Raw genomic sequence first — 57,671 nt, 5'->3', positions numbered from 1 at the left:
TAGTACTCGGGGTAGGCGGGTTCCACGGCGGCGGCGAAGGCGGCGCGGTCCACTTCGGTGACTTGCATGCCTTCCTTCTTCAGCTGCTCGACGCCCGTCTTCTCGATGTTGTCGACGTAGGCGCGCATGGCCTGGGCCGATTCCTTGCCGGCCTTGTCGAAGTTGGCCTTGTCGGCGGCCGACAGGCCTTCATAGACGTTGGCCGACATCAGCACCAGGGCCGGGCCGTACACGTGGCCGGTCAGCGACAGGTACTTCTGCATCTGCGACAGCTTGGCCGACGTGATCACGGACAGCGGGTTTTCCTGGCCGTCGATGGTGCCCTGCTGAAGGGCGGTGGCCACTTCGGGCCAGGCCATCGGCGTGGGCAGGATGCCGATCTGGCGGAAGGCGGTGATGTGGATGGGGTTTTCCGTGGTGCGGATCTTCAGGCCCTTGGCATCGGCCGGGGTCTTGACCGGGCGGACGTTGTTGGTCAGGTGGCGAAAGCCCTGTTCGCCCCAGGCCAGCGCCACGATGCCGCGGCTGGGGAACTTGGCCAGCATGTCCTGGCCGATCTTGCTGTCGAGCACGGCACGGGCGTGCGGCAGGTCGCGCAAGAGGAAAGGAATATCGAAAACGCCGGTTTCGGGAACAAAATTGAGGGTTGCACCGGTCGAAACGATCGCGAGATCGATGGTGCCGATCTGCAGGCCCTCGATGACCTCGCGTTCACCGCCCAGGGCGCTGTTGGCGAATTGCTGGACCTTGAACTTGCCGTTGGAAGAGGCCTCGATGGACTTGGCCATCGCGTCGGCGCCGGCGCCGTAGTGCGACGAGGTCGACAGGGCGTAGGCCATCTTCAGGGTGGTCTGTGCCGCCGAGGGCAGGGATGTGGCGGCCGCGCAGGCGGCCAGAATCGTGGCCGCAAGCCAGGATTTACGCATTGTCTTCTCCGGAATTGGTTATCTTTAAGGGCGGCTTTGCCTCCCGCCCCGGGATGATATCGGGAATCAGATCGCTTTCTTACCGTTGGCTAACATAGTTGAATGATGGATTTCCCTGATATGTCACAGGCCAAGCGCCCCGGTTTCTGGTCCACCCTGCGCCTGGGCGCCCGGATGATGATGCGCGATGCGCGTGCCGGCGAACTGCGCTTGCTGGTGCTGGCCCTGGTCGTGGCGGTGGCGGCCGTCACCAGCGTGGGCTTTCTGGCGGACCGCGTCGGACGCGCGCTGGAACGCGATGCCGGCCAGATGCTGGGCGCCGATCTGGTGCTGGACGCCGACGAGCCCGTGCCGGCCGCCTTCAAGGATCAGGCGCGCGAGCGCGGCCTCACCGTGTCCAGCACGTGGCAGTTTCCGTCCATGGTCGGTGCCGGCGACGGCGCACAGTTGGCCGCCCTGAAGGCCGTGGAACCCGGCTACCCGCTTCGCGGGGCGCTGCGGGTGGCGGATGCGCCGTTTGCGCCCGACGCACCCACGCGCGACGTGCCGCCCGAAGGCGCGGTGTGGGTCGACGCCCAGCTGCTGGCACTGCTGAACCTGAAGGTGGGCGACACGCTCAATGTGGGCGACGCCCACCTGCGCATTGACCGCGTCATCACCTATGAGCCGGACAAGGGCATGCAGTTCGTCAACGTCGCGCCGCGCGTGCTGCTGCGCGCCAGCGACCTGCCGGCCACCGGACTGATCGCGCCGGGCAGCCGCATCGGCTATGCCATGCTGATCGCCGGCCAGCCCGACGCCGTGGCCGGGTACTCCGCCTGGCTGAACCAGAACCTCAAGCGCGGCCAGAAGATCGCCACGCTGGAGTCGGGCCGCCCCGAAGTGCGCCGCACGCTGGACCGCGCGCAGCGTTTCCTGTCGCTGGTTGCGCTGCTGGCGGTGCTGATCTCGGCCGTGGCCGTGGCGCTGGCGGCGGGGCGTTACATGACGCGGCACCGCGACGGCATCGCGGTCATGCGCTGCCTGGGCGCCGTGCAGTCGCAGGTCGCGCGGATGCTGACGCTGGAATTCACGCTGGTTGGCCTGTTTTCGTCCGCGGCCGGCTGCCTGCTGGGCTTTGGCGTGCACCAGGTGCTGGTGATGCTGCTGGGGTCGCTGATCGACACCACGCTGCCGGCGCCGTCGGCCATTCCGGCGCTTCAGGGCCTGTTGACCGGGCTGCTGCTGCTCTTGGGCTTTGCGCTGCCCGCGCTGGCGCAGCTTCGGCACGTGCCGCCCGCCCGCGTCCTGCGGCGCGACGCGGATACGATCAGCGCCCGCAGCGCCTTCGGTTACGTGCTGGGCGCGGTGGGGTTCGCGCTCCTGATCTGGTGGTTCGCGGGCGACGCGAAGCTGGGCGGTGTGGTGGCCGGCGGCTTTCTGGGCGCCTTCGGCGTGTTTGCCCTGGTGGCCTGGCTGTGCATCCTGGGGCTGGCGCGGGTGCGCCGCCTGGCGGCCGGGTTTCCCGCGCTGCGCTTTGCCCTGGCGGGCGTGGTGCGCCGCCGGGCGGCCACGATCACGCAGGTCTGCGCGCTGGCTGTCGGGTTGATGGCGCTGCTGCTGCTGACCATGACCCGCACCGATCTGATCCAGGGGTGGCAGCGCACCATGCCGCCGGACGCGCCCAACCGGTTCCTGATCAACGTGCAGCCAGACCAGCGCCAGGCCGTGACCGATGCGCTGACGCGCGAAGGGCTGGGCCGCATCACGTTGTCGCCGATGGTGCGTGGCCGGCTGATCGCGGTCAACGGCAAGCCGGTGGGACCGGACGACTACGAAGAACCGCGCGCCAAGCGCCTGGTGGACCGCGAATTCAACCTGTCCTATAGCGACGAGATGCCGTCTTCCAACCGCATCGAGCAGGGCCGCTGGCTGGCGCCGGGCTCGGCCGAGGTCTCGCTGGAAGCGGGACTGGCGCAGTCCCTGCGCATCGGCCTGGGCGACAAGATGACGTTCGACGTGGCCGGCCAGCAGGTGGAAGTGGCCGTGTCGAGCATCCGCCGGGTGGATTGGGATACGATGCGCGTCAATTTTTTCGCCATCCTGACCCCCGCCGCACTGGCCGACATGCCTCAGAGCTGGATCACGTCCTTTTACCTGCCGCCTGACAAGGCGGCGGTGCTGCCCGCGCTGGTGCGGGAGTTTCCGAACCTGACGGTGTTCGACGTGGGCGCCATCCTGCAGCAGTTGCAATCCGTGCTGAATGAAGTGGGCCGCGCGGTGCAGCTCCTGTTCCTGTTCACCCTGGCCGCCGGCGTGCTGGTGCTGTCCGCGGCGCTGACCGCGACGCGCGACGAGCGGATGCGCGAGGCGGCGGTGCTGCGCGCGCTCGGCGCCACGCGCCGTCAGCTTGCCCGTTCCCAGCGCATCGAGCTGTGGGCGGTGGGCGGGCTGGCCGGTCTTTTGGCGGCGGCTGGCGCCACGGCGATCGCTTGGGTTTTGTCAACGCAGGTGTTCGACTTCACCATTACCCTCAGCCTCTGGCCGTGGCTGGCCGGCATCGGCGCCGGCATGCTGGGAGCCTGGGCGGGCGGCGCGCTTGCCCTGCGCGGCGTGCGCAGCACGCCGCCGCTCGTCACCCTTCGAGAAACCTGATGACGTCCCGCGTCCTCACCATTACAGAACCCGTGGAAAATTCCCGCACCATGTTTGACCTTCTTGGCGGCGAAGCCGGCGTGCGCGCCCTCGTCGACCGTTTCTATGACCTGATGGACATGGAGCCCGACCTCAAGGAACTGCGCGCCGCCCACGGCCCCAGCCTGGACGAGGCGCGCGACAAGCTCTTCTGGTTCCTGTGCGGATACTTCGGCGGGCCGGACCACTACATCGAGCGCTTCGGCCATCCCCGCCTGCGGGCGCGCCACCTGCCGTTTTCCATCGGCGAAGTCGAGCGCGACCAGTGGGTGGCCTGCATCGGACGTGCGATGGAAGACGAGGGCATCGAGCCCGCCTTGATCGAGCGGCTGCTCGAATCGTTCTACGGCGTTGCCGACTGGATGCGCAATCGTGCAGGGTGACGATCGATCCGGCGCGCGGCGCACCGCCTGGGAGGGTCCGCTGGCCGGCGCCATGCTCAGCGACGCGCGGCGCCTTGCCGACGCGGGGCCGGAAGTCTTCAACCCTGCGCACTACGGCGACCGGGCGCGGCCCGTAGACGCCGGCGGACGCCAGGCGGCGTGGTTCGTCGAGGGGCAGGGCTGGCAGGGCGTGCTGCGGCGCTACCGCCGCGGCGGCATGATCGCCCGCATCAGCCGCGATGCCTATCTGTGGAACGGCGAGTCGCGCACCCGAAGCTTTCGCGAATACCGGCTGCTGGCCGCGCTGCGCGCGCAAGGGCTGCCGGTGCCCGCCCCGTTGGCGGCGGCGTACTGGCGCCAGGGCCCGATCTACCGCGCGGCCATCGTGGTCGAGCGCATCCCAGGCGTGCGGCCCTTGGCGCAGGCGCTGACCGAACCGTTATGGCAGCCGGTGGCCGACGCCATCGTCCGCATGCACCGGGCGGGCGTCTGGCACGCCGACCTGAACGCCTTCAACATCCTCATCGGCAACGACGGCCGGGTCTGGCTCATCGACTTCGACCGCGGCACGCAAGGCGCGCTGTCCGAGCGTCAGCGCCAGGCCAATCTGGACCGGCTGCGCCGGTCGCTGCGCAAGGTGGCCGGCGAGGCCGGCGACCGTTTCTGGATGCGCCTGCGCGACAGTTACTGGACGGCCTGGGGCATCGGCATCCAGCCCTGACCGCCGGCCCGCCGGCGCGCGGCCGCCACGGGGGCAATTGCGCCAATTACCCCCCAAAGTTGGGCAGGTCAGCGCTAAAAGGCTTTATCATTTCGCCTTTTGGTACTCCTGTCATAAACGGCATAGAGCAAGGGGGCTGGACATAATGGAACTGAAGGCGGGAATGCGCTGGGCGCTCGGCGCGGTGCTGGCTGCGGCAGCTACATCGGCGGCGGTTGCGCAGAACAAGGTCGTCAACGTCTACAACTGGGCCGAATACACGGCCCCGGACACGATCCCGGGTTTCGAGAAGGAAACCGGCATCAAGGTCCGCTATGACGTCTATGACAGCAACGACGCCTTGCAGGCCAAGCTGCTGGCCGGCAAGTCGGGTTACGACGTCGTTGTCCCGTCCACCCATTACGCCTCGCGCCAGATCGAAGCCGGCCTGTTCCAGAAGCTGGACAAGTCCAAGATCCCCAACTGGAAGTACCTGGATCCGGAAATCATGGCGCTGGTCGCCACGGTCGATCCCGGCAACGAACACGCCATTCCGTGGGGCTACGGCACCAACGGCCTGGGCTACAACGTCACCAAGGTCAAGCAGATCATGGGCGACGACGTGGACCTGGCCAGCTGGGACATGATCTTCAAGCCCGAGAACGCCGCCAAGCTCAAGGAGTGCGGCATCTCGATGCTGGACGAAGCCGCGCAGGTCTTCCCGGCCGTGCTCAAGTACCTTGGCAAGGACCCCAACAGCACCAACGCCGCCGACTACCAGGCCGCGATGGAAGTGCTGAAGAAGATCCGCCCGTACATCCGCCAGTTCAGTTCGTCGGGCTACATCGACGAGCTGGCCGTGGGCGACCTGTGCATGGTCTACGGCTTTTCCGGCGACGTCATGATCGCCCGCAAGCGCGCGCAGGACGCCAAGAAGCCCTATGAAGTGAACTACTTCATTCCCAAGGGTGGCGCGCCGGCGTGGTTCGACCTGATGGTCATCCCCAAGGATGCGCCGCATCCCGAAGAGGCGCTGGCCTTCATCAACTACATCGAAACGCCGAAGGTCCATGCGGCCATCACCAACACCATGTTCTATCCCAACGCCAACAAAGAGGCGCGGCAGTACGTGAACAAGGATGTGGCTGACAACCCCATGATCTACCCGCCCGCCGAGGTATCCAAGACCCTGTACGTGATCAAGGCGCTGCCCTTGAACATTGCACGTCTGCAGAACAAGTTGTGGTCCGAGCTGAAGTTGGGAAATTAGTCATCATGAACGATAGCCGTTACTCGGCGCAGCACGCGGCGGACCCGGACGAGTTCGTCCGGGTCTCCGACGTGGTAAAGATCTTTGGCGACGTGGTGGCCGTGCGCTCGGTCAACCTGTCCGTCAAACGCAATGAAATCTTCGCGCTGCTGGGCAGCTCGGGCAGCGGCAAGTCCACCTTGCTGCGCATGCTGGCGGGCTTCGAGGAAGCCACCTCGGGCCAGATCCTGCTGGACGGCGAGGACATCACCAGCGTGCCGCCGTACCGCCGGCCCGTGAACATGATGTTCCAGTCTTACGCGCTGTTCCCGCACATGACGGTCGAGGCCAACGTGGCCTTTGGCCTGAAGCAGGAAGGCGTGGACCGCGCGGAAATCCATGACCGCGTGTTCGAGGCCCTGGACCTGGTGCAGATGGCGGGTTATTCGCGCCGCAAGCCCAACCAGCTCTCGGGCGGGCAGCAGCAGCGCGTGGCGCTGGCGCGCAGCCTGGTCAAGCGTCCCAAGCTGCTGCTGCTGGACGAGCCCATGTCGGCGCTGGACAAGCAGATCCGCCAGAAGACGCAGATCGAACTCGTGAAGATCCTGGAGCAGGTCGGCGTGACCTGCATCATGGTCACCCACGACCAGGAAGAAGCCATGACCATGGCGCACCGCCTGGCCGTCATGACCGAAGGCCAGATCGTCCAGTGCGGCACGCCCCAGGACGTCTACGCGTTCCCGAACTCGCGCTTTGTGGCCAGCTTCATCGGGTCGACCAACATGTTCACCGGCACCATCGTGGTCGACGAGCCCGACCACGTGGCCATCGAATGCGCCGAGCTGACCCGTCCGCTTTACGTGAACCACGGTGTGAGCGAGCCGCTGGGCATGGAAGTGCACGTGTCCATCCGCCCCGAGCGCCTGCTGGTGTCGCGCGAGCAGCCCGATGGCGACTACAACTGGGCGCACGGCATGGTCAGCCACATGGCCTGGATGGGCAGCTACGCCCTCTATCAGATCCGCCTGGATTCCGGCAAGACGGTCGAGGCCAGCGTGCCCAGCCGGCTCCTTGCCCAGATGGATGCGCCGGGCATCGACGAAGAAATCTTCGTCAGCTGGGACGCCGACAGCGCGACGGTGCTTGCGTCATGATCCGTTTTTCGCCCCGCGACTGGCTCCCGTCGGGCCGGGCACTGGCGGTGGTGCCGCCGTTCGCCTGGCTGGTGCTGTTCCTGCTGGTGCCGTTCCTGCTGGTGCTGAAGATCAGCTTTGCCGAAATGAAGTTCGGCATTCCGCCGTACACGTCGCTGGCGCAGTTCCAGGACGAGGCGATCCAGTTCAGCCTGCACCTGCGCGGCTACATCCTGCTGTTCACGGAAAACCAGTACTTCCTCACGTACCTCAGCTCGGTCAAGATCGCCGGCATCACCACGCTGGTCTGTGTGCTGATCGGCTATCCCATCGCGTACTACATCGCCCGTTCGTCGGCGCGCGTGCGCAACCTGCTGCTGCTGGCGGTGATCCTGCCGTTCTGGACCTCGCTGCTGCTGCGCGTGTATGCCTGGGTGGGCATCCTGCGCAACGACGGGCTGCTCAACAACCTGCTGCAGAGCCTGGGCCTGATCTCCAGCCCGCTCGAGATCTACCGCACCGACCTGGCCGTGTACATCGGCATGGTCTACGCCTACCTGCCGTTCTTCATCCTGCCGTTGTACGCCACGCTGGTGAAGATGGACCTGCGCCTCCTGGAGGCCGCCTATGACCTGGGCGCGAAACCCTGGCAGGCGTTCTGGCAGATCACGGTCCCGATGTCGCGCCAGGGCGTGATCGCGGGCGCCATGCTCGTTTTCATCCCGGCCGTCGGCGAATACGTGATCCCGGAAATGCTGGGCGGGGCCAACACGCTGATGATCGGCCGCGTGATGTGGAATGAATTCTTCAACAACGCCGACTGGCCGATGGCGTCGGCCGTGACGTGCGTGATGGTGTTGCTGCTGCTCGTGCCGCTGGTGTACTTCCAGTACAGCCAGGTCAAGCAGCAGGGGGGAGGCCGCAAATGAACGGTCCGAACAAGACGCTGCGCGCCGTGGTGCTGGGGCTGGGCTACTTCTTTCTGTACGTGCCCATCATCAGCCTGATGGTGTTTTCGTTCAACGAGTCGCCGTCCGTCACGTCGTGGACGGGGTTCTCGCTGCGCTGGTATCACTCGCTGGCCAACGACGACGCGCTGTTGCGCGCCGCCTGGCTGTCGTTCCGCATTGCCGTGCTGACGGCCACCGCGGCGGTCGTCATCGGCACCTGGGCTGGCTACGTGCTGGGCCGCATGGGGCGCTTTCGCGGCTTTGCGCTCTACGTCGGCATGCTGAGCGCGCCGCTGGTGATCCCCGAGGTCGTGCTGGGCATCTCGCTGCTCCTGATGTTCGTCGAAGTGCGCGGCGCGCTGGGCTGGCCCGAGCAGAACGGCATGTTCACGATCTGGGTGGGGCATGTGACGCTGTGCATGGCGTTCGTGGCCGTCGTCATCCAGACCCGCATCCGCGACCTGGACCGCTCGCTGGAAGAAGCCGCGCTGGATCTGGGCGCCACCCCGATCACGGTGTTCTTCAAGATCACGCTGCCGCTCATCGCGCCCGCGCTGGCGTCGGCCTGGCTGCTCGCCTTCACGCTGTCGCTGGACGACGTTGTCATCGCGTCGTTCCTGTCCGGCCCCGGTTCCAGCACGCTGCCCATGGAGGTCTTCTCCCGGGTGCGGCTGGGTCTGAAGCCCGAGATCAACGCGCTGGCCACCCTGTTCATCCTGGCGGTGGGCACGTGCGTGATCCTCGCCAACCGCATGCAATGGCGTAAGGAGTCCGAATCCAAATGACGCAAACCACCCTGTATGGCCTGACCAAGTGCAGCACGTGCGTGAAGGCGCGCGACTGGCTCACCGAGCACGGTGTCGACCACGCCTTCGTGGACTATCGCGACAATCCGGTGGCGGCCGCGACGCTCAAATCCTGGGCCGAGCAGGTCGGCGGCTGGGAAAAGCTGGTCAACCGCGCCTCGATGACGTGGCGCAATTTGCCCGAAGACCGCAAGACCGCGCACACCGACGCCCAGTGGACCAAGCTGATCGCCGAATACCCGGCGCTGGTGCGCCGTCCGGTGACGGTCACGCCGGATGGCGAGGTGAGTGTTGGCTTCAGTGAAAAGCGCTACGGCGAACGTTTCGCCTGAGGCCAGGGGCGGGGCCGGCCTGGCCCTGCCGGACGCCTTCTTCGACCGCGACGCGGCTCAGTTGGCGCGCGAGTTGCCCGGCAAGGTGATCCGCCACCGGGTCGGCGGCCTGTGGCTGTCGGCCCGCATCATTGAAACCGAGGCCTACTATCTGGAAGAGCGTGGCAGCCATGCCTCGCTGGGTTACACGCACAAGCGCCGCGCCCTGTTCATGGACGGCGGCACCATATATATGTATTACGCCCGCGGGGGCGATTCGCTGAACTTCAGCGCGGGCGGCCCCGGCAACGCGGTGCTGATCAAGTCTGCCTATCCGTGGACCGATGCGCTGTCCGGCCCCGAAGCCCTGGACCGGATGCGCGAGCTCAATCCCGATGCGCAAGGACGGCCCCGGGCGCTGGGCGCGCTCTGCGCGGGGCAGACCCTGCTGTGCCGGTCGCTGGGCCTGAAAGTGCCCGAGTGGGATGCGCGCCGCTTCGATCCCGAGGCCCTGTACGTCGAAGATGTGGGCGAGTCCCCGCCATATCTGATCTGCACCACGCGCCTGGGCATCCCCACGGGGCGCGACGAGCACCTGAGCTACCGGTTCGTGGATCCGGCCTACGCGGCCTTCTGCACGCGCAATCCGCTGCGGCGCGGCCAGCGCGCGGGACAGGACTATGTGTGGGTGGACCGGCAGGGCATCGTGCTGCCCGAGGCGCCGGCCGGCGGTTAGACGCCGGCTTCGCGGACGCGCCGGGCAAGCGATTCGCGCAGTTCGGCGTACTTGCGCTGCAGGCGCCGGCGGTTCAGGCTTTTGCTCCACGCATACAGCGGAATCAGCGGCAGCACGCCGAAGCCGTCGATCAGGTACAGCCCCTTCTTGCCGTCGGCGTTCAGGCCCACTGCGATGTTGCTGCTGGACATGTCATGCACCACCACGTGCGCGTCGGCCAGGTCGTCGAAGAATTCGTCCAGCTGCGCCCGCAGGGCCTCGTCAAGCTGACCCTTCATGGCAAGTTCGGTCAACGTGGGCGCCATGTTGCCCGCCTCGTCCGTGATCTTTTCGACAACCAGGCCCAGCCCAAGCGAGGTCTGCGCCACACCGAAAATGCGCGCCATGGGCACCTGCCACACGCCGGAGGGGCGGGTCGTGGTGGTGACGTATTCCGAGATCTCGTTCAGGTAGACGCGGTAGGCGCTTTCGCGCTGATATTGCTTGTACCAGCGTTTGAATGGCCGGGCTTCCAGGTAGATCGCCCGCGCGCGCATGTCCATGACCTTGACGAGCAAGGACGGGGAATGCGGGTGCTGGAAAATGTGCCGGTCCCCGCCGGTCGCGAGCGGCGTGGCCGAATCCAGGTTCAGCGGTCCGAACACGGATTGGTATGACACGGGAGGCGTGCTGGCGGAGCGGTCGGCAGAGTTCAAAGAAGCGGCGCGATTCATTCGGATGGCCGCCAGTTTAATCCTGTTGCTCCCGCCGCGTCTTCGCGCCCGCCGCGCCCGCTGGAAACGGGGGCAGAATGCGACCTACAATTCGCGCTTTGGAGAGCCCTTTCTTGAACGACATTCTGCTTTGGGTCGCCGCGGGTGGCGCGGTGCTTGCCTTCGTGGCCGCGGTGCTGGCCTGGCTGCGTCCGTCCGCTTCGGACGCCCGCCTTGAGGCCTTGCTGGAAGGCCTGGAAAGAACCGAGCGCGCGCTGCGCGCCGACATCGCCGAAGGCCAGCGCGGCCTGCGCAGCGAGTTTTCAGAATCCACGCGCGGGCTGCGACAGGAGCTGTCGCAGTCGCATGGCGACCTGCGCGCGGGGCTGTCGCGCGATGCGCAGGCCGCCCGCGCCGAGTCCGCCGAATCGCTGGCGCGCTTTGCCGCGGGGTTCTCGGAGCAACTGCAGGGCCTCATCCAGATCAACGAGCGGCGCCTGATGGAAGTGCGCGCCACGGTCGATCAGCGGCTGCAATCGCTGCAATCGGACAACAGCGCCAAGCTCGATGAAATGCGCCGCACTGTCGACGAAAAGCTGCACGCCACCCTGGAGCAGCGCCTGGGCGAGTCCTTCAAGCTGGTGTCGGACCGCCTTGAAGCCGTGCACAAGGGGTTGGGCGAAATGCAGGCGCTGGCGGCCGGGGTCGGCGACCTCAAGCGAGTACTGACCAATGTGAAGTCGCGCGGCACGTGGGGCGAAGTGCAACTGGCTCGGCTGATCGAAGACAACATGACGCCGGATCAGTACGCCAGCAACGTCAAGCCCGTGCCTGGCAGCGATGCCGCCGTCGAATTCGCCATCCGGCTGCCGGGGCGCGGCGATGGCGGTGATCCCGTCTGGCTGCCGATCGACGCCAAGTTTCCCAAGGAAGAGTACGAGCGCCTGATGGATGCGCAGGAAGCGGCCGACGCCGAAGGCGTGAAGGCGGCCGGGGCCGCGCTGGGCCGCGCGGTCGAAGTGCAGGCGCGGCTGATTGCCGGCAAGTACATCGCGCCGCCGCACACGACCGATTTCGCCATCATGTTTCTGCCCACGGAAAGCCTGTATGCCGAGGTGCTGCGCCGCCCCGGCCTCCTGGACAAGCTGCACGACCTGCGGGTCAACGTGGCGGGGCCAAGCAATCTGGCCGCGCTGCTGAACAGCCTGCAGATGGGATTCCGCACGCTGGCGATCGAACAGCGCTCCTCCGAGGTCTGGCAGGTGCTGCGGGCCGTCAAGACAGAGTTCGGCAAGTTCGGCGAATCGCTGGCCAGCGTCAAGAAGACCCTGGACACCGCCAGCAACAAGATCGGCCAGACCGAAGTCCGCACGCGCGCCATGCTGCGCAACCTGAAGGGCGTGGAGGCCCTGCCCGAAGCCGATGCCCTGCGTCTGCTGGGCGCCAGCGCGGCCGATGCCGCCGATCCCGACGACGACGCCGACGACACCCGCGCGCCGTCCGCCAGCGGCGTCTGAGGCGGGAACACCGAAGTCCGGGGCCCAGTCCGCCCCGGCGCGCGCTTGTTGCCCGCCCGCGCAGCCGATATCCTCATGCATGCGGCACTTCGCCGTCGATACCTGGAGCATCGTCAGCATGAGCATCGCCGAACGCCAAGATTCCTCTTCTCTCGACGCGACGGCGCTGGGCGCCGATATCGCCCTGGGCGCCACCACGGCGCTGGCTGCCATGCAGCAGGCGGTGGACAGCGTCGCGGCCCGCAATCCTTCCATCAACGCCGCCTGCGGCGTGCAGGCCGAGGCCGGCTTGCGGCTGGCAGAGGCGATGGACGCCGAGCTTGCGTCGCTGACGTCCGAACAACGCCAGGCGCTGCTGCGCGACCGGCCATTTCTGGGCGTGCCCACCCTGCTCAAGGATCTGGCCACGGCCGCCATCGGCCTGCCCAGCGCGATGGGTTCCGTGCTGTACGGCAAGGTCCAATGGAACCTCGACGCCGACATCGTCAAGCGCTATCGCCGCGCCGGGCTGATTCCGTTTGGCCGCACGACCAGCGCCGAACTTGGCCTGAGTCCCACGACGGAATCGCCGGTGTATGGCCCGGCCACGCAGAACCCTTGGAAAAAGGGTCATAGCGCGGGCGGCTCCAGCGGCGGCGCCGGGGCGGCGCTGGCCAGCGGGATGGTGCGCATCGCTCATGGCAGCGATGGCGGTGGGTCGATCCGTATTCCCGCCTCGTGCTGCGGCGTGCTGGGGCTGAAGCCCTCGCGCGGCCTTATGCCGCTGGGTCCGCTGAAAGGAGAAGGGTGGGGCGGCCTGGCCACCGAACACATGATGACGCTGTCGGTGCGCGACTGCGCGGCGGCGCTGGACATCAGCGCGGGCGCGGACGTGGGTGCGCCTTATGCGGCACCCGTCCAGCCGGCGCAATCTTATCGTGGCGTGGTGGCCCGCGTTGCCGCCGATCCGCGCGCGGCGCCCCGCCGGCGCATCGCGTTCATCAACACCACCTACGAAGGCGGCGCGATCCATCCCGATGTTGCCGCCACGCTGGACGAGGCCGCCGCGTTCTTCGCTTCGCTCGGGCATGAACTGGTGCCCGCCGCGCCGCCCGTCGGCTCCGAGGAAGTCCTGTCGCCGATGCTGCCCCTGATCGCCAGCGCGGCCGCCAACGCCATCGACAGTTTTGTGGCCGCGCGCGGCCGCCGCCTGGCCGCCGATGAGCTGCAGCCCACCACGCTGGGCGCGCGCGAGTACGCCCGCGCGATCTCGGGTGCGCAGTACGTGGCGTGCGTCGACACCTGCCACGAAATCACCCGCCGCATCGGGCGCTTCCTGCATCGCGACGGCGCTCAGGGCTACGACCTGTTCCTCAGTCCGGTCCTGGCGCTGCCGCCCGCGCCCATCGGGCGCTACGCCATGGACAACGCCGACTATCTGGCCTACCGTCTGGGCAAGAAGGGCGTCATCGGCTATTCGCCATTCGCCCCGTTGGCCAACCTGACCGGCATGCCCGCCATTTCGATCCCCTTCGGCTTGTCCGCGGACGGGCTGCCCATTGGTATCCAGGTGATGGGTCCGCTCGGCGCCGAGGCGCAATTGCTGGAGCTGGCCGCTCAGGTCGAAACGCTGCGGCCCTGGCCCTTGACGGCGCCCATGGCCCGATAGCCGCCACCGGGCGCCGCCGCCCCGCGCCGGCCGGCCAAACCAGGGAGATCGCATGTCATCGTTCGCGACGCATACCGTGTTCAACCAGGTGCCGCCCCTGGAAGACTATTCCCTGTACGACACCGATCCGGCGCTGCGCGAGGCCGTGCGGCGCGAGGGCGCCGAGGCCTGGGCGGGCGATCTTGCCGCGCACGGCGCCTGGTTGGGCCGGGCGCAGACGCTGGCCGCCGGCGCCGAGGCCAACCGCTGTCCGCCCCGCCTGGTCAGCTACGACCGGGCCGGCCATCGCGTGGATCGCGTCGAATTCCACCCCGCCTGGAACGTGCTGATGAGCGGCATCATGGCGCGTGGCCTGCATAGCCGCGCGTGGATGCAGCCCGCGCCGGGCGCGCAGGTGGCGCGCGCGGCTGCCTATCTGATGCAGGGGCAGGTCGAGGCCGGCACGCTATGTCCCACCACCATGACCTTTGCCGCCGTTCCGCTGCTGCAACGCGAGCCCGCCGGCGTGGTGGACTTTGCCGGCCAGTGGCTGCCGGCCCTGTACGCGCGGGAGTTCGATGGCGGCGACGCGCCGCTTGCCGCCAAGCGCAGCGCGCTGATCGGCATGGGCATGACCGAAAAACAGGGCGGTTCGGACCTGCGCGCGGTCACCACGCGCGCCACGCCGCTGGGCGCGCCCGGCCGCGGATGCGCGTATCAGCTCGTGGGGCACAAATGGTTCTTTTCGGTGCCGCAGGCCGACGCCCACCTGGTGCTGGCGCAGACCGACGAGGGGCTGAGCTGCTTTTTCGTTCCGCGCTGGATACCGGATGGCCCGCGCAACGCGGTGCGCGTGCGGCGGTTGAAGGACAAGCTGGGCAACTGGAGCAACGCCAGTTCGGAAGTCGAATTCGAGGATGCCTGGGGCGTGATGGTCGGCGAGCCCGGCCGCGGCCTGTCGGTGCTGCTGGAGATGGCGGGCACCACGCGGCTGGACTGCGTGCTGGGCAGCGCGGCGCTGCTGCGCCAGGCGCTGGCGCAGTCGGCGCATCACGCGCTGCACCGCCAGGCCTTCGGCAAGCCGCTGGTCGAACAGCCGCTGATGCGCAATGTGCTGACCGACCTGGCGCTGGAAAGCGAAGCGGCCATGGTCCTGGCGCTGCGTCTGGCGCGTGCTGTGGACGAGCGCGCCGACGCGGGCGCGCGCGCGCTGGTGCGCGTGGGCACGCCGGCCGCCAAGCTTTGGGTCTGCAAGCGCGCGGTTGCCGCCGTGGCCGAGTGCATGGAGGTCTGGGGCGGCAACGGTTACGTCGAGGAAGGCCCGATGCCGCGCCTTTACCGCGAAACGCCCGTCAATTCGATCTGGGAAGGCTCGGGCAACGTCATGGCGCTGGACGTGCTGCGGGCGCTGCAACGCGAACCCGATGCGCTGCCGGCGCTGGAGGCCGAATTTGCGCGCGCCGCAGGGCAGCACCGGGATTTCGACGCGGCGCTGGCGCGTTGGCGCGCCATGTTGGCGGATGGCGAGCACGCGCAATTCCACGCGCGGCGCATCGCCGCCGGGCTGGCGCGCCTGTGGCAGGCCGCGCTGCTCATCGAGCACGCGCCCGCCGCCGTGTCGCAGGCCTTCGTCGCCAGCCGCCTGCGGGAGACGGGCGGCATGTTCGGCGAACTGGGCGCGGGGGACGACACGCCGGGCGTCGCCACGCCTGGCGTCGACACGCCGGCGATCCTGGCGCGCGCCTGGCCCGCCATCGGCGCATGCTAAATTTCCCGGCTCAAGCAACTTTTCCGCACTTCTACCGCCATGCTCTCCCAGCAAGAACTCAAGCAGCAAGCCGCCGACGCGGCCCTGGAATTCGTCGAACAGGTCGCCGGCCCGGACGTCATCATCGGTGTGGGCACCGGTTCCACCGCCGACCTGTTCATCGACGGCCTGGCGCGATTCAAGGGCCGCATCGGCGGAACGGTCGCCAGCTCCGAACGCAGCGCGGCGCGCCTTGCCGGCCACGGCCTCAAAGTGCTGGACCTGAACGACGTCTCGACCATGCCCATCTACGTGGACGGCGCCGACGAGATCAACGCCGACCTGCACATGATCAAGGGCGGCGGCGGGGCGCTTACGCGCGAGAAGATCGTGGCCTCGGTGGCCGAGCGCTTCATCTGCATCGCCGACGAATCCAAGCTGGTGCAGACGCTGGGCAAGTTTCCGCTGCCGCTCGAGGTCATCCCGATGGCGCGCGAGTCCGTGGCCCGCGCGCTGACCGCGCTGGGCGGCCAGCCCCGCCTGCGCGACGGCTTTGTCACCGACAACGGCAACATCATCCTGGACGTGTCGGGCCTCACCATCTCGGACGCGCCCGCGTTCGAAGCCATCGTCAACAACCTGCCGGGCGTCGTGACCTGCGGCCTGTTTGCGTTGTCCGGCGCCGACGTGGCCCTGCTGGCCACCCAGAACGGCATCCGCCGCCTGGACCGCCGCGCCTGATTCCGGCGGCGAAGGCCGGTCCCGCCGAACCGCCTTGCGGGGGGCGGGGCCGCCATTCATAATCCTGTCACACTTGGGTCATAACCTTGCCGGTTGTGCAGGCCCATCTCGTAACTTCTCTCAACTTCGGGGCAATGCAATGAGATCAACCACGCAGGGAGCCCGGATGACGGAGCATACAAACAAGCAGTTCGACGCCGATCTGGAAAGCGTCCGTTCGCAATTCTTGCAAATGGGCGGCGTGGTGGAAGCCATGATCCAGGAGGCGATCGACGCGCTGGCCAGCGGCGACATGACGCTGGTTGAAAAGGTGCGCGAGCGGGAAAAGGAAGTCAACCGCCACGAAGTCGAGATCGACGAAAGCATCAGCCGCATCCTGGCCCGGCATCAGCCCACCGCCATTGACCTGCGCATGCTGATGGCCGTGTCCAAGATGCTGACCGACATGGAACGCTCCGGCGATGAGGCCGAGAAGGTCGCCACCGTCGCCCGCCGCGTCCACGAAGGCGAACTGCGCCACATCCCCGTGATCGAACTGCGCCACATGGCCGCCAACGTGCGCAACATGCTGCACCAGGCGCTGGACGCGTTCGCCCGCCTCGACCCCATCCAGGCCGCCGCCGTCGTGCGCAGCGACAAGGAAGTCGACAAGGAATGGAAGGGCGCGCTGCGCCACCTGATCACGTACATGATCGAAGACCCGCGCACGATCTCGCGCGCCATTGACATGATCTTCATCGCGCGCGCGCTCGAACGCATTGGCGACCACGCCAAGAACATGTCCGAACGCGTGATCTACATGGTCAAGGGCGCCGACGTGCGTCACACCGGCGTGAAGAACACCGAGCGCCTGGCGCGCGGCGAAGAAGAATCCGAGGACACCTCGGACCAGTAAGCGGTAAGACCGGCTGCCGCTTCACAGCGGCAGCGCTGCTCCCTGGCACAGCCGGGGATCCGGCACACCCGGCTTGCCGCCGTCGATGCGGCCCGCCAGCCGGCGTCCAAAGACCGGCATGGCCGGTGCACTGACCTCCAGGTCGTACCAGCCCTCGCAACCCGCGTACTTGAGCTCGACCGCGCCGCCCGCGGGCACGTGCGCCATCGCGCGCCAGCCATCGTTCATCTGCGATTCCACCCGCACCGGTTGCGGCTCGTCGCCGTGGTTCACGAGCCGCAGGCGCAGGCCCGAGGTGACGGGCACCAGTTGCGCTTCCAGCGTGCCCGCATCGCGCGCATCGCCGCGGAACTGCCGGTGAAAGCCGTCCGGCCCCAATAGCCAGAGGTCGTACCGGCAGCCCGCGCCCAGCTTCCAGCCGTCGTCCAGGCGCGCGCCCGCACCGACCGTGTAGCGCCGGGGCGCGCGCGCCAGCGCGAGCCGATCGTACACGTGCAACACGGCGCCCGCGCTGCCCGGATTGCGCAGCGTCAGGCGGTAGTGTTCGCCGTCGGCCGCCATCTGGCCCACGGCCTCCAGCGTGTAGGGCAGGGGACAGGTGTGGCGGTTGCTGTCCGGGTGATGCGAATTCCGGTCGCCAGCGAAATCGAAGGCCGTCGTCAGGTCGCCGGCCACCGAGCGCCGCCAGGTGCTGATGTTGGGTTCGGCCACGCCGAACCGCATTTCAAGAAATCGGATGACGGAGGTGTGGTCGAACACCTGCGAATTGACCCACCCGCCGCGGCTCCAGGGCGACACGACCAGCATCGGCACGCGCGGCCCCATGCCGAAGGCGCGCCCGTGCATGCCGGCCGGATCATCGGTGGTGCACGCGCTGGGACCGTGCCGCGCGTCGTGGTATTCGCCGTCCAGCTCCACGGTCGACAGGCCGCCCGACTCGCCGTCCGGATGTCGCGCTGGCGGCGCGGGCGGGGGCATGTGGTCGAAGAAGCAATCGTTTTCGTCGTAGGTGACGAACAGCACGCACCGGCTCCAGGTGTCGGAACTGGCCGTCAGGATGTCCAGCACTCGCTCGGTATAGGCGCCGCCTCGCCGGGGCGAGGAGACTTCGGGATGCTCCGAGTCGGCCGTGGGCGCGATGATCCACGAGACGGCGGGCAGCGTGCCCTGCGCCACATCGCGCGCCAGGTCGTCCAGCGTGCGGGTGGCCAGCGCGCGGTCGCGCAGCGGCGCGTCCCCAGCGCTGCTCTCGTGTTGCCGCCGGTACTGCCGGAATCCCGCGAGCGGATTGTCGTTGTAGTTGTCCGCCATGTCCTGGTAGATGCGCCAGTCCACGCCTGCGTCCTGCAGACGCTCGGGGTACGTGGTCCAGGCGTAGCCTTCGCCCGCGGGCCCCAGCCGGTCAAAGGTGTTGACCAGCGCCGGTCCGCCGGCCGCGCCCAGCGGATCGTTCGTCCCGGTCCACAGGAACAGCCGGTTCGGATTGGTGCCCGCCTGGATCGAGCAGTGATAGGCATCGCACAGCGTGAAGGCGTTGGCCAGCGCGGTCTGAAACGGCACGTCGGCGCTGCGGTAGACGCCCAGGCCCAGCCGGCTCTTGGCGGACAGCCATTGGTCCATGCGGCCGTCGTTCCAGGCGCGCTGCGAATCGTCCCAGGTATGCGGCGTGATGTAGCCGACGGGCTTGTCGCTGGGGACCTCCGCCTGCAGATCGTAGGGGCGGCAGCGCGCCTGGCCATCGGTCTGCGTCATCACCGTGCCCGCGCGCGTGGGCGCGGGATGCGGATCCGCAAACCCGCGCACGCCGGGCAGCGTGCCGAAGTAATGGTCGAAGGACCGGTTTTCCTGCATCAGGATCACGACGTGGCGCACATCTTGCAGCGTGCCGGTCTTGCGGTCAGGTTCGATCTGCAAGGCACGCGCGATGACAGGGGACGGGTCGGGACTGATGGGCGGGCGCGATTCTTCTTTCATGACAGCTTTAATACGGTCGGCATTCTTTGAATCTTAAGGCCTTGGCGGGTGTGCGATTGACGCTCGGAAGACACTCGGGCAGGACGGATGCCGGCGTGCCGCAAAAACAAAGCCCCTCGCATGCGAGGGGCTTTGCCGAGCCGCGCGCCCGAGGGCGCGGCGGGGGGCGGGCCGGATCAGGCCGAGGGCGGAACGTAGCCGTCGGCTTCGACACTGCCGTCTTCGAACAGGTAGCGTTCCATCTGCTGCTGCAGGTACTTGCGTGCGCGAGCGTCGGCCAGGTTCAGGCGGTTCTCGTTCACCAGGCGGGTCTGCACGCCTTTCCAGTCTTCCCAGGCTTCCTTGGAAATGCTTTGCCAGATGCGGGTGCCGAGTTCACCGGGATAGGGCGGGTAGTCCAGTCCTTCGGCTTCACGCTTCAGTTTCACACAGTTGACGATACGGGCCATTGTTCGCTGCCGGAAAAATGAATAACGCGTCATTTTAGCGGGCTTGGCGTGCGTCGGGCGCCAAGCCCCTTCCGCTGGCGGCGGAATGGCCCCGCGGGCCGGTCTCAGAGCTTCTTGATGAAGACCAGGCTGTTGCGGGAACGGTTGTAGTTGGTCTGCTTCTCGCGGGGCAGGTCGGTGATGCCGCCCTGCACGAAACCGCGCTTGATGAACCAGTGCGAGGTGCGCGTGGTCAGCACGAACAGCCGCTTGGCCCCCAGCGCGCGGGCGCGCGACTCCATGTGGCGCAGCAGGATTTCGCCCTCGCCCGAGCCTTGCCATTCCGGGTGCACGATCAGGCAGGCCATTTCGGCCATCTGCTCCTCGTGAAAGTCGTGCAGCGCCGCGCAGCCGTAGATGACGCCGTCGTGCTCGAGCACGGTGAAGTTTTCGACGTCGCGCTCGACCACGCTGCGCGGGCGCGGCACCAGCGTGCCGTCGGCTTCCAGCGGCTCGATGAGGCTGAGGATGGCGCCCACGTCGTCGATGGTGGCCGGGCGCAGGTCGTCCAGCGTGTCCTCGACGACCATGGTACCCACGCCGTCGTGGGTGAAGATCTCGAGCAGCACGCTTCCGTCCAGTTCGAACGGCAGCAGGTGGGCGCGCGCCACGCCGCGCTTGACTGCGAGCGAGGCGTATTGCAGGAAGGAATGGGTCTCTTCGTCCAGCTCGCCGGCCGCCAGGAGGGCGTCGGCATCCACACGCGCCAGTTCGGTGTCCAGCGTGCCGTCGTCGTTCAGCACGCCTTGCGAGCTGGACAGGAAGATCAGCTTTTCGGCGCGCAGTCCCACGGCCACGCTGGTGGCCAGGTCTTCCATCGCCAGATTGAAGGCATCGCCCGTGGGCGAGAAACCCAGCGGCGACAGCAGCACGACCGACGAGCCTTTCTCGATGGCGAATTTCAGCGCTTCCACGTCGATCTTGCGCACCTGGCCGGTGTGCTTGTAGTCCACCCCGTCCAGCACGCCCGCCGGGCGCGCGGTCACGAAATTGCCGGAGATGACGCGGATGTGGGCGTGCGACATGGGCGTGTTGGGCAGCCCCTGGCTGAACGCGGCCTCGATGTCCAGGCGGATCTCGCCGGCGGCTTCCTTGGCGCACTCAAGCGCGGCGGCGTCGGTGGGGGACAGGCCCCGGTCGAACTGCTGCGTGTAGCCTTTCAGGCGCAGCTGCTCGTTGACCTGGGGCCGCGAGCCATGCACCAGCACCAGCCGGATGCCCAGCGACGAGAGCAGGGACAGATCCTGGACCAGGGCGTTCAGCGCGCCGGCCTGCACCAGTTCGCCGCCAAACGCCACCACGAAGGTCTTGCCTCGGAACGCATGCACGTAGGGGGCCACGTCTCGGAACCATCGCACAAATTGCGCGGCGGCGAATTCAGGGGCTTCAAGGGCGGAGACGGTGTCTGGTTCCAGGTCGGGCATGATGTGTGTTGCTTAAGATCCTATGGGTCGCGGGACGGCGCGGGCCGAGGGGCCATGCGCAGAGCACCGCCCCGGGGGCGGCGCTAGGCGGAATTATAGGGCTCGCGCCAGCCGCGCCCCTGGCGGGCGCGGCGTGCGTTGTTGCGGGCGCCCCACAGGCGGTCGCGCTTCGCGGTCCCGGCAGGCGAGCGGACCGCAAGGCGCGCGTCAATGCCGCGACAACTGGCGGTGTTCCAGCCGGCTGAGCAGCCGCACCACCGGCCACAGCAGCGCCAGGTAGAACAGGGCCGCCAGCACGATGGGCGACGGGTTGTAGACCAGCGACTGGGCGTCGCGGGCCACCCGAAGCAGCTCGGGCAGCGCCACGGCGCTGGCCAGGGTGGTCAGCTTGACCACTTCGAGCGTGTTGCTGATGAGGTCCGGCATGACATTGCGCGTGGCCTGCGGGATCTGAACGTGCCACATCGTTTGCCAGGCCGACAGTCCGGTGGACCGCGCCGCCTCGATCTGGCCGCGCGGCACGCTTTCCAGGCCGGCGCGGAAGACCTCACCGTAGTAGGACGAGTTGTTCAGCATGAAGCCCACGGCCACCGCCAGCAATTTGGGCAGGTCCAGCCCCAGGAACGGCGCGCCGAAGTAAATGAAGATCAGCAGCACCAACGGCGGCAGGGCGCGAAAGAAGTCGATGTAGATGGCCAGCAGCACGCGCGACCAGCGCGCCTTCAGCGTGACCGACAGCACCCCGATGAGCAGCCCCGAGGCCAGCCCCACGGGAATCACCATGGCCGACAGCATCAGCGTGCGGCCCAGTCCCTGCAAGAGGTACGGCGCGACGCTGACATAGATGTTCAGGTTGAAGAAATTCTGCAGGATTTCGTCCATGCGGTTCCCCTGGGGCCCGTTCGGGGCTCCCTTGTTGTGCCGGGCGGGTGTGATCAGCCTCGCTTCCCGCCCGATATGCATTCGTAAAGATGCGTTCGCTCAGTGCTTCCCGTCAGTGCTTCCATTTGAAGCGCGTTTCGGTCCAGCGCCCCAGAACGACCACGGGCAGGAAGATCAGCAGGCACGCCACCGCGGCCAAGGTCAGCGGCGTGGCGTTGCCCGCATTGCTGCTGGCCGATTGCGCGTTGTTGAGCACTTCGCTCAAGCCCACGACAGAGCCCAACGCGGTGCTTTTGGTGATGGCGATGACGCGGTTGGTCAGCGGCGCGACCGTCAGCCGCATGGCCTGCGGCATCACCACATACACCATGCTCTGCAGCCAGTTCAGCCCCGTCGAGCGCGCCGCCTCGGCCTGGCCTCGCGGCACCGACAGGATGCCCGCCCAGAAGATTTCCTCGGCAAAAGCGGCCAGCACCAGCGACAGCGACAGCCAGCACGCCATGAATGCCGACATCGACAGGTTGATGTACGGGAACGCGAAGAACAGCACCATGATCACCACCAGCGGCGGCAGCGCGCGCAGGATGTCGGCAAAGCAGATGATCAGGAAATTCACCGGCCGGATGCGCAGCGCGCGCACCACGGCCAGGACGAGGCCGAGCGCGACGCCTGTCGCGGCCACGGCCACGCCCAGTTGCAGCGTGACCCACATGCCGGCCAGGATGTCGGGCAGGTAGCGCCAGGCGACTTCCGCATTGAAAAACGAGAACAGCAGGGCATTCAGATCCATGGCGCACTCTTCGAACCGCCTTACGCGGCATGTTCCGCCATGCTGGCCAGGAAGGCCTGCGTGCGGGGTTGTCGGGGGGCGCCGAAGACGTCCTGCGGCGGGCCTTGTTCGACGATCACCCCGCCGTCCATGAACACGACCCGGTCGGCCGCCGCGCGGGCAAAACCCATTTCGTGGCTGACCACCATCATCGTCATGCCGTCGCGCTTGAGTTCACGCATCACGTTCAGCACGCTGCCCACCAGCTCCGGGTCCAGCGCGCTGGTCGGCTCGTCGAACAGCACGACCTTGGGCCGTAGCGCCAGCGACCGCGCGATTCCCACGCGCTGCTGCTGGCCGCCGGACAACTGGTCGGGATAAGCTTGTGCCTTGTCGGCCAGCCCCACGCGGTCCAGCGCCTCCATGCCGCGGCGGTCGGCTTCGGCTCGCGCCAGCTTCTGCACCTTGCGCAGCGCCAGCGTGATGTTCGACAGCACGGACATGTGGCGGTACAGGTTGAAGTGCTGGAACACCATGCCGATGTTCTGGCGGATGCGGTTCAGCTCGGCCGCGGGGGCCGTGATTTCCTCTCCGTCGACGTGGATGCTGCCGGCGGTCGGCTCCTCCAGCCGATTGCAGCAGCGCAACAGGCTGCTCTTGCCCGAGCCGGATGGGCCGATCATGAAGACCAGCTCGCCCTTGCCCACGTCCAGGTCGATCCCTTTCAGGACCGCGTTGTCGCCATAGGACTTGTGCAGCCCGGCGATTTTCAGGATCGGCGTTTCCATTGAAAGCTCCTCAAAGCGCGGGCAGGAGGCCGCGTGGCGGCTTCCCCCCCCTGTCGTTGGCGGTGCGTCGGAAAATCAGCTGCAGCGCAGCTCGACCGGCTTGGCGTCGTAGCCTGGCAGGTCCGGCACGCCCTGGCCCGGCGTCACCGTGACCGCCGCCGAGCCCGCGGCAGGCGTGAAGCCGAACCACTTCTGCACCAGCTTGGACACCGTGCCGTCCTGCTTCAGGCACTTGAGCGCCATCGACACGCGGTCGCGGCCCGCCTGGTCGTCCAGCCGGAACGCCAGCGCCCATACCAGTCCCGTCTTGATCGTGTAGCTGGTGCGCACCGCCGGGTTCTGCTTGGCCGCCCATGCCGCCACGGTGTTGCCCGCCAGGTTGGCGTCCGCGCGGCCGGACTGCACGGCCTGCACCGCATCGGCATTGGAGGCGTACACGTCATACGTGAAGCCGTACTTGGCGGCGTTATCGCGCGCCCAGTTCTCGTAGGCCGAGCCCTTGTTGACCGCCAGCTTGCGGCCCTTCAGGTCATCCAGCCCTTTGATTTCCTTGCCGTTCTTGCCGATCACGAAGGTGTAGTCCGTGTTCAGGTAGCCCTCGGAAAACAGCAGGGCGCGGGCGCGTTCCTCGGTGGCCGTGGTAGGCGCCAGCACGAAGTCGTACTTCTTGGCGTTCAGCCCAGGAATCAGCGCCGCGTATTCGGTGCCCTCGATCTTGATCGTCGTGCCCAACTGCTTGGCGATGGCTTGGCCGAGTTCGATGTTGAAGCCGTCCAGGCCGCCGCCCAGCTTGGGCATGGCGTGCGGGGCGAACGTGGCGTCCACGCCGGTGGTCAGCGGCTGGGCGGCAACCGCGGTCAGGCTGGCGCCGGCCAGGCACAACGTGAGGCCGCAGCGGCCGGCAAAAGTCAGGGTGCGGAGAAGGCGGGTCATGGCAGGTCCTTTAGGGAAGAGGCGTCTTGCCCAGGGCGGGTCCGGTTCCCACGCGCTCGAGGATCAAGCCGTAGTGTTCCGGACGCCGGTGGGCGGCGAAGTTGAAGATGTGCTGCTTGAAGGTGTCTCCCAGCGCCAGATCGGCCTGGCAGAAAATCACCTCGTCCTCCTCCCCCTGCGCCTGCGCCACGATCTCGCCCGTGGGCGCGACGATGGCCGATCCGGCGATCAGGTGGCTGCCGTCCTCATTGCCGGCCTTGCCTGCGGCGGCCACCCAGACCGCGTTCTGATACGCGGCCGCCTGCAGACTGAGCAGGTGGTGGAACATTCGCAAGTGGACCGGTTCGTTCCAGTGGATGTTCAATGACGGCGTGTTGTATCCCAGCGCCACGATCTCGGCGCCCTGCAGCGCGAGCACGCGCCAGGTTTCCGTCCAGCGGCGGTCGTTGCACAGGCACATGCCGATGCGCGTGCCCAGCGTTTCCCAGACATTGAAGCCGTCGTTGCCGACTTCGAAGAACTTCTTTTCCAGGTGCTGGAACGGCGCGTCGGGCTTGTGGTCGCTGTGGCCCGGCAGATGGATCTTGCGGTAGCGTCCGACGATGCGCGCGTTGGCGTCGACCAGGATGCTGGTGTTGTACCGACGGCCGTCCGAGGCGATTTCCGCATAACCCAGATAAAACCCGATGCCCAGTTCCCGGGCGGTGTCGAACAGCACGCGGGTCTCGGGGCCGGGCATCTCCTTTTCGAAGTAGCGCGCCATCGCCTCTTCTTCGGTCATCCAGTAGCGCGGAAAGAAGGTGGTCAGCGCCAGTTCCGGAAACACCACCATGCGCGCGCCGCGTCCGTGCGCCTCGCGCATCATCTCAAGCAGGCGGGCCACCGCCTGCCGCCGGGTCTCTTCGGGTTGCACCGGACCCATCTGCGCGACCGCCAGGCCGAAGGGACGTTTGCTCATGCCGTGATCCTTTACTCAGTGACTCAGGCGGCGCTGTCGGCCGAAAAGTATTTGCGCACCAGCGCATTGGGATTGCCGGTCAGGCGCTGACGCAGCACCGGTTCCGGCGTGCCGCGCTTGATGAAGCGGCCGCTGCCGCGCGTCACGTGCAACTGTCCGTCCTGGACGGCGATGCGGCCGCGGCTGATGACCACTTCGGGCCAGCCGCGCACCGTCCGGCCCTCGTAGGGCGTGTAGCCGACGTTGTCGTGCAGCATGGAAGCGGAGATCGTCACTTCGCGTTCCGGGTTCCAGATGGCGATGTCGGCGTCCGCGCCCACGGCGATCGTGCCTTTCTGCGGATACAGGCCGTAGGTGCGGGCGTGATTGGCCGCGGTCAGCGCGACGAAGCGTTCGATGGAAATGCGTCCGCCCAGCACGCCTTCGGAGAACAGCAGTGGCATGCGCACCTCCAGTCCCGGCACGCCATTGGCCACGTCCTTGAAGGTGGTGGCCTCGCCCTTGGGCAGCTTGCCGCTGGCATCGAAGCGGTAGGGCGCGTGGTCGGACGAATAGATCTGCAGCGTGCCGTCGGCCAGGCCCTGCCAGACGGCCTCTTGCGAGGCCGCATCGCGCGGGGGCGGGCTGCAGCAGAACTTGGCGCCTTCCAGCCCTGGCGCGTCGATGTCGTCGGCCGTCAGGAACAGGTATTGCGGGCAGCTTTCGGCGTGGATCGGCAGCCCCAGCGCCTGCGACGAATGCACCACGCGCACGGCTTCCAGTCCGGCCACGTGCACGATCAGGATCGGCACATCCATCATCCGGGCCAGCGTCACGGCGCGGTTCGTCGCCTCGCTTTCTGCCAGCGGCGTGTGGGCCACCGCGTGATACTTGGGCGCCGTCATGCCGCGCTCTGCCAGGCGGCGCGCCACCCAGCGGATCATGTCGTTGTTCTCGGCGTGCACCATGACCAGTGCGCCCTCGCGGTCGGCAACCTCCAGCACGTCCAGCAACTGATAGTCGTCCAGCTTCAGGCGGTCGTAGGTCATGAAGACCTTGAAAGACGTGATGCCGTTCTTGATGAGCTCGGGCAGGTCGTGCTTGAGCGCCTGTTCCGTGGGGTCGGACAGGATCAGGTGAAAGCCATAATCGATGACGGCCTTTTCCTCGGCGCGGCGGGCGTAGTCGGCCACGACTTCAGGCAGCGCGTTGCCGCGATGTTGTGCCGCGAACGGGATGATGGTGGTCGTGCCGCCGAACGCCGCGGACACGGTTGCGCTGTAGAAGTCGTCGGCGCACATGATGCCCATGCCCGACAACTGTTCGACGTGGCAGTGGCTGTCGATGCCGCCGGGCAGCACCCAGCGGCCCGCGGCGTCGATGTCGCGCGCGCCCGGCGGCAGGCCCTGGCCCAGCGCGACGATCACGCCGTCGCGCACGCCGATGTCGGCATGGAAGGTGTCGGTGGCCGTGCTGATGCGGCCGTTGCGGATCGTCAGGTCGAATGCTGCGGTGTCGGTCATGGATAGGGGTTCCGCGCGAAGGGGTGGTCAGAGCGTGCCGGGATAGATGCCGCCGTCCAGCACGAGGTTCTGCCCCGTCATGAAACCGGCGCGCGCGCCGCACAGGAAGGCGCAGGCGTCGCCGAACTCGGCGGGGTCGCCATAGCGGCCCGCGGGGATGCCCGCCAGCCGCGCGGCCAGCACGTCATCCACCGTCTTGCCGCTGTCGCGCGCGCCGCGCTCGGCCGTCTGGCGCAGGCGGTCCGTCAGGAACGGGCCTGGCAGCAGGTTGTTGATCGTGACGCCGTGGCGCACGGTCTGGCGCGCCAGCCCCGCGACGAATCCGGTCAGCCCGGCGCGTGCGCCGTTGGACAGGCCCAGGATGTCGATGGGCATCTTCACGGCGGCCGACGTGATGTTCACGATGCGGCCGAAGCGGCGCGCGATCATGCCGTCCACCGTGGCGCGGATCAGCGCGATCGGCGTCAGCATGTTGGCGTCCAGCGCCGCAATCCAGTCCTCGCGCGACCATTCGCGGAAGTCGCCGGGCTTGGGCCCGCCCGCGTTGGTGACCAGGATGTCGGGCTCGGGGCAGGCCGCAAGCAGCGCCTGCCTGCCGGCCTCGGTGGTGACGTCGGCGGCCACCGTGACGACCGAGGCGCCCGTTTCGCGGCGGATTGCGTCCGCCGCGGCGTCCAGCGTGGCCGCGGTGCGCGCGGCCATCACCAGATTCACGCCTTCGCGCGCCAACGATAGCGCGCAGGCGTAGCCCAGACCCTTGCTCGATGCGCACACCAGCGCGTGCTTTCCCTTGATGCCCAGATCCATGCGTGCGCTCCTTATTCAGCCTTGCACGGGTTGGCGGCCGGCGCAGGCCAGGGACAATCCGACGCGCGCGACCGTGGCTTCCAGTTCGGCCGCGGTCACCGGATCGATGCGCATCCCCGGTGCGCGCAACGCATGACTCTTGATGGCGCCGCGGCGCTGGTACACGTACTTGCGCAGCGCCAGTCCGATCTTGGGCTGGAACTCGTAGCGGATCAGCGGGCAGTAGCGGTCGAAGATCGCGGCGGCGCCGGCGTGGTCGCCGCTGGCGTAGCGTTCGTAGATGGCGACCAGGATCTCCGGAAACGCAAAGCCGGTCATGGTGCCGACCGCGCCGCGCTGCAGTTCCTCCAGGAAGTACACGCCGCCCAATCCGCCGAAGATCGCCATCTCCGCGTCCGGCACCAGTTCGCGGATGCGGCTGATCTTTTGACCCACCGGCGGCTCTTCCATCTTGATCATGTGCACGCCGCCTTCGCGGCCCAGGCGCGCCACGACCTCGGGCCGGATCTCGGTGCCGAAGGAATCCGGAAAGTCGTGGATCACGACCGGGATATTCACGGCGTCCGCCACCGCCTTGTAGTAGTCGAACAGCAGCGCATCGCTGGCGTTGTCCAGGGGCGCGGCGAACACCGCCGAGGCGCCCAGTTCCTGGGCTTCGAGGGCCTGCTCGATGGCGCCGGCAATGCCGTGGGCGCGCACGCCGACCCACACCGGCACGCGGCCATCCGTGTGCTTGACGAAGGTTTCCAGGACCAGCCTGCGCTCGGCGTTCGACAGCTTGTGAAGCTCGCCGAGAAACCCGAGGATGGCCAGGCCGGTGACGCCGGTTTCCAGCAGGAAGTCGACCAGCGTCCGGATACTGTCGGCATCGACGCGCAGGGCATCGTCAAAGGGCGTGGGGCAAATGGTGAAGACGCCTTTGGCGTCGATGGAGGCTGCCATCTTTTCTCCGTCAGGATGCGTGAAAACCGAAATCGGGAACGACGTTTCGATGTCATCCTAAAGCGGAACTTTTAGAACTCCACTTGCTTTTTTATTGCCTTGGTATAACAGCCGGTTAAGTCAAGGTTTACCCTTGGCAGGGTTTGCCTGGACCTGCGCCGAGAGCTCAAAACCCTGCTCTTGCAACGTGTGGCGCAGCACGTCCACGAAGGCTTGCGCAAGCTGCGACAGGGGCTCGAATCGCGACTGCACCAGGCTCGCCGTGAGGATCTTGGCCTGGTCGATCGGGCGCACCACGAAGTCGCCCTGCGTGCGGCTCTTGACCGAAAATTCATCGACGATCGCGATGCCCGCGCCAGCCTGCACCAGCGAGCACGCGTTCTGCGGCGAGCTCACCTCGACGGCAAGCCGGCGAGTCTGGCCGGCCTCGTGGTACATCTGCTCGACCAGCATCCCGAACGGCGTGTCGCCGCCGTAGGAAATCAGCGGGTAGGGCAGCAGGTCCCCGATCGACAGCAGCGAGCGATGGGCAAGCGGATGGTTGTAGGGGCAGATGCAGACCAGCCTGGCCTGCCCGATCGGCTGGGTCAGCAGGTTGGGGTGCTGGACGGGCAGGATCACGACGCCCAGTTCGGCGCGGTTGTCCAGCAGCATCTGCGTGAGGGGCTGCTGCGTAAGCGGCTGGAAGGTGATCTTGACGTCCGGATGCGTTTCGCGAAAGCGCGAGATCGTCAGCGGCACCAGCATGTGGCCGATGCTGGGGCTGGACACCAGGTGCAGGATGCCGCTGCGGCGTTCCGACAGTTCCGAGGCCAGCTCGCCCACGCGGCGCACGCCCGCATAGACGGTTTCCACTTCGCGAAAGAGTTGCCGGGATTCGGGCGTGGGGTAGAGCCTGCCCTTGATGCGTTCGAATAGCGCGAAGCCCAGGCGCTGTTCCGTGTGCGACAGCAGCCGGCTGACCGCGGGCTGCGAGACGAACAGCAGCTTGGCCGCCCCGCTGATCGAGCCCGTGGTCATCACCGCCCGGAAGACTTCGATTTGCCGCAGATTCAGTTGCATGGCGCGCCCGCTCCGAATTGACGCGACGAGCATAACAAAGGGTTAAGGGCAGCGCACAAATTGACAATACATGCTCAGGCCGTGCGCGGCTAGACTGGCGCCGTACCTTGCCCCGGCCCGCGCCCGCGCGTCGCCAACAACAGGACGGACGAATGGAACAGACCCTGTTTGTGATCAATCCCAACTCCACGCAGGCCGTGACGGACGCGTTCGACGCGGCGCTGGAACCGCTGCGCATGGCCGGCGGTCCGCGCATCCGGTGCCTGACGCTGGCCGAGGGGCCCGCGGGCGTGCAGACCCAGTTGGACGTCGAAAGCGTCACCCTGCCGCTGGCCGCCCTGGTGCGCAAGCTGGATGCCGACCACGGCGCCGCTGCCGCGGGCTACGTCATTGCCTGCTTCAGCGATCCCGGCCTGCATGCCGTGCGCGAAGCCACCCGCAAGCCGGTACTGGGCATCAGCGAATGCGGCATGCTGACCGCCCTGACGCTGGGCCAGCGCGTCGGCGTGATCGCCATTCTGCGCCAGTCGCTGCCGCGCCACGGACGAATGTTCGGCGCAATCGGCCTGGCCGGCCGCGTGGCGGCCGAGCTGCCGCTGGATCTGGGCGTGGTGGAACTGTCTGACGAAGCCCGTACGCGCGAGCGCCTGCTGCATGTCGGCGCGCGGCTGCGCGACGAGCATCAGGCCGACGTGCTGGTGCTGGGCTGCGCGGGCATGGCCGCCTATCGGGGCTGGTTGCAGGCCGAGCTGGGCCTGCCCGTGGTCGAGCCGACCCAGGCCGCCGCGGCGATGGCGATAGGCCGCATCCGCCTGAACTGGCACGGCGCCTGAGGCCACCATGCGCAACCATGAACTGATCGAGCGGCTGTCGCATCTGGTGGGCGATGGCGGACTGGTGCTGGATGCCGACGGCCAGGCTCCCTACGTGCGCGACTGGCTGGGCAAGTGGCAGGGCAGCACGCCCGTGGTGGTGCGGCCGCGCAACGCCACGGAGGTGTCCGCGGTCATGCGGCTGTGTCACCAGACCCGCACGCCGGTTGTGCCGCAGGGCGGCAATACCGGGATGAGCGGCGGCGCCACGCCGGATGGCAGCGGCGCGCAAGTGATCCTGAGCCTGAACCGGATGAAGCGCATCCGCGAGGTGGACGCCATCAACAATACGTTGTGCGCCGACGCCGGCGTGTTGCTGGCCGACGTGCAGGCGGCCGCGCGCGAGGTCGGCCGCTTCTTCCCGCTGAGCCTGGGCGCGGAAGGCAGTTGCACCATCGGCGGCAATCTGGCCACCAACGCCGGCGGCACCGCGGTGCTGCGCTATGGCAACACGCGCGACCTGACGCTGGGACTGGAGGTGGTGCTGCCGGACGGCCGGGTCTGGAACGGCCTGCGCGGGCTGCGCAAGGACAACACCGGCTACGACCTGAAAAGCCTGTTCATCGGCTCGGAGGGCACGCTGGGCATCATCACCGGCGCGGTGCTCAAGCTGTATCCCGCGCCGGCGGGCCGCGTGGCGGCCTGGGTGGGGGCGGAGACGCCCGCCCAGGTCGTGGGGTTGCTGAGCCGCCTGCAGGGCGTCTGCGGCGAACGGCTGACCGCGTTCGAGATGATGTCGGCGCGCTGCCTGGATCTGGTGGTGGCGCACGTCAGCGGCGCGGCCAGCCCGCTCGCCGGCCGTCACGCGTATTACGCCTTGGTGGAACTGTCCGACACGGAACCGGCCGGCCTGCCGGGTTTGCTGGAAGCCGCGTTGGGCGCGGCGCTGGAGGCCGGTGTCATCCAGGATTGCGTCGTCGCCATGAACGACACGCAGGTGCAGACTCTGTGGCGCCTGCGCGAGGGCATCTCGCAGGCGCAGGTGCGCGCCGGCAAGGCGGTCAAGCACGACATCGCGCTGCCGATCTCGCGGCTGGCGGCGTTTGTGGAGGAAGCGGATCTGGCGCTGGTCTCGGATTTTCCGGGGCTGCCCATCATCAACTTCGGCCACATCGGCGATGGCAACCTGCATTACAACGTGCTGCTGCCGCTGGACGTGGCGCCGGCCGAATATGCCCGGCTGACCGCCGCGCTGAACCGGCGCGTGCATGACCTGGTGGCGCAGCGCGGGGGCAGCATCAGCGCCGAGCACGGCGTGGGCCAGTTGCGGCGCGACGAGCTACGCCGCTACAAATCGCCCGTCGAAATGGATCTGATGCTGATGATCAAGCGGGCGCTCGATCCCAACCAGCTCATGAACCCGGGCAAGCTGCTGTAGGACATCCGAGGCGGGCCGGGCAGGGGCCGCGCGCGCGAAGTCCGCCGGAAATTTATAATGGCGGGCTAATCGGATAAATCCTACATGCCTGAATCCTCCAGCCCGCGGGCGCCGAAGCAACCGGCGCCGCGCGCCAGCGACGCGGAAACGCCCGGGGAACAAGCCCGGAAAGACACCCGGGCCCGGCCCGAAGGCCGCTTGGCCGCGCCTCGTCCCGAACGGCCCGTTCCGGCCGTCACCTATCCCGAAGACCTGCCCGTCAGCGCGCGGCGGCAGGAGATCGCGCGCGCCATCGCCGGCCATCAGGTCGTGATCGTCAGCGGCGAGACCGGCTCGGGCAAGACCACCCAGCTGCCCAAGATCTGCCTGGAACTGGGCCGCGGCCGTCAGAAGATGATCGGCCACACGCAGCCGCGCCGCCTGGCGGCGACGTCGGTGGCCAAGCGTATCGCCGAGGAGCTGAACACGCCCATGGGCGAGGTTGTCGGTTACCAGGTGCGGTTCAACGACCGCACCGGTCCCAACGCGTCCATCAAGCTGATGACGGACGGCATCCTGCTGGCCGAATCGCAGCGCGATCCGCTCCTGCGCCGCTACGACACGATCATCATCGACGAGGCACACGAGCGCAGCCTGAACATCGATTTTCTGCTGGGCTACCTGAAGCAGCTTTTGCCGCGGCGCCCGGACCTCAAGCTCATCATCACCTCGGCCACCATCGATGCCGAGCGCTTTGCCAAGCACTTTGCCGCTTCGGAAGACAAGCCCGCGCCGGTCATCGAAGTCTCCGGCCGCCTGTATCCCGTCGAAGTGCGCTACCGGCCCGTGCGCGAAGAGCCCGCCGCCGACGACAACGCGCCCGCGCCCAACAAGGCCGGCCGCGACCGCGAGCGCATGTCGGGCGACGAAGAGCGCGACCTGATCGACGCCATCGTCGATGCCGTCGACGAATGCGCGCGGCATGGCCCTGGCGATGTGCTGGTGTTCCTGCCCGGCGAACGCGAAATCCGCGAATCGGCCGAAGCGCTGCGCAAGCGCCATCCTGCTGGCACGGAAGTCCTGCCGCTCTTTGCGCGGCTGTCGCAGGCCGAGCAGGAACAAATCTTCCGCCCGCGCGGCAACGCGCGGCGCATCGTGCTGGCCACCAACGTGGCCGAAACCTCGCTGACCGTGCCCGGCATCCGTTTCGTGGTCGACAGCGGGCTTGCCCGCATCAAGCGCTATTCCTGGCGCAACAAGGTCGAGCAGCTGCGCATCGAGCCCATCAGCCGCGCCTCGGCCAACCAGCGCGCCGGCCGGTGCGGGCGGGTGGGGCCGGGCGTCTGCATCCGGCTCTACGACGAGCTGGACTTCAACAACCGGGCCGCCTTCACCGATCCCGAAGTGCTGCGTTCGTCGCTGGCCTCCGTGATCCTGCGGATGAAGTCGCTCAAGCTTGACGACATCGAGCAGTTTCCGTTTGTCGAGGCGCCGCCGGGACGCGCGGTGGCCGACGGCTACCACCTCTTGCAGGAACTGGGCGCCATCGAGCTGGCGTCGGCGTCCGACCCCGACACGGATGCGGGCCGCACGGGCGCCTCGTTCGTCCTGACCCGCACCGGCGTCGAGCTGGCCAAGCTGCCGGTCGACCCGCGCATCGGCCGGATGATCCTGGCCGCGCGCGAACACCAATGCCTGGCCGAAATGCTGATCATCGCCTCGGCGCTGTCCGTGCAGGATCCGCGCGACCGCCCCATGCAGGAGCGCGAGGCCGCCGAGGCCGCGCACGCCAAGTTCGGCGATGACAAGTCCGAGTTCGTCTCGTTCCTGAAGCTGTGGCGCTGGTATGGCGAGCAGGTGCAGCACAAGGCCTCGCAGCGCAAGCTGGTGGGCCTCTTGCGGCAGAACTTCCTGTCGCCGATCCGACTGCGCGAATGGCACGACGTGCACACGCAGCTTGCGGCGCTGGTGGGCGAGCAGGGCTGGCGCGTCAACCAGTCCGAAGCCACGTATGAACAGTTGCACATGGCGCTCCTGTCCGGCTTGCTGGGCAACATCGGGTTCAAGAGCGACGAGGGCGGCAGCTACCTGGGCGCGCGGGATATCCGCTTCCACATCCATCCGGGTTCGCGCCTGGCCAAGAAGGCCGGCCGCTGGATCATGGCGGCCGAACTGGTCGAGACCACCCGTCTGTATGCGCGCTGCGTGGCGCGCATCGATCCGGTGTGGCTGGAGAAGGTCGGCGCGCACCTGATCCGCAAGAACTGGTCCGACCCGCGCTGGGAAAAGAAGGCCGGGCAGGTGGTGGCCAACGAGCGCGCCACGCTGTATGGCCTGGCCATCTACACCGGCCGGCGCATTCACTACGGCCGCGTGAACCCCACGCATGCGCGCGAACTCTTCATCCGCCAGGCGCTGGTGCCGGGCGAAATCGACACGCGCCTGCCATTCGTCGCGCACAACCGCAAGCTCATCGCGGGCATCGAAAAGCTGGAACACCAGACTCGCCGGCCGGACATCCTGGTCGACGACGAACTCATCTACGCGTTTTACGACCGGCAACTGCCGGCCGACATTTCGCAGACCGCGTCGCTGGAAAAGTGGGTAAGCGGCCTGGACAAGGCGGCCGCCGCCAAGCTGATGCTGACGCGCGACGAGCTGATGCGCCACGAGGCCGCCGGCGTCACGACCGATGTCTTCCCCAAGAAGGTGGAGTGGCAGGGCGTGTCGATGGCGCTGGACTACCACTTTGAACCCGGCTCGCCGCGAGACGGCGTCACGCTGTCGGTGCCGCTCTTCGCGCTGAACCAGATCGATCCCGCGCGCTGCGAGTGGCTGGTGCCCGGGATGCTGAAGGAAAAGGTGCACCTGCTGCTCAAGTCGTTGCCGCAGAAGCTGCGCCGCCATTGCGTGCCGCTACCCGACTACGCCGCCGGCTTCTACGACCGCTGGTTTGACCGGCAGGCCGATCCGCAGCAGGGACTGGTGGACGCGATCATCGCCGACATGTGGGATCAGGTGCAGGTGCGTCCGGCCGTGGGCGACTTCAAGCTCGAGACCTTGCCCGCGCATCTGTTCATGAACTTCCGCGTCGTGGATGAGCACGGCCGCATGCTGGCCGCCGGACGCAACCTGGCGCAACTGCGGGCCGAATTCGGCAAGCAGGCCCAGGCCACCTTCCAGCAGCTGGCGGCCAGCGACACCCAGATCGCGCAGGCGCTGGCGCACGAAAACCTGACTTCCTGGTCGTTCGGCCCCTTGCCCGAGATCATGGAGATCAAGCGCCGGGGCCAGTCCGTCATCGGCTATCCGGCGCTGGTGGACCGCGGCGCGCATTGCGACCTGGACGTCTTCGACGATCCGGACGAGGCACGCAAGCACCATCGCGCGGGTCTGCTCAAGCTCTTCCGGCTGGGCCTGCGCGAACAGGTCAAGTTCCTGGAAAAGAACCTGACCGATCTCACCAAGATCAGCATGCTGTACATGACGCTGGGCACGCAGGAAGAACTGCGCGACCAGATCATCGATTGCGCGCTGGGGCAGGCCTGCCTGGCCGAGCCGTGGCCGGTGAACGAACAGCAGTTCGAAGCGCGCCGCGCCGAGGGCAAGGGCCGGCTGGGCCTCTTGGCCCAGGAAGTCGCGCGGCTGGCCGGTGCGGTGCTGACGGAATACGCGGCGCTGCAGCGCAAGCTGCCGCAAGCCAAGCCGCATGCGGCGGCCTACGCAGACCTGCAGCAGCAGCTTGGTGCGCTGATGCCCAAGTGGTTCATCCGCGACACCCCGTACGCGCAGTTGTCGCACTTTCCGCGATACCTGAAGGCGGCGGTGGCGCGCATCGACAAGCTGCGCGCCGATCCCGCGCGGGATGCAAAGCTGGTGGCGGAAATGGCACCGCTGGTCACGCAGTACCAGCGGGCGCGGGCCGCGCTCAAGGGCGCGCCCGATCCCCGGCTGGACGAGTTCCGCTGGCTGCTCGAGGAATTGCGCGTGGCGCTTTTTGCGCAGGAGCTGCGCACGCCGATGCCCGTGTCGGTGAAACGCCTGATGAAAAGCTGGGAGTCCTTGCAGCGCTAGCCTGGGTGTCTGACACCCTGGAGCCGGCGCCCCGCCTGCCAGGGGCCCGCCCGGGTGTCAGACACCGGTGAGCATGCGGGATTACAGCGCCAGAAACCCGACGACCACCAAAGCGATCAGCCCGTACTTCGTGGCCTTGTACGCCGTGCGGTTCCACTTCTTGAACGCCTTGCGCTTCTGGTCGATCACCCAGTGCGCGTGGGTCAGCTTGTTGATGGCGCCGGTCTGGTCGCCGCCGTCGTTGGGCGAGCTGGCCGCGGACATGACCTTGCGGCCGAACCAGCGGTTGAAGGCCTCGGCCCAGCGCCACTTCAGCGGGCGTTCGACGTCGCAGAACAGGATGATCCGGTTCTGGTCCGTCTTGTTGTAGGCCTCGTGCACGTAGGTTTCGTCGAACACCACGCTTTCGCCATCGCGCCAGCTGTAGTGTTCGCCGTCCACGATGATGTGGCAGCCGTCGTCGTTGGGCGTGGCCAGGCCCAGGTGATAGCGCAGCGAGCCGGCGAACGGGTCGCGGTGCGGATTCAGTTGGCCGCCCGGGGGCAGTTCGGCAAACATGGCAGCCTTGACCTTGGGCAGGCCTTTCAGGATGGCGACAGTTTTGGGGCAAAGTTCTTCGGCCGACGGGTGGCGGGCGTCGTACCACTTCAGGTAAAAGCGCTTCCAGCCGTACTTGAAGAACGAGTTGAAGCCGATGTCGTTATGGGTGTCGGCCGCCTTGATCCGGCGAAGCTCGGCCATCTGCATGGCTTCCTCGCGGATCGTTTCCCAGTTGTCGTCCAGCACCTTCAGTTCGGCGATTTCGCTGGTGGTCAGGTAGGGGGTGGTGGGCACCCGCGACGTCAGGACCATGAACGCGTTGATTGGCGCCAGCAGCACCGAGTGGTCCAGCAGCTGCCGGCCCAGCGGCAGCTTGACGCGGCCGCGGAAGTGCGCGAACAGGATGGCGGCAAGCCAGATCCCGGGTATTAACCATTTCATAGGTAGATCTCGTCGTGCTACGGGGTGGTGCGTTATAGGGCGGTATTGTCCCACAAGCGGGCGACCGCAATCAGCCAGCAGGGCGCGCGGCCTGCCGGATTCTGATTCAAAGGATTGCCCTCTGGAGGTCGGCCGCTGGGTACAATTCCGCCATGTCCGAAGCCGTAACGACCCCGACCCCATTTGTTCACCTGCGCGTCCACTCCGAGTTTTCGGTTGTGGACGGCACGGTGCGTATTCCCGACCTCATCAAGCGTGTGGCCAAGCTGGGCCAGCCCGCCGTTGCCCTGACCGATCTGTCGAACCTGTTCGGACTGATCAAGTTCTACAAGGGCGCGCGCGGCGCGGGGGTCAAGCCCATCGCCGGCTGCGACGTCTGGATCTCCAACGACGAAGACCCCGCCAAGCCATTTCGCCTGCTGTTGCTGGTGCGCAACCACCAGGGCTATCTGAATCTCTGCGAACTGCTGTCCAAGGCCTTCCTGACGAACCAGGGCAAGGGCCGCGCGGAAATCCGCCGCGAATGGCTGCAAGGGCAGGCGGGCCTCATCGCCTTGTCCGGCGGACGGGCCGGCGACGTCGGGCAGGCGCTGGAGGCCGGCAATGCCGTCTCGGCGCTGGCCTTGGCTCGCCAGTGGGCGCTGATGTTCCCCGGCAGCTACTACATCGAATTGCAGCGCGCCGGCATGGACGGCGACGAAGGCTACTGCCAGGCCGCCATGCGGCTGGCCGCCGAAGCCGGCCTGCCGGTGGTCGCCACCCATCCCGTGCAGTTCCTGGATGAATTCGAATTCCAGGCCCATGAGGCCCGTGTCTGCATCGCCGAAGGCGAGATCCTGGCCAACCCGCGCCGCGTGCGGCGGTTCTCCAAAGAGCAGTACCTGCTCAGCTCCGAGGAAATGGCGCGCCGGTTCGCCGACGTGCCATCGGCGCTGGCCAATACGGTCGAAATCGCCAAGCGCTGCAACCTGAGCCTGGTGCTGGGCAAGCCGCGCCTGCCCAATTTCCCCACTCCGGATGGCGTGACGCTCGACGATTACCTGGTCCAGCTCTCCGAGCAGGGCCTGGAAAAGCGCATGGAGTTCCTGTTTCCGGACCCCGCCGAGCGCGAGTCCAAGCGCGAGCAGTATTACGAGCGGCTGCGCTGGGAGTGCAAGACCATCATCCAGATGGGCTTTCCCGGCTACTTCCTGATCGTGCAGGACTTCATCAACTGGGGTAAGAACAACGGCGTGCCGGTTGGACCGGGCCGGGGGTCGGGCGCCGGTTCGCTGGTGGCCTACGCGCTGGGCATCACTGACCTCGATCCCATCCGCTATGACCTGCTGTTCGAGCGCTTCCTGAATCCCGAGCGGGTCTCCATGCCCGACTTCGATATCGACTTCTGCCAGGACAACCGCGAACGGGTCATCGACTACGTCAAGGAAAAATACGGCCGGGCCGCCGTCAGCCAGATCGCGACCTTCGGCACGCTGGGCGCCAAGGCCGTGGTGCGCGACGCGGGCCGCGTGCTGGACATGCCCTACATGTTCTGCGATGGCCTGTCCAAGCTGATCCCGTTCAACCCGATGGATCCCTGGACGCTGGAGCGCACACTCAAGGACGAGCCCGCCTTCAAGGACCGCTACGAGCAGGAAGAAGAAGTCCGCTCGCTGGTCGACCTGGCCAAGCCGCTCGAAGGCCTGACCCGCAACATCGGCATGCACGCGGGCGGGGTGCTGATTGCACCCGGCAAGCTCACCGACTTCTGCCCGCTGTACTGCCAGCCGGGGCAGGAGAACAGCGCGGTCTCGCAGTTCGACAAGGACGACGTCGAGGCCGCGGGCCTGGTGAAGTTCGACTTCCTGGGGCTGCGCAACCTGACCATTCTGGACTGGGCCGTGCGCTACGTGCGCCAGTTCAACGCCGAAAAGCGCGACTTCGACGTCATGGCGCTGGCCCTGGACGATCCGGCGGCCTACAAGATCCTGTGCGACGCCAATACCACCGCGGTGTTCCAGCTTGAATCGCGCGGCATGAAAGAGCTACTCAAGAAGCTGCGGCCCAACACGTTCGAAGACATCATCGCCATGCTGGCCCTGTATCGTCCGGGGCCGCTGGAATCGGGCATGGTGGACGACTTCGTGAACCGCAAGCACGGGCGCGCGGCCGTCGATTATTTCCACCCGGACCTGGAAGCCACCCTGAAGAGCACCTACGGGGTCATCGTCTACCAGGAACAGGTGATGCTGATCTCGCAGATCATCGGGGGCTACTCGCTGGGCGGCGCCGACCTGCTGCGCCGGGCCATGGGCAAGAAAAAGCCCGAGGAAATGGCCAAGCACCGCGAACTGTTCGAACAGGGCGCCAAGGAAAAGGGCCACGATCCCGACCTGGCGGTCAAGCTTTTCGACCTGATGGAGAAGTTCGCCGGCTACGGCTTCAACAAGTCGCACTCGGCCGCATACGCGCTGATCTCCTACCAGACCGCCTGGCTGAAGGCCTACCACCCGACCGAGTTCCTGGCCGCCACCATGTCCTCCGACATGGACGACACCGACAAGGTCCAGATCTTCTGCCGCGACGCCCAGGACAACGGCGTCGAGGTGCTGCCGCCCGACGTCAACCACTCGGGCTACCGGTTCGAGCCCGTCGCCGACAAGCACACCGAAAAAGGCAAGCCGCCGCGCACGATGCGTTACGGGCTGGGCGCCGTCAAGGGCACGGGGCAGGGCGCGGTCGAAGACATCCTGCGCGCGCGCAAGGAAGGCGGCCCGTTCCTGAACCTGTTCGACTTCTGCCGCCGCGTCAGCAAGCAGGCCGTCAACCGCCGCACCATCGAAGCGCTGATCAAGGCCGGCGCGTTCGACACCATCGAGCCCAACCGCGCCGCCATGCTGGCTTCGGTGCCCACCGCCATGGAAGCGGCCGAGCAGGCCGCGCGCAGCGCCAACCAGGCCTCGCTCTTTGGCGACGACAGCGGCGACGTGGTCGCCGGCGAACTGGCCAAGGTTGCGCCCTGGGACCTGCACAAGAAGCTGACCGAAGAAAAATCCGCGCTGGGCTATTACTACAGCGGCCACCTGTTCGATGCGTGGCGCGACGAAGTGCGCCGCATCGTGCCGATGCAGCTTGCGCGTGTGGAACCCCAGCGCGACCTGCAATGGATGTGCGGCGTGCTGGCCAGCGTGCGCGTCATGATGACCCGCCGCGGCAAGATGGTCTTTGCCGTGCTGGACGACGGCACGGCGCAGGTCGAGATCTCGGTCTTCAACGAACTTTACGAGAAGCACCGCAACCGGCTGCGCGAAGACCAGCTAGTCATCGTGCAGGGCAAGGTCAGCAACGACGACTATTCCGGCGGCATGCGCATCGTCGCCGAACAGCTCTACGACCTGCAACTGGCGCGCGAGGCGCGCGCCAAGTCCCTGCGCGTCAAGCTCAACGGCACTGCCGATGCGGCCCGCCTGCGTCAGATGCTCAATCCCTTCCGCGCGGAACCCGAGAATGGCATTCCGGGCGTGCCGGTCGATATCGTCTACACGAAGAACAATTTCCTGTGCACGGTCAGGCTCGGGGAGGAATGGCGCGTGCGCATGGCCGACACGCTGCTGGCCAACCTGAACGATTGGACCAAGCCAGATGGCGTGGAGGTCACCTACTAATGATGCCCAGCCTGCGTATCGTGCATTCGGAAGCCGCCACCAGTTTCGGCGGACAGGAAGGACGTATCTTCAAGGAAATGCACGCGATGCGTGCGCGTGGGCATCACCTCGAGGCGATCTGCCAGCCACGCGCGCAACTGACGGAACGGCTGCGCGATGCCGGTTTCACGGTGCATGCCGTGGACATGGCCGGGCCGGTGAACTACCTGAAGGGTGTGGCCGCGGTCCGCAAGATCCTGAAGGCCGGGCGCTTTGACGTGCTCAATACCCACAGCCGGCGCGACACGGTCATCGCGGCCCTGGCCGGGCGCATGGCCGGCACGCCGCTCATCGTGCGCACCCGTCACCTGTCCAATCCGGTCGGGTCGATGTGGTCGTACACCGTCCTGCCGCATCGCGTCACGGCCGTCAGCGACCACGTGCGCAAGTACCTCATCACCCGCGGCGTCCCGCCCGAGAAGATCGCGACGGTGTATTCGCCTATTGTGCTGCCCGCGCCGGTCGAACATTCCACACTGCGTGGAGAACTCGGCCTGGCCGACGACGACGTCGTGGTGGGCTGCGTGGCCGTCATGCGCGCCACCAAGGGCCACAAGGACCTGATCGACGCCATCGCGCCGCTGATGGCCACGCGTCCAAAACTGCACCTGGTGTTCGTCGGCGCCGGATCGCCGGTCTTCGAGCAGACCCAGGCGTATGTGGCCGAGCGCGGACTGCAGGACCGCATCCATCTCATGGGCACGCGGCGCGACGTGCCCAATCTGCTGGCGGGATTCGATCTCTTTGCCTTGGCCACGCAGCAGGAAGCGTCCGGCACGGTCTTTGTGGAAGCGCAGGCCAGCGGCCTGCCCGTGATCGGCACGAACGTGGGCGGCGTGTCCGAAATGTTCCGGGACGGCGTGACGGGCTTTCTGGTCCCGCCCAAGGACCCGGCCGCATTGACCGCTGCGCTGGCGCGCCTGATCGACGACCCGGCGCAGCGCCGCACGATGGGCGAGGCCGGCCGCAAGATGGTCTGGGAAGAGGGCGTGTTTTCGCCCGCACGCCTGGCGGAAACCACGGAAGCCATCTACCTGCGCTGGCTGGCGGAGCGCCGCCCATGAATGCGCCCAATGTGCCGGTGCTGATGTACCACCATGTCACGCCGGCCGGCGGCATGATTGCCGCGACGCCCGACGTCTTCGAGGCGCAGATCTCGCGCCTGGCCCGCGCCGGCTACCAGTCGCTCACCACTGCCCAGTTTGCCGCCTATCTGGCCGGCGGCCCCGTACCCGAACGCGCCGTGCTCATCACGTTCGACGACGGCTACCTGAACAACTGGGTGCACGCGCATCCCGTCCTCGCCCGTCATGGCATGCGCGCGGTGTTGTTCACCATCACCGGCTGGATCGGCGACGGTCCCGTGCGGCCCCATGCGGGGCAGGGCGGCCCGCTGCCGCCCACGCCCGACCACCAGGCCTGCAAGGAACTCGTGGCGTCGGGCCGCGCCGACGAGGCAATGCTGCGCTGGAGCGAGATCGAGGCCATGCAGGCGGCCGGCACCTTCGAATTCCATTCCCACACCCACACGCACACCCGATGGGACAAGGTCTGCGGCGCGGATGCGAACGCCAAGCGCGAACACATCGCGCAGGATCTGCACGATTCGCGTGAAACCCTGATCCGCAGGCTGGGCGGCGTGAGCGACCACCTCTGCTGGCCGCAGGGCTATTTCGATGCCGATTACGTGGCCGCCGCCGGGCAGGCCGGTTTCCGGCACTTGTACACTACCGACCCTTTCGGCCAGAACGTTCCCGGCACGGATCCCGGTCACATCTACCGCTTCGCGGTGCGCAATCAGGGCGGGTCCTGGTTGAACCGCCGGATCTGGCTGTCGCGGGACCCCTTCTGGGGCCCGCGCTATCACGCCTGGAAAGCCTGGAAGAAGCGTCTTAGGAATCGCGGATGAAGTTATCAGTCATCATCATCACCAAGAACGAAGCGGCCAACCTTGCCGCCTGCCTGAAGTCCGTGTCGTTTGCCGACGAGTTCATCGTTGTGGATTCGGGCAGCACCGACGGCACCGTGGAATTGGCGCGGGCGTTGGGCGCGCGGGTCGAAGTCACCCCTGACTGGCCCGGCTTCGGTCCGCAAAAGAACCGCGCGCTGGATCTGGCGACGGGCGACTGGGTCCTGTCGATCGATGCTGACGAGCGCGTCACGCCCGAGCTGGCGCAGGAAATCCAGGACGTGCTGCGCGCGCCCAAGGCCGACGCCTACGAAATCGCGCGCCTGTCCAACTTCTGCGGCCGCGACATCCGCCATAGCGGCTGGTGGCCCGACTACGTGCTGCGGCTTTTCAAGCGCGGCACGGCGCGCTTCACGGATGCCGCCGTGCACGAACGCGTGGTGCCCGCCAATGGCCGGCCCCTGCAGTTGCGCGGCTATTTCAACCACTATCCGTACGACAACCTGGATGCGCTGATCAACAAGGTCAACCGGTATTCGTCCGACGCGGCCGCCATGATGTACGCCAAGGGCAAGCGCACGTCGGTCTTCGGCGCGTTGGGCCACGGCTTCTGGACCTTCGTGCGCATCTACCTGATCCGCCGCGGCTTCCTGGACGGCCGTCACGGGCTCGTACTTGCCGTGACAGCGGCGGCGGGCAGCTTCTTCCGTTACTCGAAGCTGATGTTCCTGGCAGAAAACAAAAAGTGAAGATCCTCTACACGAACTTCCATGCGGGCAACGGCGGGGGGCACGTCACCTACATCATCAACCTGGCCAAGGCGCTCGCCCGCGACCACGAGATCACGGTGGCGGTGCCGGAGACCAGCCGGCTGTACCGCTACGCCAAGGCCATCCCAGGCGTGAACGTGGTGGACATGCGCTACACGACGCGCCCGTCGTCCTGGTTCAAGGACCGCGCCCGGCTGCATCGCCTGATTGTCGAGGGCCAGTTCGACATCATCCACGCCAACGGTTCGGCCGATCACAAGCAGGTCATGCTGGCCACGCTGGGCATGCGGCGCCGGCCGCGCATCGTGTTCACCAAGCACAACGATCACCCGCTGACCAGCTTCGGGCACAAGCTGCGGGTGGCGCTGGCCACCGATCACGGCATCGCCGTCAGCGACTACATCCGCGGCATGATGGAGCTGTCCCCGTACCGCAAACGCCCCATCACGACCATCCGGCACGGCATCGATACGAATTTCTTTGCCCCGCCGCCGCCCGAAAGCCTGGACAAGCTGCGCGAACTCTTCTTTGGCGCGGACTGGCAAGGCAAGCTGCTGCTGGGCAGCGCGGGCGGCACCGATTACGACAAGGGCTGGCTGGACCTGGTGGCGGCCGCGGCCGCGCTGCCGCCGGCCGACAAGGCACGCATCTTGCTGATGGTGGCGGGCGATCCGCCCTCCGAGGCCAAGCTGGCGCGTGTGCGCGAGCTTGGCATGATCGATCAGGTGAAGTTTCCCGGGCTGCTCGATGACGTGCGCGCGGCGCTGGCGTCCTGCCACGCGGGATTCGTGCTGTCGTACCGCGAGGCGTTGTCCTTTGCCTGCCGCGAGATCATGGCGCTGGGACTGCCGGCGCTTGTCAGTGACGCGGGCGGTCTGCCGGAAAACGTAACAGACGGCGTGGATGGCTGGATCGTGCCCGTGCGCGACATCCCGGCCATGACCGCCAAGTTGCGATTCATGCTGGACAACCCGGAGGCGGTGCGCCTGATGGGCCACAAAGCGCGCGAGACCAGTTTGCGCGACTTCAACCTCGAGCGTTTCGCGGCTGCCACGGTGGATGTATACCAACGCACGCTCGCGGGACGCTGAGTCATATAATGTCGAGCTATGTCTATTCCAATCCTTATGTATCACCAGATCGGCGAGCCCAACCCCAAGGGCACGCCGTTTCGCGGGCTGACGGTACACCCCGATAGCTTTGCCCGCCAGATGCGCTGGATGAGCCGGCTTGGCTATCGCGGATTGTCCATGCGCGATGTCATGCCCTATGTGCGCGGCGAGCGTCAGGGCAAGGTCTTCGGCATCACGTTCGACGACGGTTTCCGCAATGTGCATCACAACGCGATGCCGGTACTGAGCGAATTGGGATTCACCGCCACCAATTATTTCGTGGCCCGGCAGTTCGACGGCGGCAACGTGTGGGACCTCGAAAAGGGGATCCCGTTTGCGCCGCTGATGACCGTGCAGGAAATGCGGGAATGGGCGCAGGCCGGCAACGAGGTCGGCTCGCACACGCTGGATCACGTCCACCTGCCCGAGCTGCCTGCCGAAGAAGCGCGGCGCCAGATCGTCCAGTCCAAGGACGAACTTGAACAGGCGCTGGGCGCGCCCGTCACCGCGTTCTGTTATCCGTATGGCGACCACGGCCCCGAGCATCAGGCCATGGCGCGCGAGGCCGGTTACGAGAACGCCACGCTCACCAAGCGCGGCCTGGCGGCGGCATCCGACGATCCCTTCGGACTGCCACGCGTGACCGTGGCGCGCTCCACCAATATCTTCCGATTCCTCCAGAAGTGCCTCACCCGGTATGAAGACAGCCGCCGGCGCTCCTGAACGCCGGCTTCGCATCGCGCTGTTGGTTGATCGCTTCGGCAACCGTTTCGGGGGGGCGGAGGCCTATGGCGTGGAGTTGATGCGTGTACTCGGCAAGCGCCACGACGTCTCCGTGGTCGCCCGCGATTTCGACAGCGACCTGCCGTTCGATTACCTGCCCGTGCGGTTTCCCGGCTGGCTGCCCAGCTGGACGCGGGTGCTGTATTTCGCCTGGCGCGCCGACCGCCTCACCCGCGGCCGCTTCGACATCGTCCATTCGCACATGAACGGCTGGGCGGGTGAAATCCAGGTCATGCACGTGACGCCGGTTCGCTACAACCGCATCACCCGGGTCACGCCGCTGCAGCGCCTGACGGCCTGGCTCAGCCCGCGGCTGGCCACCTACCTGCTGCTGGAAAAGCTGCGCGTGCGCAAGACGCCCCAGCGCCGCGTGGTGGCGGTATCGGGCCTCATCATGGACCAGCTGCACCGCAGCTACGGCGAAGAACTTGCGGTCGACATCATTGCCCCGGGCGTCAAGCTGCCCGCGCCCGACCGTAACGGGGGCCGCCAGGCCACACGCGCGCGCCTCGGCTGGGACGCGGACACGATCGGCTGTCTGCTGGTGGCGCGCAATCCGCTGCGCAAGGGCCTGCCCGCCTTGCTGGACGCGCTGGCGCTCTTGCCGCCGCGCTACCGGCTGCTGGTGGTCGGCGCCGACGAGCCCACGCGCGAGCGCGTGCGCGCCGCCGGAGACGTCGCCCGCCGCGTCACGCTGGTCGATCCCACCCCGGACGTCGCCCAGTATTTCAATGCGGCCGACATCTACACGCACCCGACCCTGAACGACAGCTACGGCATGGCGCCGCTGGAAGCCATGTCGCACGGTCTGCCGGTCATCGTCAGCTCGCCGGTCTATTGCGGCTTTGCGCAATACCTCACGGCGGGAACGGATGCGCTCATCCTGCAGGACCCGCGCGATGGCGCCCAATTGGCGCAGGCGCTGGAAAGCCTGGGTTCGGATCCGCAGTTGCGCGCGGCGCTGACGTCACGCGGCCTGGAAATCGCCCGCGACCAAAGCTGGGAAACCGTGGCCTCGCGCTACGAGGCCCTGTACGAACAGGTGCTGCTGGAGCGCCATTGAAAAACGGGGCGTCGAGCCCCGTTTTTCAATGGCAGGGCGCCGTCGCCCTTTCCAGGTCGGCCAGCCAGCGGATGGCGTGTTCGCGGTCGGGACCGCACATCTCGTGCTGGGGCTGCAGCCCCCCACAGAAGTCCGGGCGGGAAGGATCACCAAAGATCGCGCACCGCATGTCCGGCAGCAACTGAACACAGGGCACGCCTGCGGGCTTGCCCTGCGGCATGCCCGGAATGGGCCGCGTGATCGACGGCGCGATGCAGCAGGCGCCGCATTCCGAGCGGCACGCTGGCGCCGCGCCGGTCAGGCTCATACCCATCCGCGCAACCAGTACACAAAGAGGCCCGCGTATTCCTTCACGATCGAACGGCTGGCGTCGAACGTGCGTTCATCGGGCAGCCACAAGGACAGCGACCCGTCGGCCGGCTCCACGATCTGCGGCGGCGCGGGGGCGGCAATCACTTCCACGCCCTGCTTGGAAAAGGCCGCCATGGCGCGGGGCATGTGCAAGGCGGACGTGACCAGCAGCACCTTGCCGATGCCGCGCGCCTTGAGCTGGTCTTCGGTGAGCGTGGCGTTCTCATAGGTGGTGCGGCTGGCGTTTTCCAGGATCAGGGCCGACTCCGGAACGCCCTGCTGGCGGATCGCATGCGCCATTCCGCGCGCTTCGCTGACATCGCCTTCCAGCGCGCCGCCCGACAGCAGCACCTTGGGCGCGCGGCCGGCCAGATACAGCTCGGCCGCCGCGTCCACGCGCACGATGGCCGTGTCCTTGTCATAGGGCAGGAACCAATTGGCGCGGCCGTTGGCGGTATTGCCGCCCAGCACCACGATCGCGTCGGCCGTCGGCATCTCGGCGGCGGGCTTGTGCGGATAGCGGTTCTCCAGCGCGCCGCCCGCCCACAGCGACGTCGCCGGCAACGACCAGGCCAGCGCCCAGAGCAAGCCTGCCGCGACGAGCGTGAGGCCCGTCTTGCGAAGCCGGAACAGTCCCAGCACCAGGCCAAGGACCACCAGGGTGATGCACAAATTCAAGGGAATGATCAGATTCGTGAGATAGCTGGAAAAGGTCATTTCGAGACTGTCCTGATTACTGCGTACCATCCAGCAGGCGCTCGGCCTGCTGTGTTGCTTCTTCCTGCGACGGCCAGGCCTGGTCGCTGCCCAGGCACACCGCGCGCGGCGACCACGGGCCGGTGCGTTGCGGCTGTGTCACGCCGAACAGCGTCAACTGCCGCGCCGACGCCGCCGCCGCGACGTGCGACACGCCGGAATCGTTACAAATCACCAGCGCGGCCCGCGCGGTCAGCGCCGCAAAGGCGCCCAATCCCAGCGGGGGCAACAACTGAGCGGTCGGCGCATTGCGCCGGGCTTCGTCGGTTTCGGCCGGAGGGGGGCACATTACCACGGTATGGCCGCGGGCCTGCAGGGCGCGCGTCAGTGTATCGAATCCCGGCCACACCTTGATCCTGCCCTTGTGCAGGCCCGTGGCGGTGGGCGCAATCAGGACGAAGGGCCGGTCTTGCAGGCCGGCCTGGGCCAGGGCCTCGCCCGCCGCGCGTTCATGCGCCGCCGTCAGCGGCAGGTCCAGCGTCGGGCCGGGCTGGGCGGGACCGCTGGGCAGATTCCAGCGGATCAGGGCCTCGCGGGTCAGGTGATGCCAGGATTCGACGGCGTGCATCGGCTGGTCGGGTTTGGCGAACGGCCAGCGCAGCAGAAAGCTGCGGCCGTCGTCGCGGTACCCCGCCGACGGCACGCCGGCCAGCCGGAACACCAGCGCGCTGGACAGGGAATCCGGCAGCAGTAGCCCACGGGCGCGGCGGCCTTGCGCGCCCAGCCCGCGCCGGTGCGCGCTGACCGCCGCTCGGTCCGGCCCGACCTTGCCGCGCATGGGGACGAAATCCAGTTTGTCCACGCCATCGAGCAGGTCGCGGGCCCAGGGGCGGGCGCAGAGGACGAGGGGAAGGCCGCTTGCCGCGAGGGCGCGCAGGCTGGGCAGGCTCATGCAGACATCGCCCACCCAGTTGGGCAGGCGGACATACAGGCAACTGATATCGGACATGGAAGGGCGCACGGGCGCGGATAGGGCTAAGGGGCGGGGACGGCGCGCAGACGCGCAGCCGGTACAATCCTGGGCACAATTGTATGAAAAGCGAGTGATCCCTTTGAATTCTGCCGCACGGAATGCGCCAGCGGGCTCCCAGCCCGTCAAATCCGAACTCTGGACCCGGATCTACAGCCGGGTCGGTTCCTACTGGAAGGGCTTGCTGGCGGCCGTCCTCCTGATGGCAGGCGCCGCGGCCACGCAGCCCGTGCTGGCGGTCATCATGAAGCCCCTGCTGGACGGCGGCTTTTCAGGCGCCAAGCCGTATTACGTCTGGGCGCTGCCGCTGGCGGTCGTGGGCCTGATCCTGGTGCGCGGCATCTGCAACTTCTTCAGCGACTACCTGCTGGCCTGGGTGGCCAACAACGTGCTGCTGGGCATGCGGCGCGACATGTTCGAGCGCCTCCTGGGCCTGCCCGACGCCGACTTCAAGCGCGGCGACACCGGGCGCCTCTTGAACCGCTTCACCATCGACGCCGGCAACGTCACCGGCTACGCCACCGACGTCATCACCGTGCTGGTGCGCGAAACCCTGGTGGTCATCGCGCTGATCTGCGTGCTGCTGTACATGTCGTGGGTGCTGACGCTGATCATCCTGGTCATGCTCCCGGTCTCGGTCCTGATATCGCGCTTTTTCATCAAGCGCCTGCGCCGTATCAACCGCGAAACCGTCAACATGAACGCCGAGCTGACTCGTGTGGTCGGCGAAGGCATCGACGGCCAGCGCGTCATCAAGCTGTTCGACGGCTACGAGGTCGAACGCGGCCGCTTCGATTTCGTCAGCCGCCGCCTGCGCCGCTTTGCCATGCGCACGGCCACGGCCGATGCGGCGCTGACGCCCTTGACCCAGGTCTGCATCTCGATTTCCGTGGGCGCGGTCATCGCCGTGGCGCTCAGCCAGGCCAACAGCGGCTCGCTCACCGTGGGCAGCTTCGCGTCGTTCATGGCCGCGCTGGCCCAGATCTTCGACCCCATCAAGCGCCTGACCAACGTGGCCGCCCGCCTGCAAAAGATGCTGGTCTCGGCTGAAAGCGTGTTCACCCTGATCGACCAGATCCCGGAAAACGACACCGGCACCAAGGAACTGCCCGAGCCCGTGCGCGGCAAGGTCGAGTTCCGCAGCGTGTCGCATCGCTTCCCCGACGCCGACCGCGACACGGTCAATGGCATTTCCTTCGTGGTCGAACCCGGTCAGACCGTCGCCCTCGTGGGCCGCTCGGGCAGCGGCAAGACCACACTGGTCAACATGCTGCCCCGTTTCGTGCTGGCCGACAGCGGCCAGATCCTCGTGGACGACGTGCCCATCGATGAACTCACGCTGCGCAGCCTGCGCTCGCACCTGTCGCTTGTCAGTCAGGACGTCGTGCTGTTCGACGACACGATCGCCGCCAACGTCGGCTACGGCGCATTGGGCAAGTCCAGCGAGCAAAAGGTGCGCGATGCGCTGGCCGCCGCCAACCTGCTCGACTTCGTCGAAGGCCTGCCGCAAGGCATCAACACGCCCGTCGGCGAGAACGCCGCCCGCCTGTCTGGCGGCCAGCGCCAGCGTCTGGCCATCGCGCGCGCGCTCATCAAGAACGCGCCCATCCTGATCCTGGACGAAGCGACTTCGGCGTTGGACAACGAGTCCGAACGCCAGGTGCAGGCCTCCCTGGAACGCCTGATGAAGGGGCGCACCACGCTGGTCATCGCGCACCGCCTGTCCACCGTCCAGAACGCCGACCGCATCATCGTCCTGGACGCCGGCAAGATCGTCGAACAGGGGCCGCACGCGGAACTGCTGGCGGCCGACGGCCTGTACGCATCCCTCTACAAGATGCAGTTCCGGGAAGACTGAGCCAAACCGTACACGTCTTTCCCCAGCAGCCGCCCCTCGGGGCGGCTTTTCATTGCCGAAGTTCCTGTATGCCAATCCCGCGGTTTGCCGGAAAATGGCCCCAGCCTGCGCATAGCGGGCTGGGCGGCGTCCCAGGCGCTTCGGCCCGCCATGCAACCAGGAGCGCTCCATGGCCCTGCCTTCCGAAGGCAATCAAGTCCTCAACGTCGTCGTTCTGCTTGGCGCAGCGGTGATTGCCGTCCCCTTGTTCAAGCGTCTCGGGCTGGGTTCGGTCCTGGGCTATCTGGCGGCCGGCCTGGCGATTGGCCCGTTCGGCATCGGGTTTTTCACCGATCCCAAGTCCATCCTGCACGTCGCCGAACTGGGCGTGGTGATGTTTCTTTTCATCATCGGGCTGGAGATGCAGCCGTCGCGCCTCTGGAAGCTGCGCGGCGAAATCTTCGGGCTGGGCGTCGCGCAGGTGCTGGTTTGCGGTGCGCTGCTTACCGGCGTCGGATTGCTGGCCGGCCTGTCAGGCGCTGCGGCCTTCATGGCGGCGATGGGTTTCGTGCTTTCGTCCACGGCCATCGTGATGCAGATCCTGGCCGAGCGCGACGAGACCACCAGCGCGCAGGGCCAACGCATCGTCTCCATTCTCCTTCTCGAAGATCTGGCGATCGTCCCGCTGCTGGCGCTGGCCGCTTTGCTGGCTCCGGCCAGCAGCGGCAGCGAGGCCAATCCCTGGTGGCAGGCCGCCATTGCGCTCGGCTGCATTCTGGCGCTGCTGGCCGCGGGCCGGTGGCTGCTAAACCCGCTGTTCCGTCTTCTGGCCGCGGCGCATGCCCGCGAAGTGATGACCGCGGCCGCATTGCTCGTCGTGCTGGGCGCCGCGTTGCTGATGGAACTGGGCGGCCTGTCCATGGCCATGGGCGCATTCCTGGCCGGCGTGCTGCTGTCCGAGTCCACATTCCGCCATCAGCTCGAAGCCGATATCGAGCCGTTTCGAGGCATCCTGCTCGGCCTGTTCTTCCTGGGCGTGGGCATGTCGCTGGATCTCCTGGCGGTGGCGCGTGAATGGCCGCTCATCCTGGCGGGTGTCGTCGCGTTCATGGCGGTCAAATCCGTGGGCGTCTATATCGTGGCGCGCCTGCTGCGCGCCACCCATGCCGAAGCGATCACCCGTTGCGCGTTGCTGGCGCAAGGTGGCGAGTTTGCCTTCGTGCTGTACAGCGCAGCCGCTGACAAGGGCATCTTCGACGCGCATACGGGCGCGGTGCTGACCGCGGTCGTCATCATTTCCATGGCGCTCACCCCGCTGTGCGTCCTGGCCTTGCGCTGGCTCCTGCCCAAACCCAAGCCGTCCATGGATGGCGTGGACGTGGCCCGCGACCTGGACGGCTGCGCGCTGATTGTGGGATTTGGCCGTTTCGGTCAGATCGTGACGCAGGCGATGCTGGCCCGCGGGGTCAAGGTCTCGATCCTGGACATCGACACCGACGCGATCCGCGCCGCGGCAAAGTGGGGCGTGAAGGTGTATTACGGGGACGGTACGCGCGCCGACATGCTGCGTTCGGCGGGCGCCGAAAACGCCTGCGCCATCCTGGTGTGCATCGACGACCCACGCGCCGCCACCCACATGGTGCATCTCATCAAGTCCGAATTCCCGCTGGTGCGCGTGGTGGTGCGGGCCTATGACCGCATCCATTCGCTGGCGCTGGCCCGCGAAGGGGTGGATTTCCAGGTCCGCGAAACCCTGGAATCGGCGCTGGTCTTCGGCGAAGCTGCGTTGCGCGCCATCGGCGTGCCGCCCGACGAGGCCGAGGAGGTCATTCAGGACGTACGGCAACGCGACACCGAACGCTTTGAGCTCGAGGTGGCGGGCGGGCTGTTCGCCGGCCGCTCGCTGCTTTACGGCAATATGACGGGCCAACCGGATGGCATCAATGACCGGCCGGACCGCGAAACCGGCGACGCTGCGCCCAGTCCATCCGCCTGACGGCTATTTTTCGGCGTGCATTTCCGGATCTTTGCATTACTTTACGCATCATTTCATGCGCAAAATCAAGCAGCTAGGGTAGATTAGTCCGCAATGACGCTTCACTCAGGAAGCGCTTTTGCCAGGGGGCTGCCATGCTGCAAACGGACCGTAATTCGACTACGTCGCACGCCATCGGAATCGAGCTTGCCCGGCGTCAGGCCATGACGCTTCGTTGCGGATTCTCTGGCGTGCTCACCCGCCAATTGATGGCGCAGGCCGGTGGGGCAGGGCCCGCCTGGGCCATCAACGCCCACCGCGAAACCGACAAGGCGCGCGGGGCCAAGGCCTTCCCGTTCCGCATCGCCGCCGCCGCGCTGTCCTGAAGGCCCCGCCTCGGGCGCGCTGCGCCCGGCTCCTGTCTTTCTGCGCATGCCCGGGCGTCTTCCCGGGCTTCAATTCCCGTCACTTGCGCTGATCGCCGCCCCTGACTTTGGCGTCCAGGGCGGCGATGCCTTGCGCCTGGCATCGGACATCGGCATCATCATGCACAGCTTGCAGCTGAACTACGCCACCCCGACCGCCACCGCGAAGGAGCGCCGTATTGAAATCACGCGGGATCGTGCACCTTACGCTGTACGCGCTGGCCGGCATCGTCGCCATCGGTATCTGTACGGCAGCAGTCGCTCTGTTGTGGATGGACCGCCGCGTGACGTGGGATGCGGCCTACGTATCGGCCCGCAATCTGGCCAGCGTACTCTCGGCGGACATCGGCCGCACGTTGCATGTCTACGACCTGTCACTGCAGGGCGTGGTCGAGCGCCTGCAAGAGCCAGGCATCGCCGACCTCGAACCGGAATCCCGGCATCGCTTCCTCTTTGACCGTGCCGCCACCGCGGCGTATCTCGGCGCCATCGTCGTGCTCGACGCCCAAGGCAACATTCGGTACGACTCGCATGCCGCCACCCCGCCTGACGTCAATTTCGCGGACCGCGACTACTTCAAGGTGCACCAGGCCACGGACGACGTCGGTCTCTACGTCAGCCGGCCGTACCACAGCCGCCTGCGAAGCGGCGATGAAAGCATTGCGATCAGCCGGCGGATCTCCAACGCCGACGGCAGTTTCGCCGGCGTCGTTGCCGGCTCCCTGCGCATGGCGTACTTTCGCGATCGCTTTGCCGAGGTGTCCATCGGTCCGCACGACGCGATCACGGTCTTTCGCAACGACGGCGTCGTCCTATTGCGCAATCCTTATGCACGCGCCGACTTCGACAGCGACATCGACATGCCGCTCGACTTCCAGCAATACCTGATTGGCCGCGAGGGCGCATTTGTCGGCGTGCTGTCGCCCGATGGCGTCAATCGTCTCTATGCGTTCGACGCCATCGAGCGCACGCCGCTGGTGATCGACGTGGCGTTGGCCGTCGACGATCTGCTCGAACCCTGGGTGCGCCGCGCCGCCCTGGTCGTGCCCGTGACCTTGGCGCTCTTTGCATCGGTGATGGCGCAGATCGTCCTCTTTCGACGCGAGATGCGCTGGCGGCAGGCGTTCGAGGCGCAATTGGCGCGTCAGGCCCAGACGGATGGACTCACCGGCATCGCCAACCGGCGCACCTTCGACGAGGTGCTGGACCGGGAATGGGCGGCGGCGCGTCGCGATCGCGCGCCGCTCTCGCTGCTATTCCTGGATGCCGACCGCTTCAAGCTTTACAACGATCGCTATGGCCACCAGGAAGGCGACGCGCTGCTCAAGATGGTGGCGCTTGCGCTTCAGAACAAGGCTCGCCGGCCTCGCGATCTGGCAGCCCGCTACGGCGGCGAAGAGTTCGTGGTGCTGCTGCCCGACACGCGCCGCGAAAAGGCCCTGGTCATCGCCGAAAGTGTCCGGCGCGCGGTCGAGGACCTGGCCATTCCGCACGAAGACAACGAAGGCGGTATCGTCACCGTCAGCGTCGGCGTGGCCACGGTCGTGCCGCTAGGCGACAACGTCTCGTCCGCCCTTGTGGAGGCTGCCGATGCGGCCGTGTACCAGGCCAAGGCCGCGGGCCGCAATCGCGTCGCGTCGGCGCCGGCCTGATGAACGACATGGCAAGAAAAACCCCGCCGCACCTTTCGGTGACGGCGGGGCGATGCGTGGCGCAACGTGCTTGAGCGGTGCTTAGCGGCCCATGATCACGGCCTGCAGGCGTGTCTGCGCCTGCTGCACATTCTTGGCCTGCGCGTTCATCTCTTGCAGCAGCTTGTTCAGCTCGGCTTGCACGGCCGGATCGGTCACCGTCACGCTGTTGCCCGAGATCTCAATCTTCGACTTGTTCGCTTCCACGTAGTCGGCGATCTTCAGGGTGACGTCGTAGGTGGCGTTGATCTGCGGCAGCACGTCGCCAAAGGTGTCGGCCGGCAGGGTGATGGTCTTCTCGTAGGCCTTGTCGTACACGGCCTTCAGGTCCTCAGGCTGCTTGAGCTGAGCGTGAGCCGCGTCGGCCTTGGCGCGGTGCTCCTTCAGCGCCGCGTTCATGTCGTTCAGGCCAGCACGCACGGACTTCAAGTCCTCGCGGCGCGTGACGATATCGTTCACCGAGCGCACCTGACCCTTCTGCAGGATCCCCGACAGCGGCTTGACCGACGCATCCATGCCGGCATTGAAGTCGGTGATGATGGCGTAGTGGGCTGCGTAGTCGCCGAAGGACTTCTTTTCTTCCTCTGTCAGCTTCGGCACACGCACGCCCGGCTTGTCCACGATGCGCGTCTGCAGGAACTGCGTGAACGCCGCGCGCTGCTCGGGCTCCTTGTCGCCGCAGGCTGCCAGCATCAGCGGCAGGGCCGCGACCAGTACCAGGAACGGACGGAATAGGGACTTCATTGCAATGACCTCCGAATGACTAAGGGAAAAGCGCCGAGGCGGTAACCGACCCGGCAAAGCGCCCGCAGCTTATCGATAACCCTTACTTGTCGCCATCCGTTTCAGAAATCATTTCAAACGAATTGTTAAGTCACAAAATCCACACATATCGAGTTGAAGCCTGTCCGCGATTCGGGTATGGCTCCTCGTCCTCGCACGCGCGCAGAATGCGGACCTGGCGAAGAGCGGCCGCCAGCGCGGTTCACAGCACCAACGAAGGCATCGACGGCCGCGCAGACATATCGCCATTTCGGCCGCCCGATGGCCCCCATCCTGTCGCGCCCAAATGAAAAAAGCCGCGCTTGCAGGCGCGGCTCTTCCGTCGGTCCGATGACTAGGCATTCTTCTTATGCCGTCAAACGAGGATGATGTCGTACTTCTCCTGCGAATACGCCGCTTCCACTTCCAGCGACACGCGCTTGCCCACAAAGTCGCCCAGCATCGCCAAATGCTGGCTTTCCTCTTCCAGAAAAAGGTCCACCACTTCCTGCGAGGCAAGGATGCGAAACTCCTTGGGATTGAACTGCCGGGCCTCGCGCAGAATCTCGCGCAGGATTTCATAACAGACCGTGCGCGGTGTACGCACATTGCCGCGCGACTCGCACATGGGGCAGGGCTCGCAAAGCTGGTGCGCCAAAGAATCGCGGGTGCGCTTGCGCGTCATTTCCACCAGCCCCAACTGCGTGAATCCATTGACGGTCATGCGGGTCCGATCGCGCGACAACGCCTTCTTCAGCTCCGCGAGCACGGTGTCGCGATGTTCCTGTTCCTCCATGTCGATGAAGTCCAGGATCACGATTCCCCCCAGGTTGCGCAGGCGCAGCTGCCGCGCAATTGCCTGTGCCGCCTCAAGGTTCGTCTTGAAAATCGTGTCGTCGAAATTGCGGCCCCCCACAAACCCGCCGGTGTTGACGTCCACCGTGGTCAACGCCTCCGTCTGGTCAATGATCAGATAGCCGCCCGACTTCAGGTCCACCCGGCGCGACAGCGCGCGCGCAATCTCGTCATCCACGTTGGCGGTGTCGAACAGGGGGCGCTCGCCGCTGTAATGCTTGATGCGGTCAACCACCGACGGCGTGTACACACGCGCCCATTCCAGCATCGCGGCAGTCGTCGTGCGCGAATCCACCAGGATCGATCCGGTTTCGGGGCCGACCATGTCGCGCAATACGCGCTGGGCAAGCGTCAGGTCCTGGTGCAACAACGCGGGGGCGGGCTGGGTCCGAGCCGCCGCCTGGACACTCGTCCACAGCTTGCGCAAATATTCCACGTCGGCAGTCAGTTCCGCGTCGTTGGCGCCCTCGGCCTGCGTGCGCACGATGAACCCGCCTTTCTCGTCCGAGGGCATCAGCGCTTGCAGACGTTCGCGCAACTGGATGCGTTCGGACTCGGAATCGATCTTCTGCGAAATGCCGATGTGCGGATCGTGCGGCAGATACACCAGCATCCGTCCGGCCATGCTGATCTGCGTCGACAGCCGCGCGCCTTTGGTGCCGAGCGGATCCTTCACGACCTGCACCATGAGGGTCTGTCCCTCAAATATCAGCTTTTCGATTGGCGTCGGCGTCAAACCCTGGCTTCGCTCAGTGCGATTCTCGCGCAGGTCCGCAATATGAATGAACGCCGCCCGCTCCAGCCCAATGTCGATGAACGCACTCTGCATGCCGGGCAGCACCCGCACGACCCGACCCAGATAGATATTGCCGACGTGGCCCCGTTGGATGCTACGTTCGACGTGCAATTCCTGAACCGACCCCTGTTCCACCAGCGCAACGCGGGTTTCAAACGGGGTGACGTTGATCAGGATGTCTTCGCTCAGGGCGATCGCAGGGGGCATGAGGTATCTGTCTCCAATCAGATGCGGCGTACAGGCGAATAGTAAACGTACATACTAGTCCCACAAGCAGGGGCTGCCGCTATCTATATATAGGCGCGGCCAGTCACGGCCCGTGCCTCCTTCGACGGAGCAGGGCGTCGGCGCCAGCCTGACTGCCTTTCCATCAACAAATTTGAGACACTGGCATGACAGCCCAAAATTCTGTGCTATAGTCTCGCTCCTTCGCAGCTCAGACAGTTTTGAGACGCGAAGCCAAGCAAGTGCAACAGGTGGCGGGGCAACCCAATTTCACCTGCCGCAGCGGCAATCAGTAATGAGCGCCAAGCGGTTATTGCAAAGATCGACGCAAATCAGGCAGAAGCCAGTTGCAAGATCTGCAAAAATTGTGCTATAGTCTTGGGCTTGGCAGTTACTGAAAAATTAGGGTTTACCCTGAAGTTTCGATAGGTGCTAGGGCAGGGCGAAAGTCCTGGCGAGACCTGAAGAGGTCGCCGCAAGTAAGTGACGCAACTGCGTAAAGCAGAAAGCGAAGCTGACTTGACAAGCGATAAAAACTTCTTCATAATCTCGTTTCTCTGCTGCAACGAAAGCGACGACGCAAAAGCGAAGTTCGCCGAAGTTAAAGGCAGAAACCAGTAGTACAGAATTTAGCAGTACCGCTCTTTAACAACTAAACAACCGATAAGTGTGGGCGCTTGATGCGGGTGCAGCGATTGGGTTTCGGCCTTATCGCAAGCACAAGAAATCAAGTGCTCACTAGAAGTGAAGTACCTTAGACGTCAAGTTTAAGAACATACCTCACTTCCTTTGAGTAGCGACGTATGACC

48 protein-coding genes (1 of these 48 running past the window's edge) are annotated in these 57,671 nt (G+C 66.6%); 28 read left to right on the top strand and 20 right to left on the bottom strand.

Annotated elements, in window-relative coordinates:
- Positions 1-926: the 5' portion of a TRAP transporter substrate-binding protein gene (locus HV786_RS14255; RefSeq protein WP_056320112.1), read on the bottom strand. Its footprint begins 49 nt before the window's first position; the window shows 926 of its 975 coding nt (coding positions 1-926); its start codon is at positions 924-926; its stop codon lies off the left edge, out of view.
- A gap of 102 nt (positions 927-1,028) precedes the next feature.
- On the opposite strand from HV786_RS14255, the gene HV786_RS14250 reads away from it, so the two are divergent.
- The 9 genes from HV786_RS14250 to HV786_RS14210 all read left to right on the top strand — a co-directional run bounded on the left by HV786_RS14250 (position 1,029) and on the right by HV786_RS14210 (position 9,867).
- Entirely contained in the window at positions 1,029-3,560 is a 2,532-nt protein-coding gene (locus HV786_RS14250; protein WP_175211141.1) for an ABC transporter permease, read from the top strand.
- Positions 3,560-3,982: a group II truncated hemoglobin gene (locus tag HV786_RS14245; RefSeq protein ID WP_175211139.1), complete on the top strand. Its 423-nt coding sequence runs from the start codon at positions 3,560-3,562 to the stop codon at positions 3,980-3,982. Before HV786_RS14250 ends, HV786_RS14245 begins: the two co-directional genes overlap by 1 nt.
- Positions 3,972-4,703 carry a 3-deoxy-D-manno-octulosonic acid kinase gene (locus HV786_RS14240; RefSeq protein ID WP_175211137.1) on the top strand — a complete coding sequence of 244 codons (732 nt, stop codon included), beginning with the start codon at positions 3,972-3,974 and terminating at the stop codon, positions 4,701-4,703. The genes HV786_RS14245 and HV786_RS14240 overlap by 11 nt, the downstream gene beginning before the upstream one ends.
- A 145-nt stretch (positions 4,704-4,848) precedes the next feature.
- Positions 4,849-5,952 (top strand): polyamine ABC transporter substrate-binding protein, encoded by a 1,104-nt coding sequence (locus HV786_RS14235; RefSeq protein WP_128827896.1) that lies wholly within the window; start codon positions 4,849-4,851, stop codon positions 5,950-5,952.
- A gap of 5 nt (positions 5,953-5,957) precedes the next feature.
- Positions 5,958-7,085: an ABC transporter ATP-binding protein gene (locus HV786_RS14230; RefSeq protein WP_056320123.1), complete on the top strand. Its 1,128-nt coding sequence runs from the start codon at positions 5,958-5,960 to the stop codon at positions 7,083-7,085.
- Entirely contained in the window at positions 7,082-7,993 is a 912-nt protein-coding gene (locus HV786_RS14225; protein ID WP_128827897.1) for an ABC transporter permease subunit, read from the top strand. Before HV786_RS14230 ends, HV786_RS14225 begins: the two co-directional genes overlap by 4 nt.
- Positions 7,990-8,799 carry an ABC transporter permease subunit gene (locus tag HV786_RS14220; protein WP_056320129.1) on the top strand — a complete coding sequence of 270 codons (810 nt, stop codon included), beginning with the start codon at positions 7,990-7,992 and terminating at the stop codon, positions 8,797-8,799. Before HV786_RS14225 ends, HV786_RS14220 begins: the two co-directional genes overlap by 4 nt.
- A complete protein-coding gene (locus HV786_RS14215; RefSeq protein WP_056320131.1) occupies positions 8,796-9,152 on the top strand; it encodes a Spx/MgsR family RNA polymerase-binding regulatory protein in 357 nt (118 codons plus the stop codon). Before HV786_RS14220 ends, HV786_RS14215 begins: the two co-directional genes overlap by 4 nt.
- Positions 9,121-9,867 carry a DNA-3-methyladenine glycosylase gene (locus tag HV786_RS14210; RefSeq protein ID WP_252870070.1) on the top strand — a complete coding sequence of 249 codons (747 nt, stop codon included), beginning with the start codon at positions 9,121-9,123 and terminating at the stop codon, positions 9,865-9,867. The genes HV786_RS14215 and HV786_RS14210 overlap by 32 nt, the downstream gene beginning before the upstream one ends.
- On the opposite strand, the gene HV786_RS14205 is transcribed toward HV786_RS14210, so the two are convergent.
- On the bottom strand, positions 9,864-10,580 hold the full coding sequence (locus HV786_RS14205; protein ID WP_175211135.1) for a PhoP regulatory network YrbL family protein: 717 nt from the start codon (positions 10,578-10,580) through the stop codon (positions 9,864-9,866). The genes HV786_RS14210 and HV786_RS14205 overlap by 4 nt on opposite strands.
- Before the next feature lie 77 nt (positions 10,581-10,657).
- Between HV786_RS14205 and HV786_RS14200 the strand changes: the two genes are divergently transcribed.
- From HV786_RS14200 to phoU, 5 genes are all read left to right on the top strand, one after another.
- Positions 10,658-12,076 (top strand): DNA recombination protein RmuC, encoded by a 1,419-nt coding sequence (locus HV786_RS14200; RefSeq protein ID WP_420809641.1) that lies wholly within the window; start codon positions 10,658-10,660, stop codon positions 12,074-12,076.
- Positions 12,077-12,155: 79 nt separating this feature from the next.
- Positions 12,156-13,724: an amidase gene (locus tag HV786_RS14195; RefSeq protein WP_254599480.1), complete on the top strand. Its 1,569-nt coding sequence runs from the start codon at positions 12,156-12,158 to the stop codon at positions 13,722-13,724.
- Positions 13,725-13,776: 52 nt separating this feature from the next.
- Positions 13,777-15,471, top strand: coding sequence for an isovaleryl-CoA dehydrogenase (locus tag HV786_RS14190; RefSeq protein ID WP_175211131.1), 1,695 nt, complete (start codon positions 13,777-13,779; stop codon positions 15,469-15,471).
- Between the two features lie 39 nt (positions 15,472-15,510).
- Positions 15,511-16,191, top strand: coding sequence for a ribose-5-phosphate isomerase RpiA (rpiA, locus tag HV786_RS14185; RefSeq protein WP_128827898.1), 681 nt, complete (start codon positions 15,511-15,513; stop codon positions 16,189-16,191).
- A 166-nt stretch (positions 16,192-16,357) separates the two neighbouring features.
- Positions 16,358-17,086, top strand: coding sequence for a phosphate signaling complex protein PhoU (phoU, locus tag HV786_RS14180; protein ID WP_056320149.1), 729 nt, complete (start codon positions 16,358-16,360; stop codon positions 17,084-17,086).
- A 21-nt stretch (positions 17,087-17,107) separates the two neighbouring features.
- Here phoU and HV786_RS14175 read toward each other — a convergent pair whose 3' ends face one another.
- From HV786_RS14175 to HV786_RS14120, 12 genes are all read right to left on the bottom strand, one after another.
- A complete protein-coding gene (locus HV786_RS14175; protein ID WP_175211129.1) occupies positions 17,108-19,060 on the bottom strand; it encodes a phosphocholine-specific phospholipase C in 1,953 nt (650 codons plus the stop codon).
- 176 nt (positions 19,061-19,236) lie between these two features.
- A complete protein-coding gene (locus tag HV786_RS14170) occupies positions 19,237-19,509 on the bottom strand; it encodes an oxidative damage protection protein (RefSeq protein ID WP_056320154.1) in 273 nt (90 codons plus the stop codon).
- Between the two features lie 104 nt (positions 19,510-19,613).
- Positions 19,614-20,972, bottom strand: a complete 1,359-nt coding sequence (argA, locus tag HV786_RS14165; RefSeq protein ID WP_128827900.1) for an amino-acid N-acetyltransferase — start codon at positions 20,970-20,972, stop codon at positions 19,614-19,616.
- 207 nt (positions 20,973-21,179) lie between these two features.
- Positions 21,180-21,854, bottom strand: coding sequence for an amino acid ABC transporter permease (locus HV786_RS14160; RefSeq protein ID WP_062838418.1), 675 nt, complete (start codon positions 21,852-21,854; stop codon positions 21,180-21,182).
- A 112-nt stretch (positions 21,855-21,966) separates the two neighbouring features.
- Entirely contained in the window at positions 21,967-22,644 is a 678-nt protein-coding gene (locus HV786_RS14155; protein ID WP_062838417.1) for an amino acid ABC transporter permease, read from the bottom strand.
- Positions 22,645-22,664: 20 nt separating this feature from the next.
- Positions 22,665-23,411 (bottom strand): amino acid ABC transporter ATP-binding protein, encoded by a 747-nt coding sequence (locus tag HV786_RS14150; protein WP_128827152.1) that lies wholly within the window; start codon positions 23,409-23,411, stop codon positions 22,665-22,667.
- 75 nt (positions 23,412-23,486) lie between these two features.
- On the bottom strand, positions 23,487-24,344 hold the full coding sequence (locus HV786_RS14145; RefSeq protein WP_128827151.1) for a transporter substrate-binding domain-containing protein: 858 nt from the start codon (positions 24,342-24,344) through the stop codon (positions 23,487-23,489).
- Between the two features lie 10 nt (positions 24,345-24,354).
- Positions 24,355-25,302: an N-carbamoyl-D-amino-acid hydrolase gene (locus tag HV786_RS14140; RefSeq protein ID WP_128827150.1), complete on the bottom strand. Its 948-nt coding sequence runs from the start codon at positions 25,300-25,302 to the stop codon at positions 24,355-24,357.
- 23 nt (positions 25,303-25,325) lie between these two features.
- The gene (hydA, locus tag HV786_RS14135) at positions 25,326-26,804 is read right to left on the bottom strand and encodes a dihydropyrimidinase (protein ID WP_175211127.1); all 1,479 of its coding nucleotides are present in this window, start codon (positions 26,802-26,804) and stop codon (positions 25,326-25,328) included.
- Positions 26,805-26,831: 27 nt separating this feature from the next.
- A complete protein-coding gene (locus HV786_RS14130) occupies positions 26,832-27,611 on the bottom strand; it encodes an SDR family oxidoreductase (protein WP_056320173.1) in 780 nt (259 codons plus the stop codon).
- A 15-nt stretch (positions 27,612-27,626) separates the two neighbouring features.
- Complete coding sequence (locus tag HV786_RS14125) at positions 27,627-28,553, bottom strand: dihydrodipicolinate synthase family protein (protein ID WP_175211126.1); 927 nt, start codon at positions 28,551-28,553, stop codon at positions 27,627-27,629.
- Between the two features lie 120 nt (positions 28,554-28,673).
- Complete coding sequence (locus tag HV786_RS14120; RefSeq protein WP_056320178.1) at positions 28,674-29,615, bottom strand: LysR substrate-binding domain-containing protein; 942 nt, start codon at positions 29,613-29,615, stop codon at positions 28,674-28,676.
- A 152-nt stretch (positions 29,616-29,767) separates the two neighbouring features.
- Between HV786_RS14120 and HV786_RS14115 the strand changes: the two genes are divergently transcribed.
- From HV786_RS14115 to hrpA, 3 genes are all read left to right on the top strand, one after another.
- Entirely contained in the window at positions 29,768-30,448 is a 681-nt protein-coding gene (locus HV786_RS14115; protein ID WP_056320180.1) for an aspartate/glutamate racemase family protein, read from the top strand.
- A gap of 7 nt (positions 30,449-30,455) precedes the next feature.
- Positions 30,456-31,865, top strand: coding sequence for an FAD-binding oxidoreductase (locus tag HV786_RS14110; RefSeq protein WP_175211124.1), 1,410 nt, complete (start codon positions 30,456-30,458; stop codon positions 31,863-31,865).
- Positions 31,866-31,949: 84 nt separating this feature from the next.
- Complete coding sequence (gene hrpA, locus HV786_RS14105) at positions 31,950-35,918, top strand: ATP-dependent RNA helicase HrpA (RefSeq protein WP_252870074.1); 3,969 nt, start codon at positions 31,950-31,952, stop codon at positions 35,916-35,918.
- A gap of 81 nt (positions 35,919-35,999) precedes the next feature.
- Here hrpA and lpxO read toward each other — a convergent pair whose 3' ends face one another.
- Positions 36,000-36,899, bottom strand: coding sequence for a lipid A hydroxylase LpxO (gene lpxO, locus HV786_RS14100; protein ID WP_056320184.1), 900 nt, complete (start codon positions 36,897-36,899; stop codon positions 36,000-36,002).
- A 152-nt stretch (positions 36,900-37,051) separates the two neighbouring features.
- Here lpxO and dnaE point away from each other — a divergent pair, with 152 nt between their 5' ends.
- The 7 genes from dnaE to HV786_RS14065 are packed head-to-tail and all read left to right on the top strand — an operon-like array spanning position 37,052 to position 46,219.
- The gene (gene dnaE, locus HV786_RS14095; protein ID WP_062838409.1) at positions 37,052-40,543 is read left to right on the top strand and encodes a DNA polymerase III subunit alpha; all 3,492 of its coding nucleotides are present in this window, start codon (positions 37,052-37,054) and stop codon (positions 40,541-40,543) included.
- A gap of 2 nt (positions 40,544-40,545) precedes the next feature.
- The gene (locus HV786_RS14090) at positions 40,546-41,646 is read left to right on the top strand and encodes a glycosyltransferase family 4 protein (RefSeq protein ID WP_128828386.1); all 1,101 of its coding nucleotides are present in this window, start codon (positions 40,546-40,548) and stop codon (positions 41,644-41,646) included.
- Complete coding sequence (locus HV786_RS14085) at positions 41,643-42,491, top strand: polysaccharide deacetylase family protein (RefSeq protein ID WP_128827902.1); 849 nt, start codon at positions 41,643-41,645, stop codon at positions 42,489-42,491. Before HV786_RS14090 ends, HV786_RS14085 begins: the two co-directional genes overlap by 4 nt.
- A complete protein-coding gene (locus HV786_RS14080; RefSeq protein WP_128827903.1) occupies positions 42,488-43,240 on the top strand; it encodes a glycosyltransferase family 2 protein in 753 nt (250 codons plus the stop codon). The genes HV786_RS14085 and HV786_RS14080 overlap by 4 nt, the downstream gene beginning before the upstream one ends.
- A complete protein-coding gene (locus HV786_RS14075) occupies positions 43,237-44,352 on the top strand; it encodes a glycosyltransferase (protein WP_128827904.1) in 1,116 nt (371 codons plus the stop codon). Before HV786_RS14080 ends, HV786_RS14075 begins: the two co-directional genes overlap by 4 nt.
- A gap of 18 nt (positions 44,353-44,370) precedes the next feature.
- The gene (locus HV786_RS14070; RefSeq protein WP_128827905.1) at positions 44,371-45,096 is read left to right on the top strand and encodes a polysaccharide deacetylase family protein; all 726 of its coding nucleotides are present in this window, start codon (positions 44,371-44,373) and stop codon (positions 45,094-45,096) included.
- The gene (locus tag HV786_RS14065; protein WP_142049773.1) at positions 45,071-46,219 is read left to right on the top strand and encodes a glycosyltransferase family 4 protein; all 1,149 of its coding nucleotides are present in this window, start codon (positions 45,071-45,073) and stop codon (positions 46,217-46,219) included. Before HV786_RS14070 ends, HV786_RS14065 begins: the two co-directional genes overlap by 26 nt.
- A 25-nt stretch (positions 46,220-46,244) precedes the next feature.
- Here the strand turns inward: HV786_RS14065 and HV786_RS14060 are convergent, their stop codons facing one another.
- The 3 genes from HV786_RS14060 to HV786_RS14050 are packed head-to-tail and all read right to left on the bottom strand — an operon-like array spanning position 46,245 to position 48,275.
- The gene (locus HV786_RS14060) at positions 46,245-46,526 is read right to left on the bottom strand and encodes a YkgJ family cysteine cluster protein (RefSeq protein WP_128827906.1); all 282 of its coding nucleotides are present in this window, start codon (positions 46,524-46,526) and stop codon (positions 46,245-46,247) included.
- Complete coding sequence (locus HV786_RS14055) at positions 46,523-47,287, bottom strand: YdcF family protein (RefSeq protein ID WP_056320205.1); 765 nt, start codon at positions 47,285-47,287, stop codon at positions 46,523-46,525. The genes HV786_RS14060 and HV786_RS14055 overlap by 4 nt, the downstream gene beginning before the upstream one ends.
- Before the next feature lie 16 nt (positions 47,288-47,303).
- Complete coding sequence (locus HV786_RS14050; protein WP_056320207.1) at positions 47,304-48,275, bottom strand: glycosyltransferase family 9 protein; 972 nt, start codon at positions 48,273-48,275, stop codon at positions 47,304-47,306.
- Positions 48,276-48,378: 103 nt separating this feature from the next.
- On the opposite strand from HV786_RS14050, the gene msbA reads away from it, so the two are divergent.
- The 4 genes from msbA to HV786_RS14030 all read left to right on the top strand — a co-directional run bounded on the left by msbA (position 48,379) and on the right by HV786_RS14030 (position 54,185).
- Positions 48,379-50,154, top strand: coding sequence for a lipid A export permease/ATP-binding protein MsbA (gene msbA, locus HV786_RS14045; protein WP_062838403.1), 1,776 nt, complete (start codon positions 48,379-48,381; stop codon positions 50,152-50,154).
- Positions 50,155-50,323: 169 nt separating this feature from the next.
- The gene (locus tag HV786_RS14040; protein WP_128827907.1) at positions 50,324-52,129 is read left to right on the top strand and encodes a monovalent cation:proton antiporter-2 (CPA2) family protein; all 1,806 of its coding nucleotides are present in this window, start codon (positions 50,324-50,326) and stop codon (positions 52,127-52,129) included.
- Between the two features lie 134 nt (positions 52,130-52,263).
- Positions 52,264-52,494, top strand: coding sequence for a hypothetical protein (locus HV786_RS14035; protein ID WP_062838401.1), 231 nt, complete (start codon positions 52,264-52,266; stop codon positions 52,492-52,494).
- 218 nt (positions 52,495-52,712) lie between these two features.
- The gene (locus HV786_RS14030; protein ID WP_128827908.1) at positions 52,713-54,185 is read left to right on the top strand and encodes a GGDEF domain-containing protein; all 1,473 of its coding nucleotides are present in this window, start codon (positions 52,713-52,715) and stop codon (positions 54,183-54,185) included.
- Between the two features lie 81 nt (positions 54,186-54,266).
- Here the strand turns inward: HV786_RS14030 and HV786_RS14025 are convergent, their stop codons facing one another.
- On the bottom strand, positions 54,267-54,968 hold the full coding sequence (locus tag HV786_RS14025; RefSeq protein WP_056320219.1) for a DUF3053 domain-containing protein: 702 nt from the start codon (positions 54,966-54,968) through the stop codon (positions 54,267-54,269).
- A 394-nt stretch (positions 54,969-55,362) separates the two neighbouring features.
- Complete coding sequence (rng, locus tag HV786_RS14020) at positions 55,363-56,826, bottom strand: ribonuclease G (RefSeq protein ID WP_056320252.1); 1,464 nt, start codon at positions 56,824-56,826, stop codon at positions 55,363-55,365.
- Positions 56,827-57,671 lie beyond the last annotated feature (845 nt).

It is taken from the genome of Achromobacter mucicolens, assembly GCF_902859725.1.
Classification (GTDB): domain Bacteria; phylum Pseudomonadota; class Gammaproteobacteria; order Burkholderiales; family Burkholderiaceae_B; genus Achromobacter; species Achromobacter mucicolens.
This window is presented reverse-complemented; position numbering and strand designations above follow the sequence as displayed.

What these genes read in the sequence shown, in the direction of transcription:
- HV786_RS14250 (WP_175211141.1), top strand. Translation starts at nt 1,029, where the DNA reads ATGATGGATTTCCCTGATATGTCACAGGCCAAGCGCCCCGGTTTCTGG.
- HV786_RS14245 (WP_175211139.1), top strand. Translation starts at nt 3,560, where the DNA reads ATGACGTCCCGCGTCCTCACCATTACAGAACCCGTGGAAAATTCCCGC.
- HV786_RS14235 (WP_128827896.1), top strand. Translation starts at nt 4,849, where the DNA reads ATGGAACTGAAGGCGGGAATGCGCTGGGCGCTCGGCGCGGTGCTGGCT.
- HV786_RS14230 (WP_056320123.1), top strand. Translation starts at nt 5,958, where the DNA reads ATGAACGATAGCCGTTACTCGGCGCAGCACGCGGCGGACCCGGACGAG.
- HV786_RS14225 (WP_128827897.1), top strand. Translation starts at nt 7,082, where the DNA reads ATGATCCGTTTTTCGCCCCGCGACTGGCTCCCGTCGGGCCGGGCACTG.
- HV786_RS14220 (WP_056320129.1), top strand. Translation starts at nt 7,990, where the DNA reads ATGAACGGTCCGAACAAGACGCTGCGCGCCGTGGTGCTGGGGCTGGGC.
- HV786_RS14215 (WP_056320131.1), top strand. Translation starts at nt 8,796, where the DNA reads ATGACGCAAACCACCCTGTATGGCCTGACCAAGTGCAGCACGTGCGTG.
- HV786_RS14205 (WP_175211135.1), bottom strand. Translation starts at nt 10,580, where the DNA reads ATGAATCGCGCCGCTTCTTTGAACTCTGCCGACCGCTCCGCCAGCACG.
- HV786_RS14200 (WP_420809641.1), top strand. Translation starts at nt 10,658, where the DNA reads ATGCGACCTACAATTCGCGCTTTGGAGAGCCCTTTCTTGAACGACATT.
- HV786_RS14195 (WP_254599480.1), top strand. Translation starts at nt 12,156, where the DNA reads ATGCGGCACTTCGCCGTCGATACCTGGAGCATCGTCAGCATGAGCATC.
- HV786_RS14190 (WP_175211131.1), top strand. Translation starts at nt 13,777, where the DNA reads ATGTCATCGTTCGCGACGCATACCGTGTTCAACCAGGTGCCGCCCCTG.
- rpiA (WP_128827898.1), top strand. Translation starts at nt 15,511, where the DNA reads ATGCTCTCCCAGCAAGAACTCAAGCAGCAAGCCGCCGACGCGGCCCTG.
- phoU (WP_056320149.1), top strand. Translation starts at nt 16,358, where the DNA reads ATGACGGAGCATACAAACAAGCAGTTCGACGCCGATCTGGAAAGCGTC.
- HV786_RS14175 (WP_175211129.1), bottom strand. Translation starts at nt 19,060, where the DNA reads ATGAAAGAAGAATCGCGCCCGCCCATCAGTCCCGACCCGTCCCCTGTC.
- HV786_RS14170 (WP_056320154.1), bottom strand. Translation starts at nt 19,509, where the DNA reads ATGGCCCGTATCGTCAACTGTGTGAAACTGAAGCGTGAAGCCGAAGGA.
- argA (WP_128827900.1), bottom strand. Translation starts at nt 20,972, where the DNA reads ATGCCCGACCTGGAACCAGACACCGTCTCCGCCCTTGAAGCCCCTGAA.
- HV786_RS14160 (WP_062838418.1), bottom strand. Translation starts at nt 21,854, where the DNA reads ATGGACGAAATCCTGCAGAATTTCTTCAACCTGAACATCTATGTCAGC.
- HV786_RS14155 (WP_062838417.1), bottom strand. Translation starts at nt 22,644, where the DNA reads ATGGATCTGAATGCCCTGCTGTTCTCGTTTTTCAATGCGGAAGTCGCC.
- HV786_RS14150 (WP_128827152.1), bottom strand. Translation starts at nt 23,411, where the DNA reads ATGGAAACGCCGATCCTGAAAATCGCCGGGCTGCACAAGTCCTATGGC.
- HV786_RS14145 (WP_128827151.1), bottom strand. Translation starts at nt 24,344, where the DNA reads ATGACCCGCCTTCTCCGCACCCTGACTTTTGCCGGCCGCTGCGGCCTC.
- HV786_RS14140 (WP_128827150.1), bottom strand. Translation starts at nt 25,302, where the DNA reads ATGAGCAAACGTCCCTTCGGCCTGGCGGTCGCGCAGATGGGTCCGGTG.
- hydA (WP_175211127.1), bottom strand. Translation starts at nt 26,804, where the DNA reads ATGACCGACACCGCAGCATTCGACCTGACGATCCGCAACGGCCGCATC.
- HV786_RS14130 (WP_056320173.1), bottom strand. Translation starts at nt 27,611, where the DNA reads ATGGATCTGGGCATCAAGGGAAAGCACGCGCTGGTGTGCGCATCGAGC.
- HV786_RS14125 (WP_175211126.1), bottom strand. Translation starts at nt 28,553, where the DNA reads ATGGCAGCCTCCATCGACGCCAAAGGCGTCTTCACCATTTGCCCCACG.
- HV786_RS14120 (WP_056320178.1), bottom strand. Translation starts at nt 29,615, where the DNA reads ATGCAACTGAATCTGCGGCAAATCGAAGTCTTCCGGGCGGTGATGACC.
- HV786_RS14115 (WP_056320180.1), top strand. Translation starts at nt 29,768, where the DNA reads ATGGAACAGACCCTGTTTGTGATCAATCCCAACTCCACGCAGGCCGTG.
- HV786_RS14110 (WP_175211124.1), top strand. Translation starts at nt 30,456, where the DNA reads ATGCGCAACCATGAACTGATCGAGCGGCTGTCGCATCTGGTGGGCGAT.
- hrpA (WP_252870074.1), top strand. Translation starts at nt 31,950, where the DNA reads ATGCCTGAATCCTCCAGCCCGCGGGCGCCGAAGCAACCGGCGCCGCGC.
- lpxO (WP_056320184.1), bottom strand. Translation starts at nt 36,899, where the DNA reads ATGAAATGGTTAATACCCGGGATCTGGCTTGCCGCCATCCTGTTCGCG.
- dnaE (WP_062838409.1), top strand. Translation starts at nt 37,052, where the DNA reads ATGTCCGAAGCCGTAACGACCCCGACCCCATTTGTTCACCTGCGCGTC.
- HV786_RS14090 (WP_128828386.1), top strand. Translation starts at nt 40,546, where the DNA reads ATGCCCAGCCTGCGTATCGTGCATTCGGAAGCCGCCACCAGTTTCGGC.
- HV786_RS14085 (WP_128827902.1), top strand. Translation starts at nt 41,643, where the DNA reads ATGAATGCGCCCAATGTGCCGGTGCTGATGTACCACCATGTCACGCCG.
- HV786_RS14080 (WP_128827903.1), top strand. Translation starts at nt 42,488, where the DNA reads ATGAAGTTATCAGTCATCATCATCACCAAGAACGAAGCGGCCAACCTT.
- HV786_RS14070 (WP_128827905.1), top strand. Translation starts at nt 44,371, where the DNA reads ATGTCTATTCCAATCCTTATGTATCACCAGATCGGCGAGCCCAACCCC.
- HV786_RS14065 (WP_142049773.1), top strand. Translation starts at nt 45,071, where the DNA reads ATGAAGACAGCCGCCGGCGCTCCTGAACGCCGGCTTCGCATCGCGCTG.
- HV786_RS14060 (WP_128827906.1), bottom strand. Translation starts at nt 46,526, where the DNA reads ATGAGCCTGACCGGCGCGGCGCCAGCGTGCCGCTCGGAATGCGGCGCC.
- HV786_RS14055 (WP_056320205.1), bottom strand. Translation starts at nt 47,287, where the DNA reads ATGACCTTTTCCAGCTATCTCACGAATCTGATCATTCCCTTGAATTTG.
- HV786_RS14050 (WP_056320207.1), bottom strand. Translation starts at nt 48,275, where the DNA reads ATGTCCGATATCAGTTGCCTGTATGTCCGCCTGCCCAACTGGGTGGGC.
- HV786_RS14040 (WP_128827907.1), top strand. Translation starts at nt 50,324, where the DNA reads ATGGCCCTGCCTTCCGAAGGCAATCAAGTCCTCAACGTCGTCGTTCTG.
- HV786_RS14035 (WP_062838401.1), top strand. Translation starts at nt 52,264, where the DNA reads ATGCTGCAAACGGACCGTAATTCGACTACGTCGCACGCCATCGGAATC.
- HV786_RS14025 (WP_056320219.1), bottom strand. Translation starts at nt 54,968, where the DNA reads ATGAAGTCCCTATTCCGTCCGTTCCTGGTACTGGTCGCGGCCCTGCCG.